Source organism: Vibrio sp. MEBiC08052, from assembly GCF_001506075.1.
Lineage (GTDB): Bacteria > Pseudomonadota > Gammaproteobacteria > Enterobacterales > Vibrionaceae > Vibrio.
Window position 1 is genome coordinate 344,695 of the sequence record NZ_KQ947475.1, and the last position, 56,514, is coordinate 401,208.

54 protein-coding genes, 1 tRNA gene, 1 rRNA gene and 1 riboswitch (1 of these 57 only partly in view) are annotated in these 56,514 nt (G+C 46.4%); of the genes, 31 read left to right on the forward strand and 25 right to left on the reverse strand.

Annotation, left to right across the window (positions count from 1 at the left end; translation table 11 throughout):
- Together tamB and VRK_RS01625 are read left to right on the forward strand one after the other, a co-directional pair.
- On the forward strand, positions 1-711 hold the end of the coding sequence (tamB, locus tag VRK_RS01620; RefSeq protein WP_059119793.1) for an autotransporter assembly complex protein TamB. Its footprint begins 3,060 nt before the window's first position; 711 of the gene's 3,771 nt are visible here — the last part of the coding sequence; its start codon lies off the left edge, out of view; it ends in the stop codon at positions 709-711.
- 160 nt (positions 712-871) lie between these two features.
- Positions 872-1,222 carry a gamma-glutamylcyclotransferase family protein gene (locus tag VRK_RS01625; protein WP_059119794.1) on the forward strand — a complete coding sequence of 117 codons (351 nt, stop codon included), beginning with the start codon at positions 872-874 and terminating at the stop codon, positions 1,220-1,222.
- A 102-nt stretch (positions 1,223-1,324) separates the two neighbouring features.
- Here VRK_RS01625 and ppa read toward each other — a convergent pair whose 3' ends face one another.
- Together ppa and fbp are read right to left on the reverse strand one after the other, a co-directional pair.
- A complete protein-coding gene (gene ppa, locus VRK_RS01630; RefSeq protein ID WP_059119795.1) occupies positions 1,325-1,855 on the reverse strand; it encodes an inorganic diphosphatase in 531 nt (176 codons plus the stop codon).
- Between the two features lie 136 nt (positions 1,856-1,991).
- A complete protein-coding gene (gene fbp, locus VRK_RS01635; protein ID WP_059119796.1) occupies positions 1,992-3,005 on the reverse strand; it encodes a class 1 fructose-bisphosphatase in 1,014 nt (337 codons plus the stop codon).
- A 304-nt stretch (positions 3,006-3,309) separates the two neighbouring features.
- Here fbp and mpl point away from each other — a divergent pair, with 304 nt between their 5' ends.
- The 5 genes from mpl (at position 3,310) to thiQ (ending at position 8,838) form a co-directional block, all read left to right on the forward strand.
- On the forward strand, positions 3,310-4,674 hold the full coding sequence (gene mpl, locus VRK_RS01640) for a UDP-N-acetylmuramate:L-alanyl-gamma-D-glutamyl-meso-diaminopimelate ligase (protein WP_059119797.1): 1,365 nt from the start codon (positions 3,310-3,312) through the stop codon (positions 4,672-4,674).
- Positions 4,667-5,290: a flavin prenyltransferase UbiX gene (locus VRK_RS01645; protein WP_059119798.1), complete on the forward strand. Its 624-nt coding sequence runs from the start codon at positions 4,667-4,669 to the stop codon at positions 5,288-5,290. Before mpl ends, VRK_RS01645 begins: the two co-directional genes overlap by 8 nt.
- Positions 5,291-5,330: 40 nt before the next feature.
- A riboswitch (TPP riboswitch) is annotated at positions 5,331-5,466 on the forward strand.
- A gap of 90 nt (positions 5,467-5,556) precedes the next feature.
- Positions 5,557-6,534 carry a thiamine ABC transporter substrate binding subunit gene (gene thiB / locus VRK_RS01650; RefSeq protein WP_059122595.1) on the forward strand — a complete coding sequence of 326 codons (978 nt, stop codon included), beginning with the start codon at positions 5,557-5,559 and terminating at the stop codon, positions 6,532-6,534.
- A 14-nt stretch (positions 6,535-6,548) separates the two neighbouring features.
- Positions 6,549-8,147: a thiamine/thiamine pyrophosphate ABC transporter permease ThiP gene (gene thiP, locus VRK_RS01655; RefSeq protein WP_059122596.1), complete on the forward strand. Its 1,599-nt coding sequence runs from the start codon at positions 6,549-6,551 to the stop codon at positions 8,145-8,147.
- A complete protein-coding gene (thiQ, locus tag VRK_RS01660) occupies positions 8,134-8,838 on the forward strand; it encodes a thiamine ABC transporter ATP-binding protein (RefSeq protein ID WP_059122597.1) in 705 nt (234 codons plus the stop codon). Before thiP ends, thiQ begins: the two co-directional genes overlap by 14 nt.
- A 54-nt stretch (positions 8,839-8,892) precedes the next feature.
- On the opposite strand, the gene yjgA is transcribed toward thiQ, so the two are convergent.
- Complete coding sequence (yjgA, locus tag VRK_RS01665; RefSeq protein WP_059119799.1) at positions 8,893-9,420, reverse strand: ribosome biogenesis factor YjgA; 528 nt, start codon at positions 9,418-9,420, stop codon at positions 8,893-8,895.
- Between the two features lie 109 nt (positions 9,421-9,529).
- Between yjgA and pmbA the strand changes: the two genes are divergently transcribed.
- The 5 genes from pmbA (at position 9,530) to VRK_RS01690 (ending at position 13,559) form a co-directional block, all read left to right on the forward strand.
- The gene (gene pmbA, locus VRK_RS01670) at positions 9,530-10,876 is read left to right on the forward strand and encodes a metalloprotease PmbA (RefSeq protein WP_059119800.1); all 1,347 of its coding nucleotides are present in this window, start codon (positions 9,530-9,532) and stop codon (positions 10,874-10,876) included.
- 243 nt (positions 10,877-11,119) lie between these two features.
- On the forward strand, positions 11,120-11,995 hold the full coding sequence (locus VRK_RS01675; RefSeq protein ID WP_059119801.1) for a hypothetical protein: 876 nt from the start codon (positions 11,120-11,122) through the stop codon (positions 11,993-11,995).
- Complete coding sequence (locus tag VRK_RS01680; RefSeq protein ID WP_059119802.1) at positions 11,995-12,462, forward strand: hypothetical protein; 468 nt, start codon at positions 11,995-11,997, stop codon at positions 12,460-12,462. Before VRK_RS01675 ends, VRK_RS01680 begins: the two co-directional genes overlap by 1 nt.
- Positions 12,463-12,466: 4 nt before the next feature.
- On the forward strand, positions 12,467-12,940 hold the full coding sequence (locus VRK_RS01685; protein ID WP_059119803.1) for a hypothetical protein: 474 nt from the start codon (positions 12,467-12,469) through the stop codon (positions 12,938-12,940).
- Positions 12,941-13,064: 124 nt separating this feature from the next.
- A complete protein-coding gene (locus tag VRK_RS01690) occupies positions 13,065-13,559 on the forward strand; it encodes an Hcp family type VI secretion system effector (protein WP_059119804.1) in 495 nt (164 codons plus the stop codon).
- A 138-nt stretch (positions 13,560-13,697) separates the two neighbouring features.
- On the opposite strand, the gene mgtE is transcribed toward VRK_RS01690, so the two are convergent.
- The 12 genes from mgtE to VRK_RS01750 all read right to left on the reverse strand — a co-directional run bounded on the left by mgtE (position 13,698) and on the right by VRK_RS01750 (position 22,962).
- Positions 13,698-15,056: a magnesium transporter gene (mgtE, locus tag VRK_RS01695; RefSeq protein ID WP_059119805.1), complete on the reverse strand. Its 1,359-nt coding sequence runs from the start codon at positions 15,054-15,056 to the stop codon at positions 13,698-13,700.
- Between the two features lie 112 nt (positions 15,057-15,168).
- Positions 15,169-15,447: an HPr family phosphocarrier protein gene (locus tag VRK_RS01700; protein WP_059119806.1), complete on the reverse strand. Its 279-nt coding sequence runs from the start codon at positions 15,445-15,447 to the stop codon at positions 15,169-15,171.
- Between the two features lie 37 nt (positions 15,448-15,484).
- Positions 15,485-16,351 (reverse strand): RNase adapter RapZ, encoded by an 867-nt coding sequence (gene rapZ, locus VRK_RS01705; protein ID WP_059119807.1) that lies wholly within the window; start codon positions 16,349-16,351, stop codon positions 15,485-15,487.
- Positions 16,352-16,369: 18 nt separating this feature from the next.
- Entirely contained in the window at positions 16,370-16,819 is a 450-nt protein-coding gene (gene ptsN / locus VRK_RS01710; protein ID WP_059119808.1) for a PTS IIA-like nitrogen regulatory protein PtsN, read from the reverse strand.
- A 2-nt stretch (positions 16,820-16,821) separates the two neighbouring features.
- A complete protein-coding gene (gene hpf, locus VRK_RS01715; RefSeq protein ID WP_059119809.1) occupies positions 16,822-17,109 on the reverse strand; it encodes a ribosome hibernation promoting factor in 288 nt (95 codons plus the stop codon).
- A gap of 24 nt (positions 17,110-17,133) precedes the next feature.
- The gene (locus tag VRK_RS01720; RefSeq protein WP_059119810.1) at positions 17,134-18,606 is read right to left on the reverse strand and encodes an RNA polymerase factor sigma-54; all 1,473 of its coding nucleotides are present in this window, start codon (positions 18,604-18,606) and stop codon (positions 17,134-17,136) included.
- Positions 18,607-18,679: 73 nt separating this feature from the next.
- Positions 18,680-19,405, reverse strand: a complete 726-nt coding sequence (lptB, locus tag VRK_RS01725; protein WP_059119811.1) for an LPS export ABC transporter ATP-binding protein — start codon at positions 19,403-19,405, stop codon at positions 18,680-18,682.
- Positions 19,406-19,408: 3 nt separating this feature from the next.
- The gene (gene lptA, locus VRK_RS01730) at positions 19,409-19,906 is read right to left on the reverse strand and encodes a lipopolysaccharide transport periplasmic protein LptA (protein ID WP_059119812.1); all 498 of its coding nucleotides are present in this window, start codon (positions 19,904-19,906) and stop codon (positions 19,409-19,411) included.
- Positions 19,887-20,450, reverse strand: a complete 564-nt coding sequence (gene lptC / locus VRK_RS01735) for an LPS export ABC transporter periplasmic protein LptC (RefSeq protein ID WP_059119813.1) — start codon at positions 20,448-20,450, stop codon at positions 19,887-19,889. The genes lptA and lptC overlap by 20 nt, the downstream gene beginning before the upstream one ends.
- The gene (gene kdsC, locus VRK_RS01740; RefSeq protein WP_059119814.1) at positions 20,447-21,004 is read right to left on the reverse strand and encodes a 3-deoxy-manno-octulosonate-8-phosphatase KdsC; all 558 of its coding nucleotides are present in this window, start codon (positions 21,002-21,004) and stop codon (positions 20,447-20,449) included. The genes lptC and kdsC overlap by 4 nt, the downstream gene beginning before the upstream one ends.
- Positions 21,004-21,975: an arabinose-5-phosphate isomerase KdsD gene (gene kdsD / locus VRK_RS01745; protein ID WP_059119815.1), complete on the reverse strand. Its 972-nt coding sequence runs from the start codon at positions 21,973-21,975 to the stop codon at positions 21,004-21,006. Before kdsD ends, kdsC begins: the two co-directional genes overlap by 1 nt.
- 21 nt (positions 21,976-21,996) lie before the next feature.
- Entirely contained in the window at positions 21,997-22,962 is a 966-nt protein-coding gene (locus VRK_RS01750) for a calcium/sodium antiporter (RefSeq protein ID WP_059119816.1), read from the reverse strand.
- Between the two features lie 532 nt (positions 22,963-23,494).
- Between VRK_RS01750 and mlaF the strand changes: the two genes are divergently transcribed.
- The 8 genes from mlaF (at position 23,495) to VRK_RS01790 (ending at position 28,918) form a co-directional block, all read left to right on the forward strand.
- Complete coding sequence (mlaF, locus tag VRK_RS01755) at positions 23,495-24,298, forward strand: phospholipid ABC transporter ATP-binding protein MlaF (protein WP_059119817.1); 804 nt, start codon at positions 23,495-23,497, stop codon at positions 24,296-24,298.
- Positions 24,288-25,079, forward strand: a complete 792-nt coding sequence (mlaE, locus tag VRK_RS01760) for a lipid asymmetry maintenance ABC transporter permease subunit MlaE (protein WP_059119818.1) — start codon at positions 24,288-24,290, stop codon at positions 25,077-25,079. The genes mlaF and mlaE overlap by 11 nt, the downstream gene beginning before the upstream one ends.
- Positions 25,080-25,081: 2 nt before the next feature.
- Complete coding sequence (gene mlaD / locus VRK_RS01765; RefSeq protein WP_059119819.1) at positions 25,082-25,591, forward strand: outer membrane lipid asymmetry maintenance protein MlaD; 510 nt, start codon at positions 25,082-25,084, stop codon at positions 25,589-25,591.
- A gap of 3 nt (positions 25,592-25,594) precedes the next feature.
- Positions 25,595-26,230 carry a phospholipid-binding protein MlaC gene (gene mlaC / locus VRK_RS01770; RefSeq protein ID WP_059119820.1) on the forward strand — a complete coding sequence of 212 codons (636 nt, stop codon included), beginning with the start codon at positions 25,595-25,597 and terminating at the stop codon, positions 26,228-26,230.
- Positions 26,227-26,535 carry an STAS domain-containing protein gene (locus tag VRK_RS01775; RefSeq protein WP_059119821.1) on the forward strand — a complete coding sequence of 103 codons (309 nt, stop codon included), beginning with the start codon at positions 26,227-26,229 and terminating at the stop codon, positions 26,533-26,535. Before mlaC ends, VRK_RS01775 begins: the two co-directional genes overlap by 4 nt.
- A gap of 17 nt (positions 26,536-26,552) precedes the next feature.
- Entirely contained in the window at positions 26,553-26,807 is a 255-nt protein-coding gene (gene ibaG / locus VRK_RS01780) for a BolA family iron metabolism protein IbaG (protein ID WP_059119822.1), read from the forward strand.
- A 9-nt stretch (positions 26,808-26,816) separates the two neighbouring features.
- Complete coding sequence (murA, locus tag VRK_RS01785; RefSeq protein ID WP_059119823.1) at positions 26,817-28,082, forward strand: UDP-N-acetylglucosamine 1-carboxyvinyltransferase; 1,266 nt, start codon at positions 26,817-26,819, stop codon at positions 28,080-28,082.
- Positions 28,083-28,174: 92 nt separating this feature from the next.
- Positions 28,175-28,918: a 1-acylglycerol-3-phosphate O-acyltransferase gene (locus VRK_RS01790; protein ID WP_059119824.1), complete on the forward strand. Its 744-nt coding sequence runs from the start codon at positions 28,175-28,177 to the stop codon at positions 28,916-28,918.
- Positions 28,919-29,035: 117 nt separating this feature from the next.
- Here the strand turns inward: VRK_RS01790 and VRK_RS01795 are convergent, their stop codons facing one another.
- From VRK_RS01795 to VRK_RS01815, 5 genes are all read right to left on the reverse strand, one after another.
- The gene (locus tag VRK_RS01795; RefSeq protein ID WP_059119825.1) at positions 29,036-29,422 is read right to left on the reverse strand and encodes a RidA family protein; all 387 of its coding nucleotides are present in this window, start codon (positions 29,420-29,422) and stop codon (positions 29,036-29,038) included.
- Between the two features lie 85 nt (positions 29,423-29,507).
- Positions 29,508-29,972, reverse strand: a complete 465-nt coding sequence (gene pyrI / locus VRK_RS01800) for an aspartate carbamoyltransferase regulatory subunit (RefSeq protein WP_059119826.1) — start codon at positions 29,970-29,972, stop codon at positions 29,508-29,510.
- A gap of 15 nt (positions 29,973-29,987) precedes the next feature.
- Positions 29,988-30,917 (reverse strand): aspartate carbamoyltransferase, encoded by a 930-nt coding sequence (gene pyrB, locus VRK_RS01805; protein ID WP_059119827.1) that lies wholly within the window; start codon positions 30,915-30,917, stop codon positions 29,988-29,990.
- A gap of 274 nt (positions 30,918-31,191) precedes the next feature.
- Complete coding sequence (locus VRK_RS01810; protein ID WP_059119828.1) at positions 31,192-32,196, reverse strand: ornithine carbamoyltransferase; 1,005 nt, start codon at positions 32,194-32,196, stop codon at positions 31,192-31,194.
- 124 nt (positions 32,197-32,320) lie between these two features.
- On the reverse strand, positions 32,321-33,697 hold the full coding sequence (locus tag VRK_RS01815) for a PhoH family protein (protein ID WP_059119829.1): 1,377 nt from the start codon (positions 33,695-33,697) through the stop codon (positions 32,321-32,323).
- A 488-nt stretch (positions 33,698-34,185) separates the two neighbouring features.
- On the opposite strand from VRK_RS01815, the gene rapA reads away from it, so the two are divergent.
- On the forward strand, positions 34,186-37,092 hold the full coding sequence (gene rapA, locus VRK_RS01820) for an RNA polymerase-associated protein RapA (protein ID WP_059119830.1): 2,907 nt from the start codon (positions 34,186-34,188) through the stop codon (positions 37,090-37,092).
- A gap of 89 nt (positions 37,093-37,181) precedes the next feature.
- On the opposite strand, the gene VRK_RS01825 is transcribed toward rapA, so the two are convergent.
- Positions 37,182-38,471 carry an NRAMP family divalent metal transporter gene (locus VRK_RS01825; RefSeq protein WP_059119831.1) on the reverse strand — a complete coding sequence of 430 codons (1,290 nt, stop codon included), beginning with the start codon at positions 38,469-38,471 and terminating at the stop codon, positions 37,182-37,184.
- 372 nt (positions 38,472-38,843) lie between these two features.
- Between VRK_RS01825 and rluA the strand changes: the two genes are divergently transcribed.
- The 4 genes from rluA to VRK_RS01845 all read left to right on the forward strand — a co-directional run bounded on the left by rluA (position 38,844) and on the right by VRK_RS01845 (position 42,950).
- The gene (rluA, locus tag VRK_RS01830; protein WP_059119832.1) at positions 38,844-39,581 is read left to right on the forward strand and encodes a bifunctional tRNA pseudouridine(32) synthase/23S rRNA pseudouridine(746) synthase RluA; all 738 of its coding nucleotides are present in this window, start codon (positions 38,844-38,846) and stop codon (positions 39,579-39,581) included.
- A gap of 33 nt (positions 39,582-39,614) precedes the next feature.
- Positions 39,615-40,577, forward strand: coding sequence for a D-2-hydroxyacid dehydrogenase (locus VRK_RS01835; RefSeq protein WP_059119833.1), 963 nt, complete (start codon positions 39,615-39,617; stop codon positions 40,575-40,577).
- Between the two features lie 205 nt (positions 40,578-40,782).
- A complete protein-coding gene (locus VRK_RS01840; RefSeq protein ID WP_059119834.1) occupies positions 40,783-41,955 on the forward strand; it encodes a YjgN family protein in 1,173 nt (390 codons plus the stop codon).
- On the forward strand, positions 41,955-42,950 hold the full coding sequence (locus VRK_RS01845) for a M48 family metallopeptidase (protein ID WP_059119835.1): 996 nt from the start codon (positions 41,955-41,957) through the stop codon (positions 42,948-42,950). The genes VRK_RS01840 and VRK_RS01845 overlap by 1 nt, the downstream gene beginning before the upstream one ends.
- A gap of 120 nt (positions 42,951-43,070) precedes the next feature.
- Here VRK_RS01845 and VRK_RS01850 read toward each other — a convergent pair whose 3' ends face one another.
- The 3 genes from VRK_RS01850 to pepA all read right to left on the reverse strand — a co-directional run bounded on the left by VRK_RS01850 (position 43,071) and on the right by pepA (position 48,054).
- Positions 43,071-45,932 carry a valine--tRNA ligase gene (locus VRK_RS01850; RefSeq protein ID WP_059119836.1) on the reverse strand — a complete coding sequence of 954 codons (2,862 nt, stop codon included), beginning with the start codon at positions 45,930-45,932 and terminating at the stop codon, positions 43,071-43,073.
- Between the two features lie 88 nt (positions 45,933-46,020).
- Entirely contained in the window at positions 46,021-46,470 is a 450-nt protein-coding gene (locus tag VRK_RS01855; RefSeq protein WP_059122598.1) for a DNA polymerase III subunit chi, read from the reverse strand.
- Positions 46,471-46,542: 72 nt separating this feature from the next.
- Complete coding sequence (gene pepA, locus VRK_RS01860) at positions 46,543-48,054, reverse strand: leucyl aminopeptidase (RefSeq protein WP_059119837.1); 1,512 nt, start codon at positions 48,052-48,054, stop codon at positions 46,543-46,545.
- A gap of 192 nt (positions 48,055-48,246) precedes the next feature.
- Between pepA and lptF the strand changes: the two genes are divergently transcribed.
- Together lptF and lptG are read left to right on the forward strand one after the other, a co-directional pair.
- Positions 48,247-49,356: an LPS export ABC transporter permease LptF gene (gene lptF, locus VRK_RS01865; protein WP_059119838.1), complete on the forward strand. Its 1,110-nt coding sequence runs from the start codon at positions 48,247-48,249 to the stop codon at positions 49,354-49,356.
- The gene (gene lptG, locus VRK_RS01870; protein WP_059119839.1) at positions 49,349-50,422 is read left to right on the forward strand and encodes an LPS export ABC transporter permease LptG; all 1,074 of its coding nucleotides are present in this window, start codon (positions 49,349-49,351) and stop codon (positions 50,420-50,422) included. Before lptF ends, lptG begins: the two co-directional genes overlap by 8 nt.
- 18 nt (positions 50,423-50,440) lie before the next feature.
- Here the strand turns inward: lptG and VRK_RS01875 are convergent, their stop codons facing one another.
- Positions 50,441-50,920, reverse strand: a complete 480-nt coding sequence (locus VRK_RS01875) for an RDD family protein (protein WP_059119840.1) — start codon at positions 50,918-50,920, stop codon at positions 50,441-50,443.
- Between the two features lie 200 nt (positions 50,921-51,120).
- Here VRK_RS01875 and VRK_RS01880 point away from each other — a divergent pair.
- The 4 genes from VRK_RS01880 (at position 51,121) to VRK_RS01895 (ending at position 56,465) form a co-directional block, all read left to right on the forward strand.
- Positions 51,121-51,205 (forward strand) — tRNA-Leu (locus VRK_RS01880).
- A gap of 283 nt (positions 51,206-51,488) precedes the next feature.
- Entirely contained in the window at positions 51,489-52,979 is a 1,491-nt protein-coding gene (locus VRK_RS01885) for a hypothetical protein (RefSeq protein ID WP_059119841.1), read from the forward strand.
- Positions 52,980-53,297: 318 nt separating this feature from the next.
- On the forward strand, positions 53,298-54,569 hold the full coding sequence (locus tag VRK_RS01890; RefSeq protein WP_059119842.1) for an HD-GYP domain-containing protein: 1,272 nt from the start codon (positions 53,298-53,300) through the stop codon (positions 54,567-54,569).
- A 353-nt stretch (positions 54,570-54,922) separates the two neighbouring features.
- Positions 54,923-56,465, forward strand: a 16S ribosomal RNA gene (locus VRK_RS01895).
- Positions 56,466-56,514 lie beyond the last annotated feature (49 nt).

Here is a 56,514-nt window from a genome sequence, read left to right on the forward strand (position 1 = left end):
TTTACTTTGGAAAGTAAAGTGACCGTGAAGATTGGCTCAGGCGTTCGGCTGTCAGCCTTCGGGCTGGATGGTAAGCTGCAAGGCGAACTGACGATTTCACAGCGAGACAACACGCCATTTATGACCGGAGAAGTCAATATTCTGAACGGGACGTATCGTTCGCTGGGACAAGATCTGGTCATTCAACAAGGAAAAGTCATTCTGAATGGGCCGATCAGCCAGCCTTATGTGTCGATTACCGCAATTCGTAACCCGAATAATATTGCCGATAATGTCACCGCCGGGATCAAAGTTAACGGACCGGCAGACAATCCGTCCGTGTCGGTTTTTTCAGAGCCGGCCATGGCACAGGCGAATGCGCTCTCTTATTTAATTCGCGGACAAAACCTCGATGCGGAGTCGAATAATGGCGCATTGACAACGAGCCTGATTGGTTTGAGCCTCGCCCAGAGCGGAAAACTGGTCGGAGAGATCGGTCAGGCGTTCGGTGTACAGGATCTACAGTTAGACACATCCGGCTCGGGAGAAAAGTCGCAGGTCACGGTCAGTGGCTATATTTTACCGGGATTGCAAGTGAAATATGGGGTTGGTATTTTTAACTCCGTCGGTGAGTTTACGGTGCGCTATCGCCTGATGAGTGATTTGTATATTGAAGCGATCTCCGGGTTGACGAGTACCATGAACGTCTTGTATCAGTTCGAGTTTGACTAAGGGCGGAGTGATGGCGTGAGGTTATCCTTCAGCCTCGATAGTGAAAGATTGCAATGTCGTATGATTTCTATCGCAAGAACGTCTATGGTTAGAGATGTCGCGGTGAAAGCATGAGGTCTGACGCTGATACACGTGATGAGAGAATAAACAAGGAGTGTTTATGCAGCAGCATTTAGTGTTTGTCTACGGTACGTTGCGTAATGGCGAAGATAATCACTGGTATCTGGGCGAAAGCCCGATGTTGGGATATTACGAAACGCCACCGGAATTCACCCTGTATGATCTCGGACCTTATCCGGGATTAATTGAAGGACATCAGTCGGTGATGGGAGAAATCTATGTCGTCGATGATGAGACGTTATCCCGTTTGGATGAATTAGAAGATGTGCCGGTTGAATACCGCCGGGAGCGTATTGAAACGCCTTTTGGCATGGCTTGGATCTATTTCTACCAGGATGTTTCCAAGTTAACTCAGACAATTGCTTCCGGAGATTGGTGTCAGCGGATCTGATGTTGTCTTTCTGTTTCAGTGACCCCTGTCGGTGCACACCCATAACCGCCACATAAAAAGGAGAGATTAATATCTCTCCTTATGTTTCAGCCAAAAGACCGATTATTTGTTTTGCGCACGCTCATAAGAGGATTGGATCTCTGCGCGAGCTGATGCTGCATCTTCCCAGCCATCAACTTTCACCCATTTTCCTGACTCAAGCTCTTTGTAGCGCTCGAAGAAATGTTTGATTTGTGCTTTCAGCAGCTCAGGCAGATCGTTGACATCCTGAATATGGTCATATTCTTTGGTCAGTTTTGAGTGAGGTACGGCAACAACTTTTGCATCTTCACCTGATTCATCGGTCATTTTCAGCACACCGACAGGGCGGCAGCGAATCACAGCACCGGGAACCAGTGGATAAGGTGTCGGAACCAGTACGTCAACCGGGTCACCATCTAAAGAGAGCGTATTGTTTACATAACCGTAGTTACATGGGTAGAACATTGGTGTAGACATGAAGCGGTCTACAAATACAGCACCAGACTCTTTGTCTACTTCATATTTGATTGGATCAGCATTCGCCGGGATTTCAATGACGACATAGATATCATCAGGCAGAGACTTACCTGCTGGTATGTTATTCAAACTCATGAATGTATTCCTTACTGTTTAGCGGACGTTTTGAAGCGCCTATTATTATTCACTTCACCGTTGAACGCAAAAAGTGTTGATCACTGAACGTGACGGGATAAGAAAAAGCGCCCGGAGGCGCTTTATACAGAGAGGCTTAATTGTCTTGATGGGCTTCCAGAAATTCCTGAAGCTTGGTCACCATGTTTTTTGAACCGACAAAAAATGGCACCCGTTGGTGTAGCTCTTGCGGATCAAGGTCAAGAATCCGGTTCATACCATCAGTGGCGATACCACCGGCTTGCTCCATCAAAAATGCCATAGGATTACACTCGTAGAGCAGACGGAGTTTACCCTGTGGGTGACTGAGTGTACTTGGGTACAGATAGATCCCGCCTTTAAGCAAGTTACGGTGAAAATCAGCCACCAGTGAACCGATATAACGTGAGGTATAAGGACGATTATCTTCCGGCACGTTTTCCTGACAGTGTTTAATGTATTTTTTCACCCCGGTCGGGAAACGAATGTAGTTGCCTTCGTTAATCGAATAGATGCGGCCGTCTTCCGGGATCATCATATTCTCATGGGAGAGACAGAATGTGCCCAACGACGGATCGTAAGTAAAGCCGTTGACGCCATTGCCTGTGGTGTACACCAACATGGTAGAAGAGCCGTAAATGACGTATCCGGCTGCGACCTGTTTATTGCCCGGTTGCAGAAAATCTTCAGCTGTCGGTGTGGTACCAATCGGGGAGACGCGACGGTAAATTGAAAAAATCGTTCCGACCGACACATTCACGTCAATATTGGTTGAGCCGTCAAGCGGATCCATCAACACGACATACTTGGCATTCTTATTCAATTCTTTATTGAATATGATAGCCTCATCTTCTTCTTCACTCGCGACACCGCAGACTTGGTCTCGGGCCTCAAGCGCTGCTTTAAACTTCTCATTGGCGTAGACATCGAGTTTCTGCTGATCTTCGCCCTGAATGTTCTCTGTACCGACAGCTCCGGTAATATCGACGAGCCCCGCTTTATTGATTTCACGGTTTACGATTTTTGCTGCCAAACGTATCGAAGCAAGAAGGGAAGAGAGCTCTCCGCTTGCATGAGGAAAATCGGTTTGTTTTTCAACAATGAATTCTCCTAAGGTTCTCATCTCTGACATGTTATTTCCTTGAAAAGCAATCATGAATACTTGCCATTAGTCTGAAAGACAGCAAATTGGCATTATGCAAATGGGCGATAGATGCCCTTTAAATAAGATTCTATGATCCAGATCTTATTTAAGGTAATAAAGTAACTGACTCAGATCTCATTTTTCATACAAGATACCGACAATCGTGAATCCTGCCAGACTGAGGGTAAAATCTCTGTCGGATTGTCGATTTCCGGCTCGCTTTTATGGTGTGAATCATGATAATGAAGGGCAGTAAGATGAGCGAAAATCAGAGCAGAGGACTGAGGGATTCATGCACATACATATACTCGGAATTTGTGGCACATTTATGGGCGGCGTCGCGACGCTGGCGCGCCAGATGGGACATCGGGTTACCGGTTCCGATGCCAATGTTTATCCACCAATGAGCACTTTGCTGGAATCTCAAGGTATTGAAATTATAGAGGGTTTTGATGTAAATCAGCTTAATCCTTGTCCTGATTTAGTGGTGATCGGTAATGCACTGAGCCGTGGTAATCCCTGTGTTGAGTACGTCCTCAATCATCGTCTGCCCTATACGTCCGGACCGCAGTGGTTGAGTGAGTTTTTACTGCGGGAACGATGGGTACTGGCGGTTTCCGGCACCCATGGGAAAACCACCACAGCCAGTATGCTGAGTTGGATACTGGAATACTGCGGCTATCAGCCCGGTTTTCTGGTCGGAGGTGTGCTCGGCAACTTCGGAATTTCTGCCAGACTTGGTGAAAGTGACTTTTTTGTCGTCGAAGCCGATGAATATGACAGTGCTTTTTTCGATAAGCGATCTAAGTTTGTCCACTACCATCCGAATACCCTGATCCTGAACAATCTAGAGTTCGATCATGCTGATATCTTCGACGATCTTGCAGCGATTAAGAAACAATTTCATCACTTGGTCCGAACGGTTCCCGGCATTGGCCGTATCCTGTCACCCCAAGATGATCCCGCTTTAAATGATGTTTTAGACCAAGGATGCTGGAGCGAGCAAGAGTTTTGCGGTGAGAATGCAAACTGGAATGCAACAAAATTGTCAAAAGATGGATCATCGTTCCAAATATTGTTCAATGGTGAGATAGCTGGCACTGTGTCATGGGATTTGATCGGTGATCATAATGTACATAACGCAATCATGGCCGTAGCGGCAGCCCGACATGTTGGTGTCGTCCCAGCGATGGCTTGTGAAGCGTTGGGTCACTTTATTAATACTAAACGCCGTCTGGAACAGCGTGGCGAAGTGCGTGGCGTGACGGTTTATGATGACTTTGCCCATCATCCGACAGCCATTCAACAAACATTGGCGGGACTGCGTGCAAAAGTGGGCTCGCAACGGATTCTTGCGGTACTGGAACCACGCTCGGCAACGATGAAAATGGGTGTACATAAGCAGGTGCTGGCAGATGCCTTGGCTCAGGCTGATATGGTGTTTATTTACCAGCCGCAAGAACTGACATGGCCTGTTGCTGATGTGGTCGCACAGTGTCACCAGCCGGGATACGCGGCCGATGATATTGATGCTTTAGTGCAACAAGTGGTGCAGGTTGCCAATGCCGGGGATTCGATTCTGGTGATGAGCAATGGTGGTTTCGGTGGCATTCATGACAAACTGCTGCAACAGTTGGAAAGGGGTTATCATGAGTGATATTCAGCGAGAAAAAACAATTACATTAGCTTGGACCGGTGCTTCCGGGGCGCCTTACGGATTACGCTTACTTCAGCATTTGCTGGCCGCAGATTATCAGGTGTATCTGTTGATCTCGTCAGCGGCAAGAGTGGTGCTGGCGACCGAGCACGGTTTGAAGCTTTCCGCTGCACCGGACAAAGCCCATCAGACGTTGGTGGAACATCTGCAATGCCGGAGTGAGCAGTTGGTTGTCTGTGGCAAAGAAGATTGGTTTTCTCCGGTTGCTTCGGGTTCATCAGCACCCAAGCAAATGGTGGTTTGTCCTTGTTCTGCCGGGAGTGTCGCGTCGATTGCTTACGGCATGTCAGACAATTTGATTGAGCGCGCCGCTGATGTGGTGATCAAAGAAAAAGGACAACTGCTGCTAGTGGTACGGGAAACACCGTTTTCAACCATCCATTTAGAAAACATGTTGAAGCTGTCACAGGTTGGTGTGACCATCATGCCGGCTGCGCCCGGATTTTATCATCAGCCTCAGTCGATTGATGATTTAGTCGATTTTATGGTCGCGCGGATTCTTGACCATCTAGGGATCGAGCAGACTGTGGTGCCGCGCTGGGGATATCAGCACTGAATCATCAGTAGCACATTGATTCAATTCACAGTAAAATTGTCCGCACTCATCGGGGAGCTTCAATGACAAACAACCGATTCGGTATGTTGTCATGGTGCTGAGATTGGGCGATTGCCCGGAACCCGCAACGACCTGAACCAGATAATGCTGGCGTAGGAATTGAGTTTGGTCTGCCCTTTTTGAGGCCTGCCTCAACCCTGTGCCGCTCGTATCAAGGAGAGCGAGCCGTGACATTGAACTATTCTAAAGCCTCGATTTATGCAGGCATCTTTATCTTAAGTTTGACCACCGGATTGGTGCAGGCGAAGTCCCCTGAACTGACCGTGTATACCTATGATTCTTTTACCTCGGAATGGGGCCCCGGGCCTGCGATTAAGCAAGCATTTGAGGCGCGCTGTCACTGCGAGCTGAACTATGTGGCACTCGACGATGGAGTCTCAATTCTCAATCGTCTGAGGCTTGAAGGCAATCATAGTCAGGCGGATATTGTTCTGGGGCTGGATGACAGCCTGATGGCAGAAGCCAAACAGACAGGACTGCTAGCCAAACATCATGTCGATACCACAGCATTAACGCTCCCCAACGGCTGGCATGATGATGTGTTCATTCCTTACGATTATGGCTATTTTGCTTTTGTTTACCGTAAGGATTTACTCCCCAATCCGCCACACAGTCTTAAAGCACTGGTTGAACAAGCGCCTGATTTGAAAATCATCTATCAGGATCCGCGGACATCGACTCCGGGTCAGGGGCTGCTGTTATGGATGAAATCCGTCTACGGTGATCAGGCGGCTCAAGCCTGGCAACAATTGGCGGAGAAAACGGTCACGGTCACCAAAGGTTGGTCGGAAGCCTATTCGATGTTTCTCAAAGGCGAATCGGATATGGTTCTGTCGTACACCACTTCACCGGCCTATCATCAGGTCGCTGAGCAGGATGATCGCTATACGGCTGCTGAGTTTTCGGAAGGGCATTACATGCAGGTCGAAGTGGCCGCTAAATTGGCGGGGAGTCCACATCAGGCGCTTGCCGATCAGTTTATGCAGTTTATCTTGAGCGATGATTTTCAGTCAGTCATTCCGACGACGAACTGGATGTATCCGGTGACATCGGTCGCGCTGCCGGATGCTTACAGTCATCTTTCTATACCGAAGAAAGCATTACAGTTTTCTGCGCCGCAGATTGCAGAAAATCGTAAACATTGGATTCGTGAGTGGCAAACAGCGCTCACGCAGGCTCGGTAATTGGTACGGTGATCCTGCAACGGGTTCCCCGAATCGGGCTCTGGGTTGCGACGGGTGTCGTGGTCTTTATCCTGAGTGCATTCGGGGCATTACTGGTTCATGCATCCGGTCTCGAACTGACGACCGTGCTGAGTGACCCTTATTATCTCCATGTCACGCGGTTTAGTTTTTATCAGGCATTGTTATCCATGTTGCTGAGTGTGATTCCGGCGATTCCGGTTGCCTTGGCTTTACACCGTCGCGCTTTTCCCGGCCGCGATTTGCTGATCAAACTTTTTTCGACCACATTGGTGATACCGGTGTTAGTCGGGGTGTTTGGTTTGCTGGCGATTTATGGCCGCAGCGGTTTTTTAGCCGATGCACTGCATACACTGGATCTGGATTTCAGCTTTTCAGTTTATGGTTTGAATGGCATCTTGCTGGCACATGTTTTTTTTAATCTGCCTTATGCCAGCCGGTTGTTTTTACATACGCTGGAAATGATCCCCGGAGAGCAGTCATTATTAGCCTGTCATCTGGGGATGACACCGTGGCAAGTGTTTCGTTATGTCAACTGGCCACGGATTCGTCAGCAGATGCCCCATGTCGCCGGATTGGTTTTCATGTTGTGTTTTACCAGTTTTGCGACCGTAATGGCATTGGGGGGCGGGCCGCAGTCTACCACTATTGAACTGGCAATTTATCAGGCGATTAAGTTTGATTTTGATCTGCGCGCCGGTGCCATGTTAGCACTGTGGCAAATGTTACTGTGTGGGGCGTTGGCTTTTATGCTGCAAAGCATCACCAAAACTATCAACGCGAGTAGTCAGGGAGATTCTCCCCGCCAGCCGTTATTTCGTGATAGTCGTTGGGCGCGTTACTGGGATTGCGGATGGATTATTGGCTGTGGACTGTTAGTGTTGCCGCCGCTCGTCATGGTGATGATTTCCGGCCTCAATTCACACCTGTGGGTAGTGCTGAGTGGCGCGGGTTTTTGGCAGGCATTCGGGAGCTCTTTGCGTGTTGCGGTCGTGGCCGGTTCTCTCGCTCTGGTTGCGGGTATCGGTGTCTTGCTGACGAGCCGGAGTTGGCGACTGAATCATCAACGGCGGCGTGCCGATGGGCTGGAAACGATTGGTATGATGGTTTTGGTCACTCCGGGGTTGGTGATTAGTACCGGGCTCTTTCTGCTGTTACGCGCTTTTACTAACGCGTTTGATTTTGCCTATTGGGTCGTTGTGGCGGTCAATGCCATGATGGCTTTACCTTATGTGATTAAAACCTTACAGCAACCGTTATGGATGTTGGCGCAGCAGTATCAGTATCTGTGTGCCAGCCTGGGAATGCAGGGGTGGCGTCGTCTCTGGCTGGTGGAGTGGCGTGCCGTGAGAAAGCCGATTATTCACGCATGGGTGATCAGCTTTTTGGTGGCGATGGGGGATTTGAGTGCCATCGCGTTATTCGGCAGTCAGGATTTCAGAACCTTGCCACTTTATCTTTATCAGTTACTGGGAAGCTATCAGATGGAATCCGCTGCTGTGGTGGCCGGTTGTTTATTGATCATCAGTCTCGGATGCTTTTTCATTGCGGAGCGTCTGTTTCGGCGCGGGGGATATATCAATGCTGACACTTGATCAGGTGCGTTATGAATATCAACAGGAATGGTTTGATTTCTCGCTCGCTGTGCCGCAAGGTAGTATTTGGGCTCTGATGGGGCCGAGTGGGGCCGGGAAATCGACGCTGTTAAGTCTGGTTGCCGGGTTTATTGCGCCGAAGTCCGGTGACATCCGGGTTGATGATCAATCGGTGTTGGCTCTGCCGCCGTATGAGCGTCCATTCTCGATGCTATTTCAGGAGCACAATCTTTTTTCTCACTTATCGGTGCGTGACAATATCGGACTAGGGCTGCATCCGGGGTTAAAACTGACGCGTAAAGACTGGGATAAAGTCGGACATGCTGCGCATCAAGTCGGCATCGAAACACTGTTAGACCGACGGCCGGAACAGTTGTCCGGCGGGCAACGGCAGCGGGTTGCGCTGGCGCGTTGTTTTGTACAGGAACGTTCACACTGGCTGTTGGATGAACCTTTTTCAGCATTAGATCCGATTTTACGGGCTGATATGCTGGCTTTGGTCAGACGTTTGGCCAATGAGCGCAATATTTCGGTGTTGATGGTTACTCATCATGTTAATGATGCCAAAAATATGGCCAGCCATTTTGCCTATATCGATGAGAATCATGTTCAGGTGACTGGGGAAATTGAGGGGTTGACTGCATCGCACCCGAGCGAGTCGCTGAATGCATTTATCCGTGCGGGAAATTGAGGATGAAAGTGCCATGCCTTTATCACGGCATGACGCCTTCATCGCGTAGATATATTACTCCGAAGTTTCTTCTAACGATTTCAGGAGTTGGAAGATCTCTCTGGCTGATTTTGATGATTTTCCGCTCTGCTGTTCTTTTTTCGCCTGACGAATCAAATGACGCAGTTGCTGACGGTCCACTTCAGGATGCTTTTCTATCACGGCATTGATGGCCGTATCCCCTTCCTCAATCAATTGATCCCGCTGTTGTTCCAGACGGTGGAACGCGGCGGTTGCCTGAGCATGTTTGTTACGGTACTTATCCAACGCAGCCTGAATCGGTTCCACATCGATATGACGCATTAAACGGCCAATATACTGAAGTTGTCGTCTTCTCGCTTCATTCTTAAAGCGTTGCGCATCTTTGATTGCCTCGGCAAGCTCGGCCGGCAACGGGAACTTCTCCAAAGAGGCCGGCTTGAGTTCAACCAGTGCTTCCCCGAGTTGTTGCAACTCAATCATGTCATTCTTCATTTCGGTTTTACTGACCCAAATGATCTCTTCTTCCTCTTCCCAGGGAGCTTTTTGATTTTTGCGCGCCATAGTCTCTAACTTATCTGCTTATCAATGTCTGTTATTTTAGCAAGAATCGTGGGGAGAACGAGAATTTCTTGTTATGCTATCGAAATAGTTTCAATAAGAGACATCAGTTATGAATGTAAAACAGCAAGTTGCACAACAGCGAAGTGAGCTTGAAGCTGCAGTCGCGAAAGCTTTAGAGCTTGCATCGTCACAAGCGGACGCCGCAGAAGTGGCGATTACCAAGAGTACGGGGCTCAGTGTTTCAACCCGTTTTTGTGAAGTCGAGAATGTCGAGTTTAACAGTGATGGTGCCTTGGGGATTACAGTTTACCGGGGTCAGCGCAGAGGCAGTGCTTCGACATCCGATCTGAGTGAACAAGCGATTCAACAGACTGTGTTGGCTGCATTGGATATTGCCCAGTATACCTCGGAAGATCCGTTTGCCGGCCCTGCACCAAAAGAGTTGATGGTGCAAGAGATTCCGGATCTGGATCTGTTCCACCCGGATGAACCGAATCCGGATGAGGCTGCCAGCATTGCGATTGCCGCAGAAAGAGCCGCGCTCGATTACAGCACCAAGATCAAACAGAGTGATGGCGCGAGTTATGACAGTCACTACGGTGTCAAAGTCTACGGCAATAGTCATGGCTTGCTTGCCAGTTATGCATCCAGCCGTCACAGTATTAGTTGCTGTGTGATTGGTCAGGGCGAACAGGATCACATGGAGCGAGATTACAGCTATACCATTGCGCGCCATAAAGATGATCTGTGGACACCGCAACAAGTCGGTCAACTTGCGGCCGAGCGAACCGTGAACCGGTTGGATCCGCAAAAACTGAAAACCGGTCATTATCCGGTAATGTTTGCTCCGGAAATTGCGACCGGCCTGATCGGCCATTTCGTGATGGCGATTTCCGGTGGCAATTTATATCGTAAATCATCATTCTTGCTGGATCATCTGGGCGAGAAAATTTTCCCGGACTGGTTCTCGATTGCTGAGCGACCACATATTCTGCGTGGATTGGCTTCCAGCCCGTTTGACAGTGAAGGGCTGGCCACACGGGATTTAGACATCGTCACCGATGGGGTGTTAGAGACTTATTTGTTGGCCAGCTATGCCGCGAGAAAGCTGAATATGACGCCGACCGGCCATGCCGGCGGAATTCACAACTGGTTTGTGAAATCCTCCGGTGAGCAGGATTTCCAGCAGATGCTGAAAGCAATGGGTACCGGCTTCTTGGTCACTGAAGTGATGGGACAGGGCGTGAATATTGTTACCGGTGATTACTCACGCGGTGCTGCCGGTTTCTGGGTTGAAAATGGCGAGATTCAGTATCCAGTATCTGGCATCACCATTGCCGCGGGGCTGAAAGATATGTTTAGCAACATCGTTGCAGTCGGCAATGATGTTGATGTGCGTTCTCAGATTCAGACCGGTTCTATTCTGATTGAATCAATGAAGGTAGCCGGGGAATAATTATTCTTCTTCCATCAAATCGATTGAAGCGGGCTTAATAGCCCGCTTTTTCTTAATGCGATAATTATCAGTGACTGGTATTTATTTTGAGTAAAATATCACGAGTCACAACAAAGCACTGCAACATCTTGAATTGCTATGTTAATTTATAGCAAATTTTTCCAGTTCTTCTTCATGGTTTTCAGCGTAGTCCGATTTGTGTCGCTGAGTGAATCATCGATTCTGTCGGTAAGGAATAAAGTCATGTTATCTCCTCAAGAGCGTGCTGCAATTAAGCAAGATATTCAATCCAACCAGCATGAAATCTATGTCATCTCATTTGAAGAGATGGATAATATTGTGAAATATTCACCTCATGCTTATTCGAAGACTGTGAAAGATACTTGGAAGAAACTAAGAGACAGAGCTGGAGATGGGGCAAACTGGTATTCTACAGCAGATGATGGCCTAACCCTCGTAAAACTGATTAGTGATTTGGGTGGTATTGGAACCAAAGCTTATATAAAGACCTATGGTGGTAAACCGCATATTATTTTAAAGGGTAATCCTCGTTTGAGAACAGTGTTGACTGGGACAAAATATGGAGTGAAAAACGCCAAGGTCGTGACAATGGGTTTAGGAAAAGCTGCGGCGATTAGTGGTGCAAAAGCTGGTGGCGTGCTTTCCGTTATTTTAATGAGCGCCTATCGGATTGCTGATTATGTTTTAACTGATGAAATAACGTTATCTCGATTAATTGGATCTTTGGCTACTGATGTGGTGAAAATTGGGATTGTAACGGGAGCTTCTATCGTAGCAGCCTACGGAGCTGGATTGCTTTCTTTTGCCATTGGGCCGCTTGCTGCTGTTGTAATTATCGGTTTTGTTGGAAATATAGCTTTAACCTATATTGATAATCATTACCATATTACTGATAGAGTCGTTGAGGTTTTAGATGAAATGGGAAATGGCGTTAATAATTATCTTGCTCGGGCTAAACATCAATTTGAAGATACAATGGCACGTGCTGCCGGTTCTGTGATTGATTATGTACTGGAGTCAGCGCAACAGATGATAATTGATTTTACTAAACATTCAATTGATCGGTTTTTGTCTCCTCAACCAAAGGTATATTTCTAGTGAAAGAAGAAGTTACTATTCCTAAGTTATTATTAGCATTATTGTTTTTTTTAGGTTTTGCTTTATTCGCTTTCCTTGCTTTTGGGATTGCCTTATATCAGTTAATTGACAGTTTAATTGAATTACCAAGTGTGATTGAGTTTGACCGTGGGGCTATGTATGGATTTGGAGGGGGAATTGGACTCTCTAGTTTCTGTGTTGCTTTTGTAATCTTGATATTTTATCGAAAAATCTCACCAGCAGCTGAAAGTCGAATAGGAAAAGGAATAATTTATGGATTAGTATTAATGTTCATATTACCTATTGTTTCTGGCTTTACTATACCTTATTTAATAAAAAATCATGATTATCAACGGTGTGAAAAAGCAGAATACCAGCCTTCATGGCCAATATTTCGTGCTCATTTTTATACAGATACGTCTGCCACCTGTCAGCAACTAGTTCAAGAAATATCAGATAGGTACTGATTGAATGAAAAGAAAATCCGATTCACGGTTAACTTGGAAGGAAATAGTTGCCTATAGTATCTTTGTTCCTTTGGTTATAGTTTTTTTTGTTTATCCTGAGTACTATGTTGGTCACTTTATTTTCTTAGTCGCTAATCATTCACCTATTATTGAACTTTCCTTTACAGAGATACTTATGTTTTTGTGGGGGATTGGGATAGTTGTATATTCTACATCTGTTGGTTTTTTGAGAAAAATAAAATTTACGCCCAAAATAGAGTGGTGTCTGGAAAAGTTGAATTCTATGATTCTAAATTTATTTATTTTTGGCCCTTTTGTTTTATTCTGCTTCTCCGATGGTTTTATGGAAAAATATAATTATATGAATTGTGAAGAGTTGGAGGTTGTAGGATATAAACGTTCAAAATCTATCTATACAAATAGTCAACAAATCTGTGAACAGTTGATTGAAGAAAAGAAACAAGCCGGGAGATATTAATTAAAAGGACTGAATTCATTATGTATTCAGTCTGTTTTTAACAACGATTATGTTTTCTATAACAATAAAGTGGTTTGCTTCAAAAGAAGTATAATTACTTTCACGATAAAAAGGTTGGTTCTTTATGGCACATGTAGCGTACATGACAATCTCTGGTGAAAAACAGGGATTAATTTCTAGCGGGTGTAACACCAAAGACTCAATGGGGAATAAATATCAGGAATCCCATACGGATGAAATCACGATTCTTTCCTGTGATCATCATATGGCGAAGGCGCCGCATCAGCATGGAAAAAGTCATGCTCCGATTCGCATTATCAAGAATATTGATAAATCAAGTCCACTGTTATCTACGGCATTTGCCCGGCAGGAACATCTCGATTGTGTGATTCATTTTTACCGTACCAATGAACAGGGCTATAACGAAAAGTTTTATTCCATCGAACTGACGAAAGCGATTATCAGCGGCATGAGCTTTGCCCTGCCACATACCGTTCATGCGCATCAGGAAGAAATGCATGAAGTCATCGAACTCAGCTATCAGGAAATTGCCTGGCAGCACAGCATCAGCGGGACGATGGGATATGACAACTGGGATCAGGGTGGTTGGGGTGAATAATACTAACCCGTGAAATACGCGAAAAATATTGATGAATGTGATGGAACAAACATGCAAGGGCATAAATGCCCTTGCTTAAGCGCTCTGGAATATTTTAAGCGGTTTGTGGAATCACATTTATCAAGATCACAAAACACCTCAGGCGATAAAAATGGTCGCCAGTCCGAGAAAGACAAACAGACCAATCACGTCGGTAACCGTGGTGAGTGCCATCCCACCGGCGAGTGCAGGGTCAATTTTCATCTTTTTCAGTATGATCGGAATGGTAACCCCGGCGATACCCGCGACTGTCAGATTGGTTAACATGGCTGCGGAAATAATGCCTCCAAGTAACCAGTTGCCTTTCCACAGCACGACAATACCGCCAATCAGCAGTGCCCAGAGGCAGCCGTTGAGCAGACCGACCGCCGCTTCTTTGAGCAGCAGTTCTCGTTTGTTACTGTCACCGATGTGTCCCAAAGCCAATCCTCGAATCACCAGTGCAATGGTTTGGTTGCCGGCAACACCACCCATTGAGGGAACAATGGTCATCAGCACTGCGATCGAAGCCATCTGTTCGAGTGTGGTCTCAAACATATTCGATACCGAAGCCGCTGCCAGTGCCGCGAGAACATTCGCGCCCAACCAGATACTTCGTTTCCGGGCCGATTTCATCACCGGTGCGAACGTGTCTTCTTCATCGTCCATCCCCGCTAAACTCATCATCGAGTGCTCGGCATCTTCACGGATGACATCGACCACGTCATCAATGGTGATCCGGCCTAACAGATGTTGTTCAGCATTGACGACCGGTGCTGAAACCCAGTTGCGCCGTTCAAACAGACTGGCAACGTCAGAGTCTTTGGCATCGACCTGAATGGCTTCATCAGCATCTTCCATAATGTCGCAGATACGAACATCCGGTTGACTGGTTAATAAGCTGGCAAGAGAAAGATGACCGATGAGTTTACTCTCTTCATCAATCACATAAAGTGCGTCGGTTGCCTGTGGTAATTCGCCTTTCATCCGTAAATAACGCAGGACTACATCAACATCAACGTCGCCACGGATCGTGACAAAGTCGGTGTTCATCAGACCGCCGGCAGTATCCTCCGGATATGAGAGTGCCATTTCGACCCGAAGACGGTCAACATTATCCATCTGGGATAGAATTTCCCGGGAGAGATCATCAGGCAGACTTCGCAACACGTAAGCAAGGTCATCGGTATCCATGCCTTCAGTTGCTTCTGCCAGTCGTTCCGGTGCCATTTGGGACACCAGTGCGTCTTTGACGTCTTCACTGAGTTCATCGAGGATTTCACCGTAGTCTTCCGGATCGGTCAGTTGCCAGAGGACATTACGACTTTTACGAGGAGAGGCTTCCAGAAGGTGAGCGATATCTTCTGGTTCCATGTCCTGAAGTTGGCGACGGACATGGACAAAACGACCATTTTCTAAGGCTTCTGTGACTTCCCGGAGGGTAAGGTGAGCCTGATCAAACTCAATATGCTCTGCCATAACTTCCCCCTGTGTCGTATTTATTATGTAAGTGACATAGTAACTTAATTCTATGTCTGATTTAATAAGAAGTTATTGCAGGATGAAATTTATTTTGCGTGAAAATAATCAGTTAGTCTTCTTCTTCAAATTTATCTTCGATTAAACAGCAAACCGCGTCTAATGCCGGTTCCGCTTCACTGCCTTCCGCAGAGATGGTGACATATTGTCCCTGAGCTGACTCAAGCATCAAGAGTCCCATCACGCCATCTGCGGTGGCTTCTTTTCCTTCCTGACTCCGAATGGTCAGAATGGCATCGAATGATTGGGCCAACTCCACAAGTTTAACGGCCGCTCTGGCATGAAGTCCTAGCTTATTCTGAATTAAAACCGTTTTACTGAGTTGTGGCATCGCATGATCCTCTGTTGGCTTGTCTCAAGCGCTGGTTTCAGGTGTGATGTTTTTCAAGTGAAGTATGGCGAATTTGTACCTGATGTCCAAGTTGGGAGAAGTATTCGCCAATTTGTTGGGTCAGATAGACAGAACGATGTTTTCCGCCGGTACAGCCAATGGCAATGGTCAGATAACTACGATTATTCTTCTCCAGAGAGGGGAGCCAGTAATCAATGAATGACTGAATATGCTGGCGCATATCAATCACCTCTGTATGTTGTTCCAAGAACGATTTTACCGGTGCATCGAGTCCGGTAAATGCACGTAATTCAGGTTGCCAGTGAGGATTCGGTAGAAAACGAACGTCGAAAACAAAATCAGCGTCACTGGGTAAACCATATTTAAAGCCGAACGATTCAAACACGATAATCAGACGTTTACGCTCTCTTCCTTCAACCCGCATACGAATCGTTTCACTGAGTTCGTGAATCGATTTATTGGTACTGTCGAGCAGCATGTCTGCCTGTTTTTTCAACGGTGCGAGGATGCGTTTTTCTTGAGCGATGGCTTGCGCCAAGGTCAAATTATTATTGTGTAAGGAGAGGGGATGAATCCGGCGAGTTTCACTATAGCGTTTGAGCAGTGCATCTTCGGTGGCATCAAGGAAGAGCACATTGACATCATGCGAGACAGACCCTTTCAGTGACCGGAAGGTTTCGCCGAGCAGTGACGGGTCATGGGGTAAGTTGCGGATATCAATACTGACCGCCACATTCTGTTTGCTGCCCTGTACCGATTGAAGGAAAGCATCCAATAAATCGATAGGGAGGTTATCGACACAATAGTACCCCAGATCTTCCAGCACTCTTAAGGCGACACTTTTGCCGGCACCGGATTGACCACTAACAACAATTAAGCGCATCGTGACATACTCAGAAAATCAAGACTGGTCGATCATGATATCATAAAGTTCTTGATCGTTTTCAGCTTTGCGAAGTTGCTTTAACACTTGTTTGTCATTCAGTCGTTCAGCCATTTGAGCGAGGGTTTTCAAATGGATTTGACATTGCTCTTCCGGGACAAACAGGGCAAATAGGATATCGACAGGGCGATTATCGATCGCATCAAAATCGATCGGCTCTTCACATTGAATGAGAACAGCAACCGCATTTTCACTGAATGTCATTCTTGCATGTGGGATGGCAATGCCGTTACCGATACCGGTACTGCCAACTTTTTCTCGGGAGAGCATATTTTCAAACAGTTCGGTTGCATTCTGGCCCGTATAATTGGCCGCGATTTCACTGATGATTTCTAACGCTCGTTTTTTGCTCGAACATTGGACTGCACTTTTCGTGCAGTCCAGAGACAGAACTTCATTGAGTTGCATGATTAATGACTACTTAATTTTTCTTTATGCTTATTCAGCTGACGGACTAACTTGTCAACCAGAGTATCGATTGCTGCATACATGTTTTCATCTTCAGAGGTCGCATGGATCTCTCCTTGATTGACATGAAGCGTCGCTTCAGCGATTTGTTGAAGTTTTTCAACACGTAAAATGACCTGTATGCTGTTGATATGGTCAAAGAACCGCTCAAGTTTATCAAATTTTGAGTGAACATAGTCTTGCATTGAATCGGTCAGATCAATGTGGTGGCCATTAATATTGATTTGCATAGACTTTCCTTCTCTGTTGGGCCTTTATAGCAGGCGTTTACGCTGACTCGATGGGGATATACCCAAAGACTCTCGGTACTTTGCTATGGTACGTCTAGCGACCTGAATCCCCTGATCAGCTAGTAGTGTTGCAATTTTACTGTCACTGAGTGGCTTCGCCGGATTTTCCGCGGCAACCAGTTTTTTGATCAGTGCACGAATTGCGGTTGATGAACATTCTCCACCATTGTCTGTACTTACGTGGCTAGAGAAAAAGTACTTCAGCTCGAATATGCCCCGAGGGGTATGCATAAACTTTTGGGTTGTGACCCGTGAGATGGTTGATTCATGCATGTCAACGGCAAGGGCGACATCATTCAGAACCATCGGTTTCATTGCTTCTTCCCCATACTCGAAGAAATCGTGCTGATGTTCAACTATACACTTGGCAACTTTGAGCAACGTCTCGTTTCGACTCTCTAAACTTTTAATTAACCATTTTGCTTCTTGTAAATTCGTTCGGATATAATTACTGTCTGCGCCATTTCCCCGTCCCAGTTCTGCGTATTGCTGGTTGATTTTTAATCTTGGCATACTGTCCGGATTGATGGTGACAACCCATTTTCCCCGGTCTTTGAAGACTGAAACATCCGGAATGACATATTCAGCATGTTCCGCATTAATATCATTCCCGGGGCGAGGGTTGAGTTCTTGAATGAGTTGCAAAGCAGCGCGTAATTCGTCTTCTTTTAGCTTTGCTTCTTTTTGGATTAGTTTGTAATCCCGGTTTCCCAATTGATCAATGTGGTCAATCAGCAGGCGTTTGGCTTCGTTGAGCCATGGTGTATCACTGGGATATGTTGCCAGTTGTAATAACAGACAGTCCTGTAGGTTCAATGATGCGACACCTAAAGGATCAAATTGCTGAATGCGTTTTCTGACTGCCTCGATTTCATCCAGCTCGATATCGTCATATTCTTCACTTTTGACACTTTCCAGAATGTCTTCAAGAGAGAGCGTCATATAGCCATAGTCGTCTATGGCATCAATGATCGCCAGAGCAATGGCTCGATCCGTTTCACTGAAGGGTGTTAAATCTAATTGCCACAGCAGGTAATCTTGTAGTGTCTGCGTGGTTTCACCCTGATAGACAGGTGTATCTTCATCAAGTGAAATACCGGTACTACCTGTATTGGCACTGTATACATCATCCCAAGTTGTATCGATTTCAAGTTCATTGCTGATTTCTGATTTTTCAATCATTTCTGAACTATCTTGTGGCTCCGGTTCGGTATCGGCCACATCAGCTGTTGCTTCTTTTAACGCTTCTGCTTTTTCTTCTTGGGAATTGATTTCATCATGTGCATCTTCAACATCAAGTAGTGGGTTGGAATCGAGTGCTTCCTGAATCTCTTGCTGGAGATCTAACGTCGAAAGTTGCAGCAATCGAATCGCTTGCTGCAACTGAGGTGTCATGGCTAACTGTTGACCTAACTTGAGTTGTAGTGACGGTTTCATTCAGTTTCGATTGCCTTATTCTGTGTTGCCGTATCCTGATGTTTGTCTGGCTTAAACCCCGTTCTTACTTTAATCATAGACGGAATTGTTCACCGAGATAAACCTGTTTGACCTGTTCGTTATTGAGAACTTCTTGCGGTGTTCCTTCTGCGATTAGGTTTCCTTGGCTTACGATATAGGCTTTTTCACAAACATCCAAGGTTTCCCTGACATTATGATCAGTAATCAAAACACCGAGTCCCCGATCCCGGAGGTGTTCAATAATTTTTTTAATATCAATGACGGAAATGGGATCAACCCCGGCAAACGGTTCATCCAACAAAATGAATTGTGGGTTGGCAGCCAGCGCACGGGCGATTTCTACGCGGCGTCGCTCACCACCGGAGAGTGCCATCCCGGCGCTGTAGCGAATGTGTCCGATATGGAATTCTTCCAGTAAGTCTTCGAGTTTATCCTGACGCTCTTCTCGTGAAAGTTTCTCCCGGGTTTGCAACACCGCCATGATGTTGTCTTCAACCGAGAGCTTACGGAAAATAGATGCCTCTTGTGGCAGATAACCGATACCCATGCGAGAGCGCTGGTGCATTGGCAGAACACTGATGTCTTTGTCATCAATTTGGATCGAGCCTTCATCTCGGGCAACGAGGCCGACAATCATGTAAAACGAAGTTGTCTTACCCGCACCATTCGGACCCAGCAGGCCGACAATCTGTCCGGACTCTACCTGTAGGCTGACATCAGAGACGACTTTTCTCTTTTTATAGCTTTTGGCTAAATGCTCTGCTTTTAGTATGGCCATGGTTTATTCTTTATTCGTTGCCTGCGGCTGCAGGACTGTGGATACACGCTCGTTTGAATTTCCGTCTGCAATGAGTTTTTGTGCAGAAATTTTGTAACGGATTTTGGTACTGCGGATCACACTATCATCTTGCGATAGCATCGCTTTATCCGTCATGGTCAATTGGTCCGCAGCCATTTGATAATTGAGTTTCTTGGCTTCACCATAGAGGGTTTTCCCTTCATCGGTTAACTGAGAAAACGTGGCCAGATCACCGAAACCCTGGATTTCCTCGATCTGTCCGTTTTGAGGATTCCGAGTCACAATTAATTTGTCAGCATGGATATTAATGCTTCCTTGTTTGAGGGTTACGTTGCCCACAAAAGTAACCTGATTACTTTTCAAATCAAGTTGCTGACTATCCGAATCGATGTAAACCGGTTGTTCGGTATCTGTTGATAATGCCAAAGCGCCGCTTGAGATAAACAGGCAAGCGATCAAACTAAGGTGCGAGATTTTCATATCTACCCTGTACATGGTTATAAAGTAAGGCGCTATGATCGGCAAAATTTCCTTTCATCGCCTGACCTTGTGTTTCAAATTGTGGACCTTTCAGTAAGACGGGTGTGTCTGTCCAAAAATCACGGTTATCCAACTGCATACTGAATTTTGCTGTTTTGAGTGACTCGAAACTGGAATTCTCAAGTAAGTTTTTACCAATCACGTTGTCGTAAAGCGTTAATACCTTATTCTTCGTCATAATTCCCCGCTGAGCCGTCACTTTCCATTCCATGACTCGCCCATCGCGGTATACCTGTAAAATCGGATGCTCGAATACGGTGTTACCACTTTTTGCATAGTAATCCAGATGCGTCGATGTGATGGTATAGCTTCTCACACCGTCTGCACCATACGAAGTATTTGAAAGATGTTCTCCACTAAACATTGGTAGCTCCGTATTTGGAGCTACTTGTTCATTGGCTTTTCTTTCATTATCGAGCAGGTAGTAAATTGACCAGCAGATAATGAAAAATAAGAGTATATAGATTGTACGAGCCAGACTCATATACTCAAACCTTTGTGCATTTCCAGCTCACCCCGGGACTGTAAGATTAAATCACAGACTTCCCGTACGGCACCATGACCACCCGGAATTGTCGTGACGTAGTTGGCTCTTTTGACCAGTAGTGGATGACCGTCGGTAACGCAGACTTTTAACGCAACTTGCGCCATGACCGGCCAGTCAATCAAATCATCACCGATATAGGCGGTATGTTCCGGTAAAATCTGTGTTTTTTGACAAATGTCAGCATATGCGCTCACTTTATCATCTTGCCCCTGATAAATCAGTGAAATTCCTAGCGCTTTCATGCGGTTTTCAACTATTTTTGAGTGCCTGCCAGTGACGACGGCAACCTCAATACCAGCGTTCATCAGCGACTTTATGCCGTACCCATCTCTGGTATGGAAGGTTTTCAACTCTTCACCCTGATTGCCTAAATAAATCCGGCCATCGGAGAAAACACCATCCACATCACAGATGAGTAGTTGAATTTGGCTTGCTATTTCCCAAATCGATGACGTCACAGGACCATAAAGTGTTTCAACCATCTCTGTCACTACATCACTCCTGCTTTCAGAAGGTCGTGCATGTTGAGGGCGCCGACCAAGTGATCGTTTTCAACCAGCATCAAACCGTTGATGCGTTTTTCCTGCATTAAATTGAGCCCTTCCACGGCAAGGATGTGGGGCGAAGCTGTGGTTGGGTTTTGCGTCATCACATCACAAATTTTTGCACTGTGAATATCGACACGTTTGTCGAGAATTCGTCTGAGATCGCCATCGGTAAAAATACCGAGTAGCTTTTGCTGTTGATCGACCACGGCGGTCATCCCTAATCCTTTTTGACTGATTTCCATTAAGGCATCGCGAATTAAGGCATCGGGGCTGACGACGGGCAGTTGCTCGTCAGTATGCATGATATCACTCAGTTTGAGTAACAGCTTACGGCCTAAGGCTCCCCCCGGATGGGAGAGAGCAAAGTCTTCCTGAGTAAACCCGCGCGCCTGCAATAGCGTAATCGCAAGTGCATCGCCCATCACCAGTGTTGCTGTGGCGCTGGAGGTTGGTGCCAATCCTAACGGGCAGGCTTCTTCCGGGACGGAGACTTGTAAATGAAGGTCGGCCAGTTTGGCCATATTGGATTGTGGATTGCCGGTCATACTGATGATACGGATCGAGCGACGCTTTAATACTGAATAAAGCGGCAGGATTTCTGATGATTCGCCTGAATAGGAGATCGCAATCACGATATCTCCTTCAGAGATCATGCCGAGATCGCCATGTGCGGCTTCCCCCGGGTGCACAAAGAATGACGGTGTTCCGGTGCTGGCGAAAGTCGCAGCCATTTTTTTACCGATATGGCCGGATTTACCCATGCCCATGACAATGACTTTACCCAGCTTATTACTCAGGATCATGTCGCAGGCTTGGCAGAAATGTTCGTCAATATATTGTTCTATTTGTTGTAAACATCGGATTTCTGTATGTAAAACCTGTTTTGCTGACTGAGTATAGTTTAGTTGTGGCATCCTCAACTCCGTTCTCTCTTGCTAAGCGCCCATATTCATGAACAAATAAGTCTGATAGACAATAAATATAACGAACAGAATAAACCCTTCGATTCTGTTGATGCTTCGCGATTTTCCTAACGCCATCACGACCAGAAGCAGAGAAAGTCCCAACATGACCCAAAAGTCTCGTCCCATGGCATGTTCGCTGATGACTGACGGGTTCAAAATCCCGGGGATGCCCATCACCGCCAGAATGTTAAACACATTCGAACCGATAATATTCCCCACGGCCATATCATCTTCACCTTTCAGTACCCCAGCCAGTGATGCTGCGAGTTCAGGCAGGCTGGTCCCGATCGCAATAATCGTCAGACCGATGACGAGATCACTCATGCCAAAGTATTTTGCAATGATGACGGCATTATTCACGAGAAGCTCAGAAGACAGAGGCAGCAGAATCAGACCGACAATGACCCAGAATAGCGCTACTTTACTATTGACGCCTTCTGGCACTTCTGACTCCTGCTCAGCCAGCAGTCGGTCTTTTTGATTGCTTTCACTGCGGCTGATTTTGAGCATTGCCAGAATGAATATGGCAAACACAACAAAGAGTAAGACGCCTTCATAGAAACCAAGGTGTCCATCCCAGAGAATCACACCGGATAATAATGTGACTCCAATCATAAACGGAAGTTCTCTGCGCAGCAGTTCTGAGTTAATAGATAATGGTTTAATCAATGCCGTGATACCTAGAATTAAGGCGATATTGGCAATATTAGAGCCCAGAATGTTACCGACAGCGGTATCGGTTTTATTGGCGAGCGCTGCCGTTGCAGAGACCATCATCTCTGGCGCTGATGAGCCCATTGCAATGATCGTCATACCGATCACCAATGGTGAAATCCCAACATTGCGTGCCAGTGCTGCAGAGCCAAAAACCAACCGGTCTGCACTCCATACCAGTAAGATGAGTCCGACAATCAATAAAGCAACAGCTGTAAGCATGTGTATTCCTAGTGGATAAAGATAAAAATATTTAACCGTCGATTTTGACGTTTTGGCTTGCAAAAGAAAAGTGAAACCTCTTCATTTCTTCATCAAAAGGTTACAGATTTAGATTTATTTTTCTTTCTGAGTGAATTCAAAATGTTGCTCAGCAAGCCATGTCAGTGACCGGATGGTATTCTCTATCTATATTTGTCGGACACCTGTAAGCGTTCTGACAAAGGAGGAGCATATTACCATCAAAATGGAAAATAGGGATGTCAAACTGGTTCGGACAGTACATTTTTTCGACAAGATCAATGTGTCGGGGTTTGATGCAGGAAAGTAACTCAATGATTCTTGCATCAGTGATGGTATGATAGAGCCCGTCTGGCGTGATTCTCAGCGTTGATGTTTTGAAAGGTATCACAGGATCAGCATCATCATGATGCAGTGCTTTAAATTTTTGAAATTATACTTATGATTGCGTTTTTTGTTCATGGCAGATGACGTCACGAACAATTGAACATAGGAAAGGAACGATAGGCTGTGTATGTCCGAGTCTGATCTGGTAACGATTAACAATCTGATGTTTTCTCGTGGTGACAGAAAGATTTTTGATGATGTGTCACTCCATGTCCCACAGGGAAAGGTCACCGCGATTATGGGGCCTTCCGGTATCGGGAAAACGACTTTGCTCCGTCTGATTGGTGGGCAACTGCTGCCTGAATCCGGAGAAATCTGGTTTGATGGGGCAAATATTCCTGCTTTGGGGAGAAATAAGCTTTATCAGGCGCGCAAGAAAATGAGTATGTTGTTTCAGTCCGGTGCGTTATTTACCGATCTGAACGTATACGATAATGTGGCATTCCCGCTACGGGAGCATACCGAATTGAGTGAAACATTCATTCGGACACTGGTATTGCTCAAACTCGAAGCGGTCGGTTTACGAGGCGCGGCTTATCTGATGCCGAGTGAATTATCCGGTGGGATGGCACGCCGTGCGGCACTGGCCCGGGCCATCGCCCTGGATCCCGAGTTGATAATGTTTGACGAGCCATTCGTCGGACAGGATCCAATGACGATGGGCGTATTGGTTGAATTAATTCGTCATCTGAATCAGGCTTTGGGGATCACATCCATTGTTGTCTCTCACGATGTTCCGGAAGTGATGAGTATTGCGGATTGGGTATATCTTCTCGCCGATGGAAAAATCATTGCTGAAGGGACGCCAGAGTCATTACACCAGAACAATGATCCGCGGGTCAGACAGTTTTTACAAGGTGAAGCGGATGGGCCCGTGCCTTTCCGCTATCCTGCGCCGTCACTTGAGAAGGACCTATTTCATGTTGGCTAGTTTTATTCAGTTTGCCGTTCGCACCGGGCGAAGAACATTTGATATCTGTGAGGCTTTTGGTCGTGCGACATTTATGTTGCTTGGTGCTTTACTGACTCGTCCTCACCCGGTGAAAAACTTTCCGCTGCTAGTCAAGCAAATCTATAGTGTCGGTGTGCTATCCATGGCCATCATCATTGTGTCGGGGTTGTTTATCGGCATGGTTGTGAGTTTGCAGGGCTATGTCATTCTGGTCGATTATGGGGCGGAAGGCAGTCTGGGAACACTGGTTTCTCTATCGTTGTTACGTGAATTGGGGCCGGTTGTGACTGCATTATTATTTGCCGGACGAGCAGGCTCGGCACTGACGGCTGAAATTGGTTTGATGAAAGCCACCGAGCAGTTGTCGAGTCTTGAAATGATGGCCGTAGATCCATTGAAGCGCGTTATTGCACCTCGGTTTTGGGCCGGTGTGATTTCGATGCCGGTATTGGCGATGATCTTTATGGCTGTCGGCATTTGGGGAGGACAATTGGTTGGTGTGGACTGGAAAGGGATTGACGATGGTAGTTTCTGGTCAACGATTCAGGCAACCGTCGAGTTAGGTCATGATATTGGTAACAGTATGGTGAAGTGCTTTGCGTTTGCTTTTACCATCGTGTGGATTGCCCTGTTTAATGGGTATGATGCGATGCCGACCTCTGAAGGTATCAGCCGAGCGACAACGAAAACAGTCGTCTATTCGTCTCTCGCTGTGTTAGGTCTTGATTTTGTTTTAACTGCACTGATGTTTGGGAACTAAACATGCAACAAACACGAACAATAGAATTTTGGGTGGGCACTTTCGTTATTGCCGGAATTTGCGCAATTTTGGTGATGATTTTTCAAGTTGCTGATGTAAAAGGTCTGGGATCGGATGATAGTTATCAACTGACCGCGGAGTTTGACAATATCGGTAGTCTGAAAGTCCGTTCTCCCGTCAAAGTCGGCGGTGTGGTTATCGGTCGGGTTTCTGAAATCAGTCTGGATCCGGAATCATTAAAGCCGATGGTTAAATTATCAATCAGCAGTCGATACAAAGAATTTCCCGCGACGTCCAGTCTGCAGATTTTGACATCCGGGTTGATTGGTGAACAGTATATTAGTTTGGTGCCCGGATTTGTCTGGGGAGATGAAACCGAGTTGCTGGGCAATGGTGACAAGGTTGAAGATACTAAGTCTGCATTAGTGCTGGAAAATCTGATTGGGCAGTTCCTCTATCGGAGTGGTAATTCCGGTGGTGATAAAAAAAGTCAGGCAGACACGAAGGAGTAAGGGATGTTAATGCGCTATATGATGTTACTGGTGGTTTTATTCTGTTCGATGACCAGTCAGGCACAAACCATTGATATGCACAATCCTTATCAGATGATGAAGCAGGTGTCAGAAAAGACGTTTCAGCGTTTGAAATCTGAGCAAAGTAAGATTCATCAAGATCCGAACTATCTGAAAGTGATCGTCAAAGATGAGTTGATGCCTTATGTCAATTATCAGTATGCAGCTTTAAAGCTGTTAGGTCCTTACCTGAAAGGTGCCAAGAAGGATGATGTCCTGGCATTTATCGACGCATTTCAAGGCTATCTCATTAGTAGTTATGCGCAGGTTTTAACGCAATATAGTGATCAAGAAATTACATTTGGACCGGAGCCAAAAATCGATACAACAGACCGGATTACAACTGTGATGGTCAATATTATCGATACACCGAACCCTGATATTAAACTTGAGTTTCAACTGAGAAAATCGAAATCAGGCGAATGGCAGGCTTTCGATATGATCGCTGAAGGTATCAGTATGCTATCCAGTAAACGCTCGGAGTGGAGTGGCAAAATTAATAGTGATGGTATATTGGCTGTGGCGAATGAGTTGAAAACACTCTCTCAGCAACCGATCACAATTGAGAAAAAATCATGACACATCCTCAGTGGCATCCCCTTGAACAGGGCAACATTGAGTTGAGTGGTGCGCTGGATAGAGAAACTGTCCCCGGACTATGGCAGTTTCTGCAGCAGTGGCAACCGACTCATGATCAAATCATGCTTTCACTCGAAAATGTGGTGCGGGTCGATTCCGCAGGCATGGTATTGCTGATTCATTTAATAGAACATGCAAAAAAACGAAACTGCCATATAATGCTCAGTTTCGTGCCAGAGCAACTGAGCATGTTATTCCAGTTAAGTAACATTGAGTCGCTCGTAACAAACCATATTTCAGAATAAGTAATTAGGGGTAGATAGTGGATAGTGCACAAGTACAAGAGATTTTAGATGAGGCACTTCATCTTCACGAAATCCATGTTAAAGGGGAAGGCAGCCATTTTGAAGTGATCGCAGTTGATCAATGCTTCGATGGGATGAGCCGAGTGAAGAAACAGCAATTCATCTACGCCCCTTTAATGGCATATATTCAGCGTAATGATATTCATGCCGTTTCCATCAAAGCCTACACCCCGGCAGAATGGGAACGCGATAAAAAACTGATGTCTTTGTAAGGTTGATTCATGGAAAAATTTCGAGTAACCGGGTCAAATCAACCTTTACAGGGAGAAGTGGTGATTTCCGGGGCCAAAAATGCAGCGCTTCCGATTCTGTTTGCATCCATTCTGGCTCAGGAACCGGTTGATGTGGCCAATGTTCCTCATCTGCGTGACATTGATACGACCATGGCTTTATTGCAGCAGTTAGGCGCAAAAGTGGAAAGGAATGGTTCAGTGCATGTTGATCCCAGCCGTATCAATCAATATTGTGCACCTTATGATCTGGTCAAAACGATGCGTGCCTCCATTTGGGCGTTGGGCCCGCTGGTTGCCCGTTTTGGTCAGGGACAAGTTTCTCTGCCGGGCGGTTGTGCGATTGGTGCGCGTCCTGTGGATTTACATATTCAGGGGCTGGAGCAACTAGGTGCCAAAATCGTACTGGAAGACGGGTATGTAAAAGCAACTGTGGATGGTCGTTTGCAAGGCGCACATATTGTCATGGATAAAGTGAGTGTCGGTGCGACGATCACCGTGATGTGTGCAGCAACGCTGGCCGAAGGTGTGACCGTTTTAGACAATGCCGCACGCGAGCCGGAAATTGTTGATACTGCGATGTTTTTGAACACTCTGGGGGCTAAAATTTCCGGAGCAGGCACAGATACGATCACCATCGAAGGCGTTGAACGGTTAGGTGGCGGGCGACATACTGTTGTGGCTGACCGGATTGAAACCGGTACATTTTTGGTTGCAGCTGCCGTTTCTGGCGGCAAGGTCGTTTGCCGCAATACGCATGCACATCTGCTTGAGTCAGTCTTAGCGAAATTGGAAGAAGCCGGTGCAATGATTGAGAGCGGTGACAACTGGATTTCGTTGGATATGACTGGACGAACACTGAAAGCGGTCTCGATTCGGACGGCGCCGCACCCAGGCTTCCCGACTGATATGCAAGCTCAGTTTACACTGCTCAATATCATGGCTAAAGGCAGCGGTGTGATTACGGAGACGATTTTTGAAAATCGTTTCATGCATGTACCTGAGTTAATGCGGATGGGGGCGAAAGCCGAGATCGAAGGCAATACCGTTATTTGTGGTGATATTGACGGATTGAGTGGTGCTCAGGTGATGGCGACAGACTTACGTGCTTCGGCCAGTCTGGTCATTGCCGGATGTATTGCCAAAGGTGAAACCATCGTTGATCGGATTTATCACATTGATCGCGGCTATGAACGGATTGAAGATAAATTGTCGGCACTGGGCGCAACGATTGAAAGGTTCAGTGACGCCGGTTAATTGATTGTCGAATTGAGTCGAAACTGAAAAAGGGTTTCGGCTTTTTTATTGTGGGGCTGGTGTTGATGGCAGCCCTGATTTAGGAGAACAGAATGATTGCACTATTACGTGTGTTTGTTGTCGTGATATTTGCGCTATTCATGTTTATCTTCGGATGTGGCTACTGTTTGTTGAGCCCTCGCAATCCGAAGCATGTTTATACATTTGGTCGATTGTTTGCTCGTATGTCCCGTTTGTTTGGGATTAAACTTGAGCTGCGTTTGCCGGAGAATGCTCTTCAGCAGACACAAAGTATTTATATTGCTAACCACCAGAGTAATTGGGATATGTTTACCGTTTCTGCGGCTGTCACACCGAGAGTGGTCACCGTCGGTAAGAAAAGTCTGGTCTGGCTGCCTTTGTTCGGGCAGCTCTATTGGCTGACGGGCAATATCTTGATTGATCGTGCCAATAAAGCCAAAGCAAAAGGCACGATTGATCAGGTGGTCGATAGTGTCAAAAACAGCAAAGTTTCGGTGTGGATGTTTCCGGAAGGGACGCGCTCTCGCGGAAGAGGTCTATTGCCTTTTAAAGTGGGGGCGTTTCATGCCGCAATTGCCGCGGGTGTACCGGTTGTTCCGATTGTGTGTAGCTCAACCAGTCATCTGAAATTAAACCGTTGGAATAACGGACATGTCATCGTTGAGATGATGGCACCGATTCCGACGGAAGGCTTGCACAAAGAAGACGTTCGTCATTTGGCGAAAGAGTGTCATAAAGTGATGAAAGAGAAGCTTGAATCGTTGGATCAAGAGGTTTCTGTTTTAAATCAGGGGCGAGGATCAGTGATTAACTGATACGAACTGGTTTACCGCGCTTATGAAAAAGGTTGATAGCAATATCAACCTTTTTCTTTTTAGCGGCGTGCGCATCAGTCAGTGTATCAAGCTAAACCAAACACACTTCAAATCCGCTTAACGGACAGCGATGGCTTCAATTTCAATGCCAACATCTTTGGGCAGGCGTGCGACTTCAACGCAAGAGCGAGCCGGATAGTTTGCGACGTTGTGCTCATCGAAAAACTTGCCATATACTTCATTGACGGTCGCAAAGTCACCGAGATCTTTGACAAAAACAGTCATCTTCACAATATTGGCGACCGTTAAACCGGCAGACTCAATGATGGCTTTGACGTTTTCCAGAGACTGACGGGCTTGCGCTGCAATTTCGACCGGTACTTCGCCTGTGACCGGGTTAACCGGGATTTGTCCGGATGTCATGATGAGATTACCCAGATCAACACCTTGAACGTATGGCCCGATAGCTGCCGGCGCTGATTCTGTATGAATTACTTTTGTCATTGTTTTCTATCCATTACATGTTGCTTCAGAAAGGTCAGTTTGCCTTGATTCAGAGCGGAGGTAAAGCTTCAATCCTCCGGGGAATTTAGGTTCGCTCCGTGACGATTTCTCTGGAGAAAACTTTTTCGCAATACTTACATTTCAACCGAATATCCTGTTTCTTCTCCACAATGCTAAAACTACTTTCCACGGGTTCATCATGGGAGATGCAGTTGGTATTCGGGCAGGCAAAGACATTATTTACGCGTTGTGGTAGTTTCAGCGCGAGTTTTTTCACGACCTTGTAGTTTTCAATTTGGTTGACCGTCGCATGTGGTGCATACAGTGCCAGTTTGTTGGCTTGGGATTCGTTGATGAAGACATTTTCAATCTTCAGCAAATCCTTAATGCCTAAGGCTGATGAAGGCAGATTCAACCCGATAGTCACTTTCTGTGAGGATTGATGCATATCGAAAAGTTTTAATACCTTAATGCCGATTTGTGCCGGGATATGGTCGATAACGGTGCCGTTTTTAATGGCTTCTACCTGTAATTGTGAATCTTTTGGCATGATCATTTGCTCCCTTTACAGTGTTTCATTCAGCACAAGCGCAAGCAGTGCTTCGCGTGCGTAGACGCCATTTTCTGCCTGTTGGAAGAAATAAGCGTGTGGTGTTTGATCGACATCCGTGGTGATTTCATCGACGCGTGGTAGGGGATGAAGGACTTTCATATTCTCTTTTGCGTCCTGAAGCTGGGCGGCAGAAAGAATATAAGCCGAGCGAATATGCGCATATTCCGATTCATCAAAGCGTTCCTTCTGCACCCGAGTCATATAGAGAATATCCACTTGCGGAATTACACTCTCGATATCGGTATGCAAGCTATACTCATGGCCCGCTTCTTCCAGCTCTTCTAAGATATAGTCGGGCATTGCCAGTGCATCCGGGGCGATAAAGAAGAAACGATTGTTGTTAAACTTCGCCAGCGCCTGAGTCAGAGAATGAACGGTACGACCATATTTCAGATCACCGACGAACGCGATGTTGATTCCATCGAGACGTCCTTGTGTTTCGGTGATGGTAAAGAGATCGAGCAAGGTTTGGGTCGGATGTTGATTGGCACCGTCACCGGCGTTGATGACGGGCACACCGTTAGAGAATTCGGAGGCCAGACGTGCGGCACCTTCCTGAGGGTGACGCATAACAAAGGCGTCAACATAGGAAGAGATAATCTGCACGGAATCCGCCAGCGTTTCACCTTTCTTCGCCAGTGATGTATTGCCACTGTTATCAAATCCAATCACGTTACCACCAATCCGTTGAATCGCGGTTTCAAAAGAGAGGCGCGTCCGTGTAGATGGTTCAAAGAAGCAACTGGCAATGACCTTATTGCGGATCAATTCCGGCTGAGGTGTTGCTTTCAGCTGGCCTGCTGTGTTGACAATCAACTCTAACTCATCGCGTGTGAGTTCAGAGATTGAGATGATGTGCTTTTTATATAGCGAATTCGTCATGATCATCTTCCCTAGTATTTTCTGACAGCCATAAAAAAGCCCCCCGATCAGGGAGGCTTTCAAAAACAGTAACAGAGGAGAACCATAAGAGGAGGCAAGTGTCTTTGCTTACCCTAATGCAGCGTTGACAAGACTGTGTTGCGGAATGACCCCGAACGCTCATGATGTTCCCTCTGAGACAAATTGCTCGGCATTATACGCTTAACTTGATTGAGTGCAAGCGATTACATCGTGTCTGCGAAGAATAAATTTCAACTTCAGCGATTCGAGAATGTTAAGCGCCAAGCGTTGCGACCATCACCGCTTTGATGGTGTGCATTCTATTTTCTGCCTCATCAAATACAATCGAATAGTCCGATTCAAAGACTTCTTCCGTTACTTCCAGTCCCTGCATGCCATACTTCTCAGCGATTTCTTTACCGACCACGGTTTCATCATTGTGAAATGCAGGGAGGCAATGCATAAATTTAACATGTGGATTGCCAGTCAGCTGAATGGTTTGCATATTGATCTGGTAAGGGGTCATCAATGCGACGCGTTCATCCCAAGCTTCGGGGGCTTCGCCCATCGATACCCAGACATCGGTATAGAGAAAATCACACCCTTTGACACCGGCGGCAACATCTTCGGTCAATGTAATGGTTGCCCCTGTGGTCTTGGCGATTTCTTGACAGGTTTTGACAAGCGACTCTTCCGGCCAGAATGATTTAGGTGCTACGAGACGAATGTCCATCCCCATTTTAGCAGCACCAACCATCAGCGAATTGCCCATGTTATTGCGGGCATCGCCCAGATAGGCAAAGGAGATTTCATAGAGATGTTTGCCGCGGCTGTGTTCTTGCATGGTGAGGAAGTCGGCCAGAATTTGCGTCGGGTGGAATTCATCGGTCAATCCATTCCAGACGGGGACGCCGGCATAAGTTCCCAACTCTTCAACGATAGCCTGACCATAACCACGGTATTGAATACCATCATACATGCGACCGAGAACCCGTGCGGTATCTTTCATCGACTCTTTATGACCGATCTGAGAGCCGGATGGACCAATATAAGAGATCTGTGCACCCTGATCATATGCGGCCACTTCAAACGAACAACGGGTTCTGGTGGATGATTTTTCAAAAATCAGCGCAATATTTTTGCCCAGCAGTTTTTTCTGCTCGGTACCGGCATACTTTGCTTTTTTCAAATCTGTTGCCAGATCCAGCAAAAATTGGATCTCGGTTGGCGTAAAATCGAGAAGTTTGAGAAAATTGCGGTTGCGTAAATTAAAAGCCATACTTCAGTCCTGCAAGAGATCACCACGAATATGACTAGTAAACCATAGACCCCCCTGTTTTGTGAATAATTAGTTTAAAAAAATGGCGAATTATTCATAATAATCCGCCATTTTTGATTTTTTACTACATATTTTCTTCTGCGAACTCAGCCAGACGACTTCTGACAACCCCGTTGAGGTGAATGTTGGCACTGCCCGGGAAGTTTTTGAAGCGTTCGACCATGTAGGTCAGTCCTGATGTTACCGGGGTTAGATAGTGGGAATCGATTTGTGCCAGATTGCCTGAACAGACGATCTTGGTTCCTTCTCCACAGCGGGTAATGATGGTCTTGATCTGCGATGCGGTGAGGTTTTGACACTCATCTAATATCACAAAGGCATTTTGGATTGAGCGCCCTCGCATGAAGTTAATTGACTTAAACTGAATGTTGGCTTTATCACAGATATATTTTAGTGATCCTTCAGTACAGTGGTCGTGTTTATGTAATGCTTCCAGTGTATCGGTCACCGCACCAAGCCACGGCATCATTTTTTCCTCTTCTGAACCGGGGAGGAAGCCGATAGATTCCCCAATGTCAGGGGTATTCCGAGTGACAATAATTTTGTCGAACATTTTTTTCTCAATGGTTTGTTCGAGCGCTGATGCCAGTGCAAGCAAGGTTTTTCCGCTGCCCGCCGCCCCGGTCAAAATCACAAGATCAATGTCTGGATCCAAGAGGGCATCCAGCGCCATCGCTTGATAGATATTCTTTGGCGTGATATCCCAAGCTTTCCGGTGCATCATTCTCTCGCGGCTCATATCCTTGAGGGTCAGTTGATCACCGTCAATCGCTTCGACGCGTGCAGCAAAGTCACTCTCTTCATCCAGAACATATTGATTGAGGAAGGTGGGATCAAAAGGAGCACGGTTCAGGGTGTGGAATGTCTTTCCCTCTACGGTATAGCTGGACACTTCAGGAACCGAATTCCAGAAATTTCCGGGGCGAAGCTGGAATCCTTTGGTTAAATACTGAACATCATCAATCAGTTGGTCTGTACGATAGTCTTCAACATACAGAACACCTGCACCTTTGGCGCGTAGGCGCATATTAATATCTTTAGTGATCAGAACCACTTGACGAGGTGCACGTTTGTTTTGCAGATAAAGCACCGCATTTAAGATGCGATTATCACCCGCTTTGTCAGCAAATGCCTTGACGGTTTCTTGCAGTTCGAAATCAGCCAGAATCGAAATCGTCCCTTGTGCATCGCCATGTTTGGCGAAAGGTATGCCTTCTGATATTTCATCCGGGGTTGCATCATGAAACAGACTTTCCAGCGCACGGATTGCCACGCGAGCATCCCGGGCAACATCACGTTTACTGTCTTTGATTCGGTCGAGTTCTTCGAGGACGGTCATTGGAATGACTACATCATGTTCTTGGAAGGAATAAATAGCTAGCGGTTCATGGAGGAGGATATTGGTATCCAGGACAAACAGTTTCCGGTCGGTATCGCCCATAAGCGTCTCCTTGCCGTCAAGCGGCTGACTGAGAAGAGGTAGCTTGTCAGCAGAGGTCGAGAATCATACCGGATTGGGTTTGTATGTCTCTGCGACGTACTGCAAACCTTTTAACAAACCTGTTCAACAAACACAGTTACTGAAAACCGATTTGTTACTTACTACACTATTTTTGTTGCGAGCCCTATGCCAACTTCACGACCTGATTCAGGTACTTTCATTGTGCAGCCCAAGCATCAAATTCTGAAAGTCATGATTTCTGTATACCTAACGATGTAAGTATAGCAATCAATTAGTTTACAAATGACATCATTTTTTTACATTTTTATGTCAGTGCTCAACTCAGTGGATTTCACGTGACCTGTATCACAGCATCAAGTAAGATTAGCCCCCATTTTCTGCACCTAACTGGAATCACAGTCATAATGATACGGGTTAGTGACAGGCAGATTTTAGTGATACTTTGATCAAAATGAGGTGGTTGATTCATGGCTTTTGCGTTGGGGCAACGTTGGATAAGTGATACCGAAAGCGATTTAGGATTAGGAACAGTGGTGGCATTAGATGACAGAACCGTCACATTAATGTTTGCTGCATCAGAAGAGAATCGTGTTTATGCACGCCACGATGCACCTGTCACCCGAGTTATTTTTCATGCTGGTGATACCGTCGATTGCCAAGAAGGATGGACGTTGCTGATTGAACAAGTGAGCGAAGAGGACGGGGTTCTCACTTATATCGGTACGCGTCAGGATTCGCAGGAAACACAGGTTGAATTGCGAGAAATATTTTTAAGCCACCAAATTCGATTTAATAAACCTCAAGATAAGCTGTTTGCCGGTCAGATTGATCGGATGGACAACTTCGTATTGCGTTACCGCGCATTACTCAATCAGCATCAACAGCATAAAAGCCCGATGCGCGGACTTTACGGTGGTCGTGTCGGTTTGATTGCTCACCAACTTTACATTGCTCATGAAGTCGGGCAACGTCATGCCCCCCGCGTCCTGCTGGCTGATGAAGTCGGGTTGGGTAAAACGATTGAAGCGGGGATGATCATCCACCAACAAGTGTTGTCGGGTCGAGCGGAAAGAATTCTGATCGTTGTCCCTGAAACACTCCAATATCAGTGGCTGGTTGAAATGATGCGTCGTTTTAACCTGCACTTTTCTATTTTTGATGAAGAACGCTGTATCGAGTCACAGAGTGAGGCTGAAAATCCGTTTGAGACTCAGCAGTATGTACTCTGTTCTCTTGATTTCCTCCGCCAATATCCGCAGCGTTTCGAGCAAGCGAAAGCAGCAAGCTGGGATTTGATGGTTGTCGATGAAGCGCACCATCTGGCGTGGGAGGTTGATCAGCCCAGTGCTGAATACCAGATTGTTGAGACGCTGGCACAACAGATTTCCGGTGTTTTGTTATTGACCGCAACTCCGGAGCAGCTCGGCCGGGAAAGCCATTTTGCCCGGTTACGCTTGTTAGATCCGGACCGCTTTTATGACTTTGAGGCGTTTATTCAAGAAGAAGCGTCTTATGAACCGGTGGCTGAAGCGGTTTCTGCACTGGCTGAAGACCGGGCGCTATCCAATGAATCGAAAAATCATATCGTTGAACTGCTTTCTGAGCAGGATGTTGAGCCGCTTTTCCGGATTATTGACGGCAATACCAGCCATGAAGATAAAGTCAGTGCGAGAGAAGAATTAATCGGTAACCTGATGGACCGTCATGGGACCGGACGAGTGCTGTTTCGTAATACGCGTGCGTCTATTCAGGGATTTCCACAGCGTTGCGTCAATCTGATTCCGCTGGCACAGCCACAGGAATATATGGACTTTATCGAACAATATATCTCTTCGCTTGACGCAGACCACCGCCTGAAAATCGAAAGCGGTATGTATCCGGAGAGTGCGTATCATGCTCAGGCGCATAGCTCGCAGGTGTGGTGGATGTTTGATCCGCGTATAAACTGGCTGCTCGATAAAGTGAAGTCGAAGCGCAGTGATAAAATTTTGGTGATTGCCGCCAAGGCGGAGACCGCACTGCAGATTGAACAGGCATTGCGTGAACGCGAAGGCATCCGGGCGACGGTTTTTCATGAAGGTATGTCGATCATTGAACGCGATAAAGCCGCAGCTTATTTTGCTCAGGATGAAGGCGGGGCACAGGTGCTGGTTTGTAGTGAAATCGGTTCTGAAGGACGAAATTTCCAGTTTGCCAGCCAGTTGGTCATGTTTGATCTACCGATGAATCCTGACCTGTTGGAACAACGTATCGGACGTCTGGATCGGATTGGTCAAAAGCAGGATGTTGAGATCCACGCACCTTATTTACAGGGCTCGTCACAGGAAGTGATTGCCCGTTGGTATCATGAAGGCTTGAATGCTTTTGCGGAGACTTGTCCGACGGGAAATGCCGTGTTTGAATCCTTTGCTGAGCGTTTGATGGCGTTGTTATTGTCATCAGATGAGCATCAGTTGGAAGATTTGATTACCGATGCCCGTAAGATGAATCACGACTTGAAAGCGGCGCTGGAACACGGGCGTGATCGCTTGCTGGAGATGCACTCTCATGGTGGTGAAAAAGCCGAACAGATTGTCCGTGAAATTGCAGCAACAGACGGGGATACTGAACTGGTCGCTTTTGCGCTGAACCTGTTTGATACCATCGGATTGAATCAGGATGATCGCGGTGAACATACACTGGTGGTGACACCTTCTGAGCATATGATGGTTCCGAGTTATCCGGGATTACCTTATGAAGGGGCGACAATTACATTTGAGCGAGAAACGGCACTCTCCCGGGAAGATATCCATTTCATGACGTGGGAGCACCCGATGATTCAGGGCGGAATTGACCTGCTCCTGAGTGAGGGCGTGGGAACCTCTGCGGTTTCTTTGTTGAAAAATAAAGCACTGCCGATCGGGACGATTCTACTCGAGTTGGTCTATATCGTGGATGCCCAGGCACCCAAACGGAGTGGCATCGGCCGCTTCTTGCCTAAAACACCAATCCGTCTGATGCTGGATGCGCAGGGCAATGATTTGTCATCACAGGTGGCATTCGAAGGATTCAATCGTCAGCTTAGTCCGGTCAATCGCCATCTGGCCAACAAGCTGGTCACTTCTGTTCAGCAAGAGGTTCACCAACTGATTCAGAAAAGTGAAGATGTAATACCGTCGAAGGTGGAGAGTATTCGACAAGCAGCACGGCAGGAGATGGAATCGGTATTGAATCGCGAACTCGAGCGTTTACAGGCGCTTAAAGCGGTCAATCCCAATATTCGTGACGAAGAGATTGAGATTCTGGCAAATCAGATTTCAGCGTTGTCGGTGCTGATTCAACAAGCACAGTATCAGTTGGATTCTCTGCGCTTGATTGTCGTTTCACATCAGTAAGTTGTGTTTATTTCAAGTACAAAAAAGCCATCAGATGATGGCTTTTTTGATATTTAGCGAGTACTTATTGTTTACATGATACTTATTGCTTACATGAACCATTTCCACCAGAGAAATAGAGCCAGAAAGCCAAATAGATAAATCAGCCCTGCAATCGACAGCAATTTCATTTTCGGGCCCAGTGTCAGTGATTCGGGCAACGGTGTTCTGGTAACCAAAACATAGTTGAGCAGCGCAAAAACGGGCGTCGTAACGAATGCCATGATCATGGCAAAATTCAGCATCGGCAGTAAGGCTGACTTGGCAAAAGCGAGAATGCTCAGAGATGCTACCGAAACGATAAGCATCCATGGTGTTAGATAACGATGCTTGTTCTCATCTGTTTTCTCATCTGTCTTTTCTCGTTTTAACAGGCGTTGTGATTCTGCAATCACCCGGGAATAGCCATCGATGACGGTAATCGTACTGCCAAAAATACAGAAGAAAGCGATCACTGCAATCAGGTAGCGGGCCCATTCACCGATGGTCGATGCATATAAGTTGACTAACTGGTGCGTAAACCCAATGCCTGACTTGGACAATTCGGTTCCCGTGCCATGAATCAATAATGCACCGAGAGCAAGAAAGACAATCGCCAGAATCGCGGTCCCGATATAGCCGACATTAAAATCGAACAGTGCCGATTTCGGCGTGACATGCTGCTGAGCACACTGATTTTTTAGCCAAATCGAGGTGAGGCTGGAGATCTCAATCGGTGCCGGCATCCATCCCATCGTGACAACCAGAAAGCCGATCGCCGCAAATGTCCAGGGCGATGGATCGGGTGCGTCCGCGACGGTGGCGACTGGGTGGCCAATAGCAATCACAACTGCTGAGAGGGTAGCAATCGTGAGAACGGCCATGATCATTTTCGCCAGTGAATCGAGTGCTTTGTAGTGGCCGGCAAATAAAATGATCAGGCAGGTGACGACGACAATGATCGATAAAGTCAGACTGGATAATTCAAACGGCATGAAATATCCCAACAGACTGGCACTAAAGAGCGTCAGTGCTGCCGTATTGATTACCGCTGAAATGATACTCAGCAGCATAAAAATCCACAGGTAAGGTTTGCCGAGCTGAGCATAACCATGAACCAGACATTCCCCTGTGCCCATTGTGTATTGAACACCCGCTCGGAAAAAAGGGTATTTAAAAAGGTTCACGAGCAAGATTAAGACTGCCAGTTGCCAGCCATAGATTGCACCGGCTTTGGTTGATGCCACGAGATGAGATCCACCGACGGCAGCGGCAGCCATCATAATTCCGGGACCGAGTGATTTGATCACTCTGGACAATGAAGACCCCTGTGGAGAGGGATAAGCGGCAGCATTTTCCATTCTTGTTCCTTAGTTTGAAGCAATTATTTAAAGCAATTGTGTGCAGTGATGTTGTGTCGTTTTTATTTTGTGTGTTTGCACTATTCTGTGTGTTTGCACTATCGCGGGTAACGATAGACTGATAATGCACGCTGTATTTTTCATGCGTGTCTTTGTTATTTTGTCAATGAAACTCATGAATATCATATTTGTCGTAGGTGTCAATTTATATAGACATAAATGTTTAAAAATGGGGACGAATCATAGCGGGGTATGATCACTTGGTAAGGATTTATCCCATGATTGTACCGCTCATGAGGCAGACCAATCAGACTGCATCTTGCTGTGATTTCGGTATATAATGCAGCGCGTTTTTTCTCTAGAGATGCTGATATGGCAATGACATCGTACACGCCTCCGACAACACCGTGGACGGAGATTATTTATCAAGACGAGCATATTTTGGCGGTCAATAAACCTTCCGGTTTGCTTTCGGTACCCGGCAGGGAGCCGGAACACTATGACAGTATGTGGAGTCGCTTGGTGGATGATTATCCGGAGATTCAGGTGGTCCACCGTCTGGATATGGCGACCTCCGGACTGATGCTGTTTGCCAAGAATAAACATGTAGAAAGTGCACTGAAAAAACAGTTTCAGTATCGATTAACGCATAAGGTCTACTATGCACGAGTGTGGGGCAACGTTGAGTCCGATGAGGGTGAAGTCGATTTACCGTTGATCTGTGATTGGCCGAATCGTCCCCGCCAGAAAGTTTGTTTTGAAACCGGTAAGCCATCTCGGACTTTGTTTCAGGTCGTCGCCAGAGAAGCGCAGACGACGGTTGTGCGTCTTTTCCCTGTGACCGGGCGATCCCATCAGTTGCGGGTTCATATGCTCGCTATTGGTCACCCGATTGTGGGCGATGAGTTTTATGCTCCGGAAGCAGCCAAAGCGTTTGCGCCGCGACTCCATTTACATGCCGCTGAACTGAGTTTTTATCATCCCAAAAGTCATTGGTTGCGACGCATATTTGTGCCGTGTGAGTTTTATCCTGTAGCCGAAGCGATCATTTTCGAACATTTTGACCCGGAGAGAAAACTGCCGGATTACAAAAAGTTGCCGAGGCCATAGCTGCATTCCCCAACCCAGAATAAGGAGCAAAGAATGTCATTACCGCGAGTCGTATTTGTCGATCGAGCCACGATCCCGGCCCATATTCACTTTCCTGAGCTTCCTTTCGAACATCAGTGGGTGAGTTATGATGAGACATCATCGGCACAATTACTGGAAAGAGTACGGGATGCCGATATTCTCATTACCAATAAAGTGGTGCTCAATGCTGAGTTACTCTCTCAGCTTCCCAAGTTACGCTTGATTGCTGTTACGGCAACCGGTGTGAACAATGTTGATATCGAATATTGCCGGGCGCATGACATCGCTGTCACGAATGTGCAGGGGTATGCCACGCGCTCCGTGCCCGAACATGTGATTGGTATGATATTCGCACTCCGGCGTCACCTGATGGCCTATCATCATGATATTGCCCGGGGGGAGTGGCAACAGCGTCGGCAATTTTGCTTTTTCACGCATCCAATCGGTGATGTGGCCGGGAGCACCCTTGGGATTATCGGTCGTGGCTCTCTGGGACAAGCGACCGCTAAACTGGCTCGGGCGGTGGGGATGCAGGTTATCTTTGCTGAGCGTAAAGGGGCATCGGGTTGTCGGGAAGGACTTTTACCGTTTGAAACGGTGTTACGTCAGGCTGATGTCGTTTCATTACACTGTCCTTTGACCGAAGAGACCCATCATCTGCTTGGTGCCGATGAGTTATCTATGATGAAGGCTAACGCGATTCTGATCAATACCGGAAGAGGTGGGCTTGTGGATGAAATCGCACTGGTTGATGCGTTGATGTCCGGCGCTATTAGTGCTGCCGGTGTTGATGTATTCACTCAGGAGCCTGCCGATGAGCGCAATCCTCTATTGGCAAATATTGATTTACCGAATTTATTGCTGACACCACATATTGCCTGGGGAAGTGATTCTGCGATTCAGCAACTGGTCCAGCGATTAATGGATAATATTGCCGCATATCATCAGGGGCAAAAACAGAATCGAATTGTTTAGTGAGTGGTGAATTGCATCACCTCAACTGAGTAATTTGGGATATTTGTGCACTATTTTTTGGCAAGACGTCTCACATTCATGCGCTTGTCACGCAGATGCGTGCAGAATATTCGTATTGTTGATAATATTGCTACTTTATATCATGTACCCGACTCATCATTATGGTGGTTCGGATATATATTGAATGTAACGTCAGGATTGACTCATGAACGAAAATAATACTGTGAATCCTCTCCGTTTTAATGGGCGGACTGGGGAGTTTTTTGGCATTTGGATTGTGAATATTTTGCTCTCCGTACTGACATTGGGAATCTATTCGGCTTGGGCCAAAGTGAGAACCAAACGTTATTTCTATGGAAATACATATCTCGCCGAAGATAACTTTGAATATCACGGCACCCCCAAACAAATTCTTAAAGGGCGTGCGGTTGCCATGCTGTGTTTATTAATTTGGGTGATGCTCAGTTCTGTCTCTGAAGTCGCATCTGCTGCCTTATTAATTTTATTTTACGCGGTGTTACCTTGGATGATGTGGAGTAATGTCCGCTTTGATTCTGCAATGACCAGTTATCGAAATACTCACTTTTCTTTTGCAGGTTCACTCAAACAAGCTTATCTCACCTTTATGGGACGCGGCGTTGTTGCTATTCTCGCTTTTATTCTGGGGATTGCAGGTATTTCGTTGATCGCGCAGATGAGCCAGAGTGTGGTGATGATTGTGATCATGGTGATTGCTTTCATTGCGCTGTGTGCATTTATTCAGGCATGGGTGATGACTGGCGTATGGCGCTATTTTATGAATGGCTACCGATACGGGAATGCAAATTTTTCTGCGGTACTGGCCAGTAAAAAACTCTTTTTCATCAATTTAGGTGCTATCGGAATCTTTATTGGCGGTGCGCTGATTCTATCCGTGTTTATCGGTATTTTCTTCTATTCAATGGTGATGAATATCATCATGAATATGGACAACTTAATGTATTCGATGAATGACAGCATGCTCGCAGGCATCATCTTTGGATATCTGTTATTTATTGTGTTAGGGATGATTTCCGCTGCTTATATGAGTGTCCGGATTCGAAATTACGTTTTTTCTCAAACCGCTGTCTCGTTGGATGAGCAGTCAATTGAGCTCAATTCCAGCTTCTCAGTGTTGAAATACGTTGGTCTGTTATTGACGAACATGCTGGGGTTAGTTTTCACATTAGGGTTAGCCCATCCGTGGGTGAAAGTTCGTATGGCGAGATATTCAGCCGCGCAGACTCAGGTGATCGGTAATTTAGATATGATTGAGGCTGTGGATCAAGATTCCGATGTACGTTCAGCGTTGGGTGATGAGCTGGTTCAGGCCTTTGATATCAATTTAGGGATTGGATAATGCGAGTGGAAGGGGCGGCTTATCCGCCCCGTTTATCACAGCGGTGCGCTGCGGATATCGAAATCTCCGGAGAACAGATCGAACTGCGTTGTGATAACGAGTTGGTCAGTCAGACTTCGTTTGAGCAGCTGACGCTGAGTGATAGTGTTGGTAATCTCCCGGTTCGGGTCTCTTTTCCCGATGGATGGGTTTTTGTCCCTGAGCGGAATGAAGATATCGACTGTTTGCTGCAAAAGAAGGGCAAAAAATCGCTCAGAATCCGCCAGATTGAATCTAACCTATGGTTGATTTTGGTTAGTATTGTTTTCTGTATTGCGATGCTGTTTGCCGGTTATCGTTATGGGATTCCATGGTTCAGTCATTATGCGGCCCGAATGTTACCCGAGCGTGTGCCAGTCTTCGTCGGAGAAAAAATTCTCGACCAGTTGGGGGAACAGTTTGAAACGAGCCATATTCCGGCTAAGCAGCAACAAGCGATTAGACAGCGGGTCGCTTTACTCCAACAGCAACTCCCACCGATGCCTTTCCCGGTACAGATTGAGTTTCGCGACAGTGAAATCGCTAACGCATTCGCGTTGCCCGGAGGTAAGATCGTGCTCCTTGATCCTTTGGTTGAACTTGCCCGGAACGATCAGCAACTCGATGGGGTGATTTTGCATGAAATGGGGCACGTTTATCATCGCCATATGATGGAGCGGTTGGTTGAATCGAGTTTAATGGCGGTCGTGGTGGCTTCGTTAACCGGAGATACATCGGGTGTTGTGCATCAGATGATCGGTGCCGGCGTCTTTGTGATGAATACCGGCTTATCGCGTGACATGGAGCGTCAGGCCGATCAGTTTGCCAAACAGGCAATGTTGAAAATCTATCATACCAGTGAGCCAATGGCCGAGATGTTTGAGTTGCTTCAGCAGCAGCAAATGCAACATATGCCGGACTGGTTGAGTTCGCATCCTAATTTTTCTGAACGGATTGAATCGATGCGCAAGCCATAGGGAACACCCTCGACAACTCAAGTGATCGTTGATGACAACCCATTGAGAGAGGCTATAAAAAAGAGGCAATAAAAAACAGCGGCAATGCCGCTGTTTTTGTGTCTGGAGTCGTAGCGGAGATTACAGCGCTGCAATCGTCGTTTGTTGCTCTGCCAGTTTCACCAATGCTTCTTGATAGCCTGCGAGTTTTTCCCGCTCTTTGGCAACAACTGCTTCAGGTGCTTTGGCGACAAAACCTTCGTTACCAAGCTTACCTTCAATCCGCTTGATTTCACCTTGCGTTCTGGCGATCTCTTTGGCGAGACGATCCAGTTCCGCAGCTTTATCGATCAACCCGGCCATCGGAATCATCAGTTCAGATTTGCCGACTAATGCCGTCGCACATGCCGGTGTTTCTTCATCTGCTGCCAGAATGCGCACATCTTCCAGTTTTGCCAGAGATGTTAAGACCTGTTGGTTTGCAGCCAGACGAGCTGCATCATTCGCATCAGTAGCCTTGAGCATGACAGACAACGGTTTACCCGGATTAATATCATATTCGGCACGCAGGTTACGAATACTGGTAATAAAGGCTTTTACCCATTCAATGTCATCCAGCGCTTTCTGATGGAAGTTTGCTTCATCATACTGTGGCAGCGCCTGCAACATGATGGTCTCCCCTTCAATACCCGCAACAAGCGGTTTGATGCTCTTCCAGATGGTTTCAGTAATGTAAGGAATTACCGGATGAGCGAGACGCAGGGTTTTTTCCAAGACGGTAATCAGGGTACGGCGGGTTGCACGTTGCTGATTTTCAGTTCCTTTCCACAAGATTGGTTTGGTTAGTTCCAGATACCAGTCGCAGAATTGGTTCCAAATAAACTCGTATAGTGTATTCGCTGCCATATCAAGCCGGAAATTATCGATATGGAGGTTAAAGTTTTTGGCTGCCAACTCAAACTGAGACTCGATCCATTGATCGGCCAGTGAATATTCAAGCTGCGCATCCGGTGCGAATCCACAATCCTGATCTTCGGTATTCATCAGCACGTAGCGGCTGGCATTCCAGAGTTTGTTACAGAAGTTCCGGTAACCTTCAAGACGTTTCATATCCCAGTTGATATCGCGTCCGGTTGATGCCATGGCTGCCAGCGTGAAACGCAGTGCATCTGTGCCATAAGCCTCTATCCCATTTTCGAAAGTCTTGCGGGTATTCTGCTCGATTTTGCTTGCCAGTTGGGGCTGCATCATATTGCCAGTCCGCTTGGTGACCAGCGATTCAAGGTCAATCCCGTCGATCATATCGATAGGATCCAAAACATTCCCTTTGGACTTCGACATTTTATCGCCGTTTTCATCCCGAATCAGTCCGGTGACATAAACGGTTTTAAACGGTACCTGTGGTTTGCCGTTTTCATCTTTCATGAAGTGCATCGTCATCATGATCATCCGAGCAACCCAGAAGAAAATAATATCGAAGCCTGTCACCAGTACATCCGACGGATGATACATTTTGAGTTCAGGAGTTTGTTCCGGCCATCCCAGAGTACCGAAGGTCCACAGTGCAGAAGAGAACCACGTATCCAGCACGTCTTCATCCTGATGAAGCGCTACATCAGCAGCAAGCGAATGTTTGCTACGTACTTCTTCTTCATGACGACCAACGTAAACGTTCCCCTGATCGTCGTACCATGCCGGAATGCGATGCCCCCACCACAGCTGGCGTGAAATGCACCAGTCCTGAATGTCACGCATCCAAGAGAAGTACATGTTCTCGTACTGTTTGGGGACAAACTGAATTTCACCATCTTCAACCGCTTTGGTTGCAACATCTGCCAACGGTGCTGTACGAACATACCACTGATCGGTCAGCATCGGTTCGATTACGACACCGCCCCGATCGCCATATGGGATCGTTAAATCATGATCTTTGATTTCTTCGAGCAAACCGAGTGACTCAAATTCAGCTACGATCAGCTTACGGGCAGCAAATCGCTCAACACCTTGATATTTCTCCGGTAACTCACATGGATAATCTTCGCTGGCTTCTCCTTTGCTGGTAAAGACTTCAGCTTCTTGGCGGATATTGGCATCGAAAGTAAAAATGTTGATCATCGGCAGGTTGTGGCGCTTGCCGACTTCATAGTCATTGAAGTCATGCGCTGGGGTGATTTTTACACAGCCCGTCCCTTTTTCCATATCGGCATGTTCATCACCGACGATCGGAATACGACGATTGACGATCGGCAGTATAATCTGCTTGCCAATCAGATCCTGATAACGCGGATCTTCGGGATTGACTGCAACCCCCGTATCTCCCAGCATGGTTTCAGGACGTGTTGTTGCCACTACGATGTAGTCTTTGCCGTCTGCTGTTTTCACGCCATCGGCTAACGGATAGCGGAAATGCCACATATGGCCTTTCTTATCTTTATTTTCAACTTCTAAATCGGAGATGGCCGTATGCAGTTTCGGATCCCAGTTGACCAGACGTTTACCCCGATAGATTAAGTCTTCTTCATACAGTCGGATAAAGACTTCCTGAACCGCAGCGTAGAAGCCTTTGTCCATGGTAAAGCGTTCACGATCCCAATCGACGGAGGCGCCTAAACGACGAAGCTGTTGCGTGATGGTTCCGCCGGATTCACCTTTCCATTCCCAGATCTTGTCGATGAAGGCATCCCGGCCGTAATCGTGTTTGGTTTTACCTTCTTCTGCAGCGATTTTGCGTTCGACAACCATCTGCGTAGCAATACCGGCATGATCGGTTCCGACTTGCCAGAGGGTATTTTTACCCTTCATACGCTGGCAACGGATCAGGGTATCCATGATGGTATCTTGGAAGGCATGACCCATATGCAGGCTACCTGTGACGTTCGGTGGCGGAATCATAATGCTATAAGATGCTTTTGATGTGTCACCGTTAGGCTTGAAATAGCCTTGCTTTTCCCAAGTCTGATAGAGAGCTTGTTCAATTGATGTCGGGTTGTATGTCTTTTCCATAGTGCTCTTAGATGGATACTGTCTGAATTAATCGGGATTAAACGTTATGACTAAGGTCTCTGAATGCAGAAAACCTGAGCAATAATGTTTATGGGTAAGCGATTTCAATGGTCTGGAGCTTATACCCGTTTTGACGATAGATTTTATACCGTTCTCTGGCCAGTTGTCTGGCATTTTTCTCACAAGGAACGAAGTCTATCACCTCTGTAAAGCGATTCGCAAAGGTTGTGTTGTTTTCTGCCATATTTATGACGATTTGCCGGTTCCGGGACGGGGAGACCTGCGGATAGCCGATTTCAATGGGCGTGCCATTTCTCGGGCCTTCTCCGACGAGATTGTGTGCCAGAAAGGTTTCAGCAGGGACTTGCCAGAAAAGCTCGGCAAACAGTTCAGCCTCATCGCGGTGATGGCAATTGAGATAGATTCTGGCCCCCTGATGCGCAAAATATTGAGCGAGAAACAGTACATACTCCCGGAATCCTTCGGGGTGTGCCTGACGGCTATCGGGTGAAATCAGATAAAATGTGGCGGTTTTCATCGGCATGTCGGACAAACATCAAAAAATAAAGAGGGTCGGTGCGACCCTCTTCTATGCTCGGTAACCATACGGTTACTCTTCGTTCTCGATCAGTCCACTACGATTGAGTAAGAACTGAACCAGCAGTGGTACGGGGCGTCCCGTTGAGCCTTTCTGTGCACCGCTGCGCCAAGCTGTACCGGCAATATCAAGATGAGCCCAGTTATATTTTTTGGCAAACTTAGATAAGAAACATCCTGCGGTAATGGCACCGCCCGGACGACCACCGATATTTGCCATATCTGCAAACGGACTTTTCAACTGCTCTTGATATTCATCGGTAATCGGTAAGCGCCATGCCCGGTCGCTGGATTGCTCCGATGCGTTGATCAACTCATGTGCCAACGGATTGTGATTGGACATCACGCCACTGAGATGATGACCCAATGCAATAACACAAGCTCCGGTCAGCGTCGCAACATCAACCACACAATCAGGCTCAAAACGTTCGGCGTAGGTCAGTACGTCACAGAGAACCAAGCGTCCTTCTGCATCGGTATTCAATACTTCAACCGTTTGTCCGGACATCGTTGTCAGGATATCTCCGGGGCGATAGGCGTTGCTGCCCGGCATGTTTTCACAACCGGCGAGAATGCCTGTGACATTGAGTGGTAGGTTCAACGCTGCAATGGCTTTCATCGTGCCGAAAACCGAGGCTGCGCCACACATGTCATATTTCATTTCATCCATGGCTTCACCGGGTTTCAATGAAATACCGCCAGAGTCAAAAGTCAGCCCTTTACCAATCAGGACGATGGGTTTGCTTTCTGGATCCGGATGTCCTTTATATTCGATCACCGACATCATCGATTCATTCTTAGAACCTCGTCCGACAGCAAGGTATGACGTCATACCGAGCTTTTCCATCTCTTCTTCACCGATGATTTTCGTGGTAACACTGGGGTAATCATCAGCAAGACGACGTGCCTGTGAAGCCAGATAAGCCGGGTTGGCAATATTCGGTGGCATGTTGCCAAGATCTTTACAGGCATGAATCCCCGAAGATACCGCCAGTCCATGATTGATCGCTTTCTCACCGAGGCTCAGCTCGCGTCGAGTCGGCACATTGAATACCAGCTTGCGCAGCGGACGGCGTGTTTCCGGTTTGATGCTTTTAAACTGATCGAAGGTGTACAGGTTATCTTTGGTTGCTTCGACAGCCTGACGAACCTTCCAGTAGGTATCCCGACTTTTGACATGCAATTCGGTCAAGAAACATACGGCTTCCATTGAGCCTGTTTCATTCAGGGTACTAATCGTCTTCTGGATAATTTCCTTGTACTGACGTTCTCCTAACTCTCTTTCTTTCCCACAGCCAACAAGCAATACGCGTTCGGAAAGAACGCCCGGAACCTGATGCAGTAGAAGCATCTGTCCCGGTTTCCCTTCCAAATCACCGCGTCGTAGCAATGAACTGATATAGCCATCGCTGATTTTATCAAGCTGTTCAGCAACTGGAGAAAGCCGGCGTGGTTCAAATACTCCGACAACGATACATGCGCTGCGTTGTTTCTCCGGACTGCCGCTTTTTACACTAAACTCCATGCGTACTCCTACATCGTGAAGACAAATAGAACTAAATCGTAGATAATGCACTCTTACTGGCTGAACAACAGCGAAATCCGAATCATTTTTACTCAGCTTCCCGAGAGGCATAAGATTTTAAAAAATACATGTTTCAACGAAAAATTATAGTGATTCGATTAAAAAAACAAGTTTTTCATAGGTAATTTCAGTGTGATTATCGTTAGATATTTGATCCGAGAGACACTAAAAAGCCAATTGGCGATTTTTTTCATCCTCTTTTTAGTGTTTTTGAGCCAAAAATTTATCCGTGTTCTGGCGGATGCATCCGATGGAGAGATCCCTGCCAGATTGATCTTTTCAATCGTTGGATTGAATATGCCAGCAATGGGGCAGTTGATGCTGCCACTTAGCTTATACATCGGTATTTTGATTACCTTTGGCCGGTTGTACGCGGAAAGTGAAATTACGGTGATGAATGCAACCGGTATCGGCAATAAGTTTCTGGTGCGTGCAGCATTGTACCTGGCAATTATTACTGCCAGTGCAGCCGCGATTAATTCACTCTGGTTGTCTCCGTGGAGCCAAGATCGTGAAGCGCTGTTGATGGATAAACTTGCGGCTGAAAATAGTGTTGATTTACTTCAGGAAGGTCACTTTCAGCGCACACCGGATGGTTCTTCCGTCGTTTTCATCGATGATATTGAAGACAAGAAGTTACGCAATGTGTTTGTGGCGCAGCTGACACCGAAAGACTCGATACTGCCCAGCGTGATTTTTTCCGATTCGGGAAATGTAAAAGAACTCAAGGATGGTCGTCAAATCATTAGTTTGCAGCACGGTGCCCGTTATGAAGGGATTCCTACGCAGATCAGTTATATGGTGACCAAGTTCGATGAGTATGAAGGTTTGATCGGCCAGCGAAAAGTTGAAAACCGAGGACGGGACTGGGAAGCGATCCCGACGCTGGAACTGCTGAGGAATCCGGATAGCCATGCTCAGGCTGAGTTACAGTGGCGGATTTCTCTGGTGGTTTGTATTCCACTGTTAACTATGCTGGTTGTCCCGCTGTCTGCCGTGAATCCCCGCCAAGGTCGATTCGCAAAAATGGGCCCCGCGATTTTAGTCTATCTGACTTATTTCTTAGCGATCAGTGCAACCAAATCAGCCATTGAAGATGGTGGGATTCCTCCCGGTGTCGGGATGTGGCCGTTGAATGCTGCATTGTTGGGGACCGCCATATTGATTAATAGCCTGGATAGTGTATTTGTCCGCCGATTGAAGGATCGGTACAGACAGAGAAAGGTGGAAAGTCGTGTTTAAGATTTTAGATTTATACATCGGCCGAACGATCATTGCGACAACCAGTTTGGTACTGGTCACTTTTGTCGGCTTATCCGGGATTATCAAGTATGTAGAGCAACTGCGAAAAGTTGGTCAGGGAAGTTATGACCTGATAAAGGCATTGTATTTTGTGGTACTGAGTATTCCCCGAGATATCGAAATGTTTTTCCCGATGGCTGCTTTGCTGGGGGCTTTGATTGGTCTTGGGATGCTGGCAGCCAGCTCCGAACTTGTGGTGATGCAGGCTTCCGGTTTTTCCAAACTGGATATCGGACTTTCGGTGCTGAAAACGGCAGTGCCATTGATGATAGTGATTACCTTATTAGGGCAGTGGGGCGCGCCTCAAACGCAGAAAATGGCGCGCGATCTACGTGCATTTGCCACATCTGGCGGTCAACTGCTTTCTGTTCGCATGGGGGTTTGGGCCAGAGATACCAATGACTTTATTTTTATTAATAAGGTGAGTGATGACAAACTTTACGGTTTGAACATCTGGCGTTTTGATGAGCACAAGAAGCTGCAAGAAGTGATTTTTGCCACTGAAGCTGATTATGAACAAAGTAATCAGCAGTGGGAAATGAAGAACGTTCATATCACTCATATGAGTGATGAAGTTGTTATCTCGAAACAGCAGTTCTCCACTTATCCGTGGCACACTTCACTTGAGCCTAATAAATTAGCGGTTGTCACGGTCAAACCTGAAGAACTCTCCCTCAGTGGCCTGTATGACTACGTACATTATCTGAAAATATCTGAACAGGATTCATCCCGTTATGAGCTGGCATTATGGCGTAAAGTCACCCAGCCGATTTCGATTGCAGTGATGATGCTGATGGCGCTTTCGTTTATCTTTGGCCCGTTGCGCAGTGTCACGATGGGGGCGAGGATCTTGTCAGGTGTAATTGCCGGTTTTACCTTTTACATCTCCAGTGAGTTTTTTGGCCCGCTGAGTTTGGTATATGGCTTCCATCCGGCGATAGGGGCTGTCGCCCCCAGTATCGTTTTCCTCTCGGTCGCGTTGGCTCTGTTGCGTCGGAAACTGTAAGCTCCGGAAGAGAGCGGCTTACGCATCGTCTTTGGGGATGACATAGAGATTGGTTTTAGCCCAAATATCATGGAATCCCCGTTTCTGAGGATCGAGCGGAACGGTCAGATTCGAGAGGCCAAATCCCGAAGTAAATAAACGAATCAGTGCTTGGGTGATGGTAATGGGCGTACCATCTGCATTGCTGACCATCAGCCGCCAAGCCTTCATGCCGAGCGTTTGTCCTTTTTGAGTCCAAAACCAAACAAAAAAACCAATCCAAATCATAGCCAGATAAGCGGTAAATATGGAACTCCAGAATGGATTATGTGTTAAGAAACCGCTGACATCCTTGTCGATGCCATAATGGAGCAGCCCAACGGCAACCATTGCTTCAAGCATGAGGACAATGACAGCGGCAGCAAGTATTTCCAGTACCAAAATCAGACAGGTATCGTAAACAAGCGCACCAATACGTCGGATAAAGCCTGCGGTTTGCAAATGAGGTTGATGTGACATCGGTTATCTATATCTCAGTGAAATAATTCCCGAGAGGATAGTCATTATTGCAAGGGTAAAAAAGAGGGCAAATCGAGTAAATTGGCATTTATGGTGAAATAATCAACAATCAATTGAATTTTCGCTTTTTTTCGATTTTTATTATTGCGCTGATTCATTTCTTCCGTATAATTCACCTCACTAAAGGGGTAGCCCCTGATGCCGATGTGGTGAAATTGGTAGACACGACGGATTCAAAATCCGTTGCCTTCGGGCGTGGCGGTTCAAGTCCGCCCATCGGTACCATGATTTAAATGACAAAGCCTCGACGAAAGTCGGGGGCTTTGTTGTATCCGGACGTCAATTATTTATCGACACAGTCAATTTTATTTCTTCCATCTGTTTTCTGCCAGCGGGTATTTGCGCCTTCAAATTCATCAATTTAATCTATTGATTCATTTGTTTTTATAATTATCAATTTGTTATATGTATGATCAAATAAAGTAAAAAAAGCGCTGAGTTGGGTTAAATGAATTGCATATGAGATGATATCGTTATTTTTTATTTTCTCATTATGATGGAGGGCAATATGCGTAAGCAATTGTCATGGATTATATTATTACCGAGTATTTTCAGTGGATATACGATGGCTGAAACTGAAAATGCCCCTTATTTTGACCAGTTACTCTCCGCAGATTATGCACAGCTTAGTCGGCAAGTCGCACCTATTGAGTCAGCGCAACGGCAAACCCTTGTGCCGATGCAGCTCGACCTTTCCGATCTCGATCTTTCCAATAAAGTATCGCTCCTGCCGCAGGCCGGAAAACTAGAGAGTTTAGCCGAACATGTGGCGAAAACATCTGCGCAAAACCTTCTATCCTCTGCGACGGCTGAAGATGGTTCTGATAGCGTTACCCCTTTATGTGACACATTAGCTGCAGGAACTTTATATACATTGAGTGGTGTACAAAAAGACGGCGTCTATTGTTATCACTTTGAAGTCAAACAGCGCTCCAAAATTATGGCGCTGTTAGTCGGCCAGGCTGAAACGACAGATATGAAACTGTCCGTGCTCAAGCATGGTGCGAATGACCAGCTTTTTATTGTCGGCACGTCTGATCACCCCGCCAATGCGGATGAGGTTGTTTCAGCGGTGGTTGAACCGGGGCACTATTACTGGTACATGGAGGCGAAAGCCGCTGATAATGCTAGCATTCAGTTCGGTGTGTCGGTCAATTCGGCTATCGATGCTTATGAGCCGAATGATACGCCCCAGACTTCAACTCGGTTACCTGAAACTCGTAATATGATTGTAGGGAATATCGATTCAGCATCCGATTTGGATTATTACCTTTATACGGTTGAGAAAGGTAAAAAAATTGATATCGAAATTGATGATAGTGATTCACCTAAACAATGGCTGTTTAGCTATAGTGTTTTGAGTGGCTCTGTTGAGCGGGAAGACAATACCTCTCACTATGTTGCCACGGAAGGGACACAACTTCTCCTTCAAGTTAAACATAATCCGGGAAAAACAGCTGATGCGAGCAAGCAATATCGCATATTGCTCGGTCCGTCAGTGGCATCGATGAAATCATCTTCTGTTCAGGGCGAGCCGGATGTGGTTCGGTTAAAGCTGAGTGAGACATCAATGTATCCGAATATATTGTTGAATGGACCGTCAGGACTTTATTTAACAACACAGGCATACAATCAACTAACCTGGCAGGTGAAACTGACGGACTCCGCCGGACAACCAGCAGCCAATGCAGCCGTTGTTTTACAATATGATGTGAATCTGTTTGATGGAGAATGGAATCCATCGAATTCTATTGCTTATACCGATAACACGGGAACCGCAAAAGGGACGGTTACGCTTGGTCGGAAGAACTGTCAGTATGAACTATTTACCACACAAATTGCCTATGTGTATAACAGTAAAGTGACATATAGAACCGGTTTTGATGCGGGCCTGTGGAGAATCCTTGTTCCGGGAACTTCAATTGGTGTAGGTGGTTCTAACGTCCCTGGCGTGACTCTCGGTCATATTTGTACTCAGAATGTACTAAAAGTGGAATAACGCTACCTGATTTGAATAACATCGACTATCAGTAAATCGAAAGGGAAGCATTTGCTTCCCTTTTTCTCATGGCTTATCGATACAATGACTGACTTTGTATATGCACCTTGTGCCATCGTATCGATATATATTTAGCATTGCGATAAGAATTATTTTAACTTTTTGAGTCTTTTGTCATAAAGTGATTTTTTGCTAAATTGCTTAGGATATTGACTCATGAATTGTGGACTGATGGTCGATTGAATGCAGTTGCACACAGTTACATCTACAATGTAAAAGTTATGGATAGTTCTTACAGATAAGAGTGTTAATTCGATTGTGGCAAATATAAAAATTACAGTAGACAGATTGCAGCCGGGATTACACATCCGCTTACCCGTGAAGTGGAATGATCACCCATTTCTACTGAATAGCTTTAAGATCAAAAACCAAGATCAGATTGATATTATTAAACATCTTGGTATTCAACATGTTTATTTGAATCCGGCTCAAAGTGATACACAACCATTGTCTCCGCATACATTGAAACGAGAAAGTGGTGGTGATAATGCTCCAAAGGATGGGGCTGTTATTGATGATGAGGCTAAAAAACTCTGGGAAGAGAAAGAAAGCCGGATCGATAAACTGAAAGCTTACCGTCGTCGTGTGGTTCGTTGTGAAAAAGAATTCGAACGCTCTCTGGCACGGATTCGAAGTGTGATGAATAAGATTCGTAATCGACCTCAAGATGCTGTCGATGAAGCGTCTCAATTAGTGGCGGATGTTGTGGATGAGTTACTGGCTGAAGAAAGTGTGACGCTCCATCTGATGAACAGCAAAAGTGAGTTTGAAGATATCTATTTTCATTCTCTGAATGTGTCTGTGATTGCGATGATGATTGGTCGGGTTAAAGGATTTGATGCAGAGAAGATCAAAGAGTTAGCCTTTGCGGCACTGTTTCATGATATCGGTAAAATTAAAGTTCCGGCCGCAATTGTCCGCAAACAAACCCCGCTCACTGAGCCAGAGAAAAATTATCTCAAGCAACATACGCGTTATGGGACTGATATTGCCAATGGCATAGAAGGGTTTCCTGAGAGTGCCAAACGGGTGATTGGTCAGCATCATGAGCTGATGGATGGTTCCGGTTATCCTGAAGGACTGAAAGGTGATGAGATCGATGAATTAGCGCAAATTATTGCTGTTGCCAATGCGTTTGATTCATTGTGCCATGGCAATATTGTTGATGAACAAAAAATTCCTTATGCCGCCTTGTCACATTTGTATAAAAACTGCCGGAATTTATACAACTTTGATAATTTAAGTATTTTAGTTAAGTTTATGGGCGTCTATCCACCGGGGACGGTTGTGCAGTTGTCAAATGAGATGGTCGGGTTGGTGATTTCGATTAATTCAAATGATTTACTCTATCCGAGTGTCCTGATTTATGATCCGTCTGTCCCAAGAACCGAAGCACCAATTGTTGATTTGGCAGAGAGAGAGTTAACCATCGTTAATGTTATTCTACCAGCGAAACTACCGGATAAAGTGCGTGAGTATTTGAACCCTCGTTCACGGATTTCGTACTTTTTTGATAATGAAGATCAGTAAGTTTGTTTGAAAAAACAGCAAATCATAAAAAAATCCAAATCATCTCTAAAAAGTGTTTGACTCTAAGATTTATCCCGTTAGAATGGCCGCCACTTCGAACGGAGAACGTTTGGAAGAATCGCTCTTTAACAATATAGACCAATCAATCTGTGTGGGCACTCGTCGATAAATATCCAAAAAGATTTTATCAATGAACCGAGTGACCAATTCAAGTTGGAGCAGGCAACTGTTTTTCAATAAGAGCACAGTCAATTCAACATTACTTATGTAATGTCACTTTTTGCTTCTGCTTTTAAAAAGCGGAGACAAAAAGCAGTATTCATTGAGCCGACACTTCGGTGTCACAAAAACTTTAATTGAAGAGTTTGATCATGGCTCAGATTGAACGCTGGCGGCAGGCCTAACACATGCAAGTCGAGCGGTAACAGGAGAGAGCTTGCTCTCTTGCTGACGAGCGGCGGACGGGTGAGTAAAGTCTGGGAAATTGCCCTGATGTGGGGGATAACCATTGGAAACGATGGCTAATACCGCATGATGTCTACGGACCAAAGAGGGGGACCTTCGGGCCTCTCGCGTCAGGATATGCCCAGATGGGATTAGCTAGTTGGTGGGGTAAAGGCTCACCAAGGCGACGATCCCTAGCTGGTCTGAGAGGATGATCAGCCACACTGGAACTGAGACACGGTCCAGACTCCTACGGGAGGCAGCAGTGGGGAATATTGCACAATGGGCGCAAGCCTGATGCAGCCATGCCGCGTGTATGAAGAAGGCCTTCGGGTTGTAAAGTACTTTCAGCAGTGAGGAAGGATGATGCTTTAATAGAGTCTCATTTTGACGTTAGCTGCAGAAGAAGCACCGGCTAACTCCGTGCCAGCAGCCGCGGTAATACGGAGGGTGCGAGCGTTAATCGGAATTACTGGGCGTAAAGCGCATGCAGGTGGTTTTTTAAGTCAGATGTGAAAGCCCGGGGCTTAACCCCGGAGTTGCATTTGAAACTGGGAGGCTAGAGTACTGTAGAGGGGGGTAGAATTTCAGGTGTAGCGGTGAAATGCGTAGAGATCTGAAGGAATACCGGTGGCGAAGGCGGCCCCCTGGACAGATACTGACACTCAGATGCGAAAGCGTGGGGAGCAAACAGGATTAGATACCCTGGTAGTCCACGCTGTAAACGATGTCTACTTGGAGGTTGTGGCCTAGAGCCGTGGCTTTCGGAGCTAACGCGTTAAGTAGACCGCCTGGGGAGTACGGTCGCAAGATTAAAACTCAAATGAATTGACGGGGGCCCGCACAAGCGGTGGAGCATGTGGTTTAATTCGATGCAACGCGAAGAACCTTACCTACTCTTGACATCCAGAGAAGCCGGAAGAGATTCTGGTGTGCCTTCGGGAGCTCTGAGACAGGTGCTGCATGGCTGTCGTCAGCTCGTGTTGTGAAATGTTGGGTTAAGTCCCGCAACGAGCGCAACCCTTATCCTTGATTGCCAGCACTTCGGGTGGGAACTTCAGGGGAGACTGCCGGTGATAAACCGGAGGAAGGTGGGGACGACGTCAAGTCATCATGGCCCTTACGAGTAGGGCTACACACGTGCTACAATGGCATATACAGAGGGCAGCTAACTTGCGAGAGTGTGCGAATCCCAAAAAGTATGTCGTAGTCCGGATTGGAGTCTGCAACTCGACTCCATGAAGTCGGAATCGCTAGTAATCGTAGATCAGAATGCTACGGTGAATACGTTCCCGGGCCTTGTACACACCGCCCGTCACACCATGGGAGTGGGCTGCAAAAGAAGCAGGTAGTTTAACCTTCGGGAGGACGCTTGCCACTTTGTGGTTCATGACTGGGGTGAAGTCGTAACAAGGTAGCGCTAGGGGAACCTGGCGCTGGATCACCTCCTTACGTAAAGATATTTGAGATGAGTGTCCACACAGATTGATTTGGTTTATAA

Coding starts and splice junctions, on each gene's coding strand:
- VRK_RS01625 (WP_059119794.1), top strand. CDS start 872: ATGCAGCAGCATTTAGTGTTTGTCTACGGTACGTTGCGTAATGGCGAA.
- ppa (WP_059119795.1), bottom strand. CDS start 1,855: ATGAGTTTGAATAACATACCAGCAGGTAAGTCTCTGCCTGATGATATC.
- fbp (WP_059119796.1), bottom strand. CDS start 3,005: ATGTCAGAGATGAGAACCTTAGGAGAATTCATTGTTGAAAAACAAACC.
- mpl (WP_059119797.1), top strand. CDS start 3,310: ATGCACATACATATACTCGGAATTTGTGGCACATTTATGGGCGGCGTC.
- VRK_RS01645 (WP_059119798.1), top strand. CDS start 4,667: ATGAGTGATATTCAGCGAGAAAAAACAATTACATTAGCTTGGACCGGT.
- thiQ (WP_059122597.1), top strand. CDS start 8,134: ATGCTGACACTTGATCAGGTGCGTTATGAATATCAACAGGAATGGTTT.
- yjgA (WP_059119799.1), bottom strand. CDS start 9,420: ATGGCGCGCAAAAATCAAAAAGCTCCCTGGGAAGAGGAAGAAGAGATC.
- pmbA (WP_059119800.1), top strand. CDS start 9,530: ATGAATGTAAAACAGCAAGTTGCACAACAGCGAAGTGAGCTTGAAGCT.
- VRK_RS01675 (WP_059119801.1), top strand. CDS start 11,120: ATGTTATCTCCTCAAGAGCGTGCTGCAATTAAGCAAGATATTCAATCC.
- VRK_RS01685 (WP_059119803.1), top strand. CDS start 12,467: ATGAAAAGAAAATCCGATTCACGGTTAACTTGGAAGGAAATAGTTGCC.
- VRK_RS01690 (WP_059119804.1), top strand. CDS start 13,065: ATGGCACATGTAGCGTACATGACAATCTCTGGTGAAAAACAGGGATTA.
- mgtE (WP_059119805.1), bottom strand. CDS start 15,056: ATGGCAGAGCATATTGAGTTTGATCAGGCTCACCTTACCCTCCGGGAA.
- VRK_RS01700 (WP_059119806.1), bottom strand. CDS start 15,447: ATGCCACAACTCAGTAAAACGGTTTTAATTCAGAATAAGCTAGGACTT.
- rapZ (WP_059119807.1), bottom strand. CDS start 16,351: ATGCGCTTAATTGTTGTTAGTGGTCAATCCGGTGCCGGCAAAAGTGTC.
- ptsN (WP_059119808.1), bottom strand. CDS start 16,819: ATGCAACTCAATGAAGTTCTGTCTCTGGACTGCACGAAAAGTGCAGTC.
- hpf (WP_059119809.1), bottom strand. CDS start 17,109: ATGCAAATCAATATTAATGGCCACCACATTGATCTGACCGATTCAATG.
- VRK_RS01720 (WP_059119810.1), bottom strand. CDS start 18,606: ATGAAACCGTCACTACAACTCAAGTTAGGTCAACAGTTAGCCATGACA.
- lptB (WP_059119811.1), bottom strand. CDS start 19,405: ATGGCCATACTAAAAGCAGAGCATTTAGCCAAAAGCTATAAAAAGAGA.
- lptA (WP_059119812.1), bottom strand. CDS start 19,906: ATGAAAATCTCGCACCTTAGTTTGATCGCTTGCCTGTTTATCTCAAGC.
- lptC (WP_059119813.1), bottom strand. CDS start 20,450: ATGAGTCTGGCTCGTACAATCTATATACTCTTATTTTTCATTATCTGC.
- kdsD (WP_059119815.1), bottom strand. CDS start 21,975: ATGCCACAACTAAACTATACTCAGTCAGCAAAACAGGTTTTACATACA.
- VRK_RS01750 (WP_059119816.1), bottom strand. CDS start 22,962: ATGCTTACAGCTGTTGCTTTATTGATTGTCGGACTCATCTTACTGGTA.
- mlaF (WP_059119817.1), top strand. CDS start 23,495: ATGTCCGAGTCTGATCTGGTAACGATTAACAATCTGATGTTTTCTCGT.
- mlaE (WP_059119818.1), top strand. CDS start 24,288: ATGTTGGCTAGTTTTATTCAGTTTGCCGTTCGCACCGGGCGAAGAACA.
- mlaD (WP_059119819.1), top strand. CDS start 25,082: ATGCAACAAACACGAACAATAGAATTTTGGGTGGGCACTTTCGTTATT.
- mlaC (WP_059119820.1), top strand. CDS start 25,595: ATGTTAATGCGCTATATGATGTTACTGGTGGTTTTATTCTGTTCGATG.
- VRK_RS01775 (WP_059119821.1), top strand. CDS start 26,227: ATGACACATCCTCAGTGGCATCCCCTTGAACAGGGCAACATTGAGTTG.
- murA (WP_059119823.1), top strand. CDS start 26,817: ATGGAAAAATTTCGAGTAACCGGGTCAAATCAACCTTTACAGGGAGAA.
- VRK_RS01790 (WP_059119824.1), top strand. CDS start 28,175: ATGATTGCACTATTACGTGTGTTTGTTGTCGTGATATTTGCGCTATTC.
- VRK_RS01795 (WP_059119825.1), bottom strand. CDS start 29,422: ATGACAAAAGTAATTCATACAGAATCAGCGCCGGCAGCTATCGGGCCA.
- pyrI (WP_059119826.1), bottom strand. CDS start 29,972: ATGCCAAAAGATTCACAATTACAGGTAGAAGCCATTAAAAACGGCACC.
- pyrB (WP_059119827.1), bottom strand. CDS start 30,917: ATGACGAATTCGCTATATAAAAAGCACATCATCTCAATCTCTGAACTC.
- VRK_RS01810 (WP_059119828.1), bottom strand. CDS start 32,196: ATGGCTTTTAATTTACGCAACCGCAATTTTCTCAAACTTCTCGATTTT.
- VRK_RS01815 (WP_059119829.1), bottom strand. CDS start 33,697: ATGGGCGATACCGACCGGAAACTGTTTGTCCTGGATACCAATATCCTC.
- rapA (WP_059119830.1), top strand. CDS start 34,186: ATGGCTTTTGCGTTGGGGCAACGTTGGATAAGTGATACCGAAAGCGAT.
- VRK_RS01825 (WP_059119831.1), bottom strand. CDS start 38,471: ATGGAAAATGCTGCCGCTTATCCCTCTCCACAGGGGTCTTCATTGTCC.
- rluA (WP_059119832.1), top strand. CDS start 38,844: ATGGCAATGACATCGTACACGCCTCCGACAACACCGTGGACGGAGATT.
- VRK_RS01835 (WP_059119833.1), top strand. CDS start 39,615: ATGTCATTACCGCGAGTCGTATTTGTCGATCGAGCCACGATCCCGGCC.
- VRK_RS01840 (WP_059119834.1), top strand. CDS start 40,783: ATGAACGAAAATAATACTGTGAATCCTCTCCGTTTTAATGGGCGGACT.
- VRK_RS01845 (WP_059119835.1), top strand. CDS start 41,955: ATGCGAGTGGAAGGGGCGGCTTATCCGCCCCGTTTATCACAGCGGTGC.
- VRK_RS01850 (WP_059119836.1), bottom strand. CDS start 45,932: ATGGAAAAGACATACAACCCGACATCAATTGAACAAGCTCTCTATCAG.
- VRK_RS01855 (WP_059122598.1), bottom strand. CDS start 46,470: ATGAAAACCGCCACATTTTATCTGATTTCACCCGATAGCCGTCAGGCA.
- pepA (WP_059119837.1), bottom strand. CDS start 48,054: ATGGAGTTTAGTGTAAAAAGCGGCAGTCCGGAGAAACAACGCAGCGCA.
- VRK_RS01875 (WP_059119840.1), bottom strand. CDS start 50,920: ATGTCACATCAACCTCATTTGCAAACCGCAGGCTTTATCCGACGTATT.
- VRK_RS01885 (WP_059119841.1), top strand. CDS start 51,489: ATGCGTAAGCAATTGTCATGGATTATATTATTACCGAGTATTTTCAGT.